This is a genomic window from Collinsella aerofaciens (assembly GCF_028207065.1).
GTDB lineage: Bacteria > Actinomycetota > Coriobacteriia > Coriobacteriales > Coriobacteriaceae > Collinsella > Collinsella aerofaciens_AR.
In genome coordinates this window covers 1-57,356 of sequence record NZ_JAQLFP010000013.1, presented here as the reverse complement: position 1 = coordinate 57,356, position 57,356 = coordinate 1, and the positions used below count along the sequence as shown (strand labels likewise).

Here is a 57,356-nt window from a genome sequence, read left to right as displayed (position 1 = left end):
GGCGGTCCTGTTTCAGGGCGTTAACAAGTTCGTGAGTCACGAAAAAGGCCCGAACCATGCGGTCCGGGCCTCATCGAGCTAGAGATTATCTCTCAGGCGGCTGGCTTAGCCAAAGTAGCGCTTGAGCAGACCGGCGAAAGCCTTGCCGTGGCGAGCCTCGTCGCGAGCCATCTCGTGCACGGTGTCGTGGATGGCATCGAGGCCAGCGGCCTTGGCGCGCTTGGCAAGATCGGTCTTGCCGGCGGTGGCGCCATTCTCGGCCTCAACGCGCATCTCGAGGTTCTTCTTGGTGGAGTCGGTCACAACCTCGCCCAGGAGCTCGGCGAACTTGGCGGCATGCTCGGCCTCCTCGTGCGCAGCCTTCTCCCAGTACAGGCCGATCTCGGGATAGCCCTCGCGATGAGCGACGCGAGCCATGGCCAGGTACATACCGACCTCGGAGCACTCGCCCTCAAAGTTGGCGCGCAGGTCAGCAACGATGTCCTCGGAGACGCCCTCCATCTTGGCGACGCCCACGACGTGCTCGGCAGCCCACTCGAGCTGACCCTCCTCCTGCTTTAGGAAGCGAGAGCCGGGAACGCCGCACTGGGGGCACTTGAAATCCTCGGGCAGCTGGTCGCCGTCGAACTCTTCCACATAACCGCAAACGGGGCAAACAAACTTCATGATTCGATCCTTTCGATCGATGGCGATGGAGCGCTCGTCCGGTCCCGTAAGGGCCCTCTCCGGACGTGCGTCTTGACGAGTTCTATTATCCATAAATGCAACCAAATGTGAAGCCTATTAGGAATGATTTTTAATAAAAAATTTTAGGCATGTGAAGATGTTGATTGATTAACGATTGCCAGGCCGCTCGAGACCTCCGATGAGTACAATCGGTCGAGCAAATGTTGACCTATCAACAAATGAAGGAGTTTCCTTTATGCATCTAGCCCGTCGTGCCTGGTGCCGAACATATCAGACGGTTTTTCGCATCGCATTGCCGATCCTGCCCTATACCGAGCCGCGCATTTTGGAGCATGCCGAGGACGTGCCCGCGGTGCTTCAAAAGCGCTCGATACAGCGGGTTCTTATCGTGACGGATCCCGGTATTGCCCGTCTGGGGCTCACGGCGCCGCTCGAGACGGCGCTCGCGTCCAAGGGAATTGGCGTTACGGTCTATGCCGAAACGCGTGCGAACCCCACGGTCTCAAACGTGGAGGAAGCGGCGTCCCTGTATCGCGAGAGCGCCTGTCAGGCCATTATCGGCTTTGGCGGCGGCTCGGCCATGGACTGTGCCAAGGGCGTGGGCGCACGCATCGCACAGCCAAACAAGCCCATCAACAAGATGCGCGGCCTGCTGCGCGTTCATCGTCGCCTGCCGCTGCTCATCGCCGTTCCCACCACGGCAGGTACGGGTAGCGAGGTCACGCTCGCAGCGGTCATTACCGATGACGAGTCGCACTACAAGTACCCCATTAACGACTTTGTGCTTATCCCGCGCTTTGCGGTGCTCGACCCCGAGTTTACGCGCGGCCTGCCCGCCTCCATTACGGGGCAGACGGGCATGGATGCCCTGACGCATGCCGTCGAGGCCTTTATCGGCCGTAGCACCACGCCCTACACGCGCAAGATGGCGCGCCAGGCGGTGCAGCTCATCCACGACAATTTGCTCGAGGCCTATGAGTATGGCGACGACATACGTGCGCGTCGCAATATGCTTTCGGCGGCGTATAAGGCGGGCGTTGCGTTTACCCGCTCCTATGTGGGATACGTTCACGCCATCGCGCACAGTCTGGGCGGCCGATACGGGATTCCGCACGGCTTGGCCAACGCGATCATCCTGCCGCACATGCTCCGCGCTTATGGTGACGCCGCCGCCCCCAAGCTCGCCGATCTTGCTCGCATGGCGGGCATTGCGCCGGCTACCGCGCAGGACGGTCTTGCGGCCGAGGCCTTTATCGATTGGGTCGACCGCATGAACGTTGCCCTGGGTATCCCCAAATATGTGACAGGCATTCGCCGCTCCGACATTCCCGAAATGGCAACGCACGCCGATGCCGAGGCCAATCCCCTGTACCCCGTTCCGCTTTTAATGGACCGTTTGGAACTCGAGCATATGTACGAAGTTATCGCAGGTGGTATGTTTGAGGACGAGAACTAGGAGGGTCCATGAACACCGAGGAAATCGCGCGCATCGTTGCCGATCAGCGCGCCTATTTTAAGACGCACGCCACGTTTGATGTCGATGCTCGACGCCGCGCCCTCGTGCGCCTGCGCGAGGCGGTGCGGGCACACGAGATCGATATCGCCCATGCGCTCAAGACCGATTTGGGAAAGTCGCATGACGAGGCCTATATGTGCGAGATCGGCACCTCGCTTTCCGAGATTCGTCATCAGATCGCTCACGTGGCTCGATGGAGTCGCCCGCGTCTGCGTCCGTGTGACCTCGCCAACGCCGTGAGTGTGTGCAAGACGCAGGCCGTGCCCTATGGCGTCACACTCATCATGGCTCCGTGGAACTACCCGTTTTTGCTGACGCTCGAGCCACTCGCCGGCGCCCTTGCCGCGGGCAATACCGTGGTCACCAAGCCGAGCGCATATGCTCCGGCATCGAGCGCGGTGCTCAAGCAAATCTGTGAAGAGGCATTTGATCCGTGCCTGGTGACGGTTGTCGAGGGCGGTCGCGCCGAGAACGAAGCACTGCTCGACGAGTGCTGGGACAAGATCTTCTTTACCGGTAGCATTCCGGTCGGCAAGCTCGTCATGGAGCGCGCAAGTAAAAACCTTACGCCCGTGACGCTTGAGCTGGGCGGAAAGAGTCCCTGCATCGTGGATGCGACGGCAAACTTGAAGGTTGCGGCACGGCGTATCGCCTTTGGTAAATGGCTCAACGTGGGGCAGACCTGCGTGGCACCCGACTACCTGCTGGTCGATACGAGCGTGCGCGACGAGCTGCTGGGCCTCATCAAGGAGGAGGTCCGCCGCATGTTTGGCGAGCATCCGCTCGACAATGAGGACTACGGGCATATCGTCAACGCCAAGCATTTTGCGCGCGTGCGCGGGCTGATCGATCCCGATAAGGTCGTGCTTGGAGGTGCCGCGCGCGAGGCTTCGCTCAAGATCGAGCCGACGATTTTGGACGGCGTGACCCCCGATGACGCCGTGATGCAGGAGGAGATCTTCGGTCCCATCTTGCCGGTGCTGACGTTTGAGAGCCTAGACGAGGCCGAAGCGTTTATTACGGATCGTCCGACGCCGCTGGCCCTGTATATCTTTAGCCAGGACTGTGCGGTTCAGCAGCGCTTTGTGCGTTACGTGCCCTTTGGTGGTGGCTGTGTTAATGACACCATTATGCATTTGGCCACGAGCCATATGGGCTTTGGCGGCATGGGGGCGAGCGGTATGGGACAGTACCATGGACGCGAGAGCTTCGATACGTTTAGCCACAAGAAGAGCATCGTGAACAAGGCAACGTGGTTGGACGTGCCATTCCGCTATGCCCCTTATGCAAGCTGGAAGCACAAGTTCGTGCGCATGTTTGTGCATTAGAATCAGATAAGGATGAATTTATGTCCGCACGGGCCCGTAGACTTCTCGATAAGGTCAAACGCTGGTTTATCCGGCCGTTAGAGGAGTTGCCATGTACGAGCCTTCACGTGTTCTTCTGTCGTTTCATATCGCAGGATTTCAATATGCCGACGGCGCTTTGGTCCTAGGCGATCTTAAAGCGGGCGATAAACTGACGCTGTGTGCCGAGCGCGATAATCCCCATGACCCCGAGGCGGTTGCGATCTACTATGGCAAGACCAAACTTGGCTATGTTCCGGGAAACGAGGTCGGCCCGCTGTCCTTGATGATGTATTACGGCCATGAGGACGTATTTGAGGCCCACGTGCAACAGGTTGCTCCCGAGCGCAGCCCGTGGCATCAGGTTCGCGTTGGACTCTACGTGGTGGATGCTCGCTAGTCGGCAATGGGGACTGCCATGTTTGATGACGATGATCTGTTCGATCTGACGGATGACCCGTTTGAGTGGGATATGCTACTTGATGACGATGAGTTGGAGCAGGACCGCAAAAAGCAAAAGGATAAGAACACCCCGGGAAAAGATTCGAATAAAAAGGACAAGCGCCGCCGAGGATTGTTCGGCGGGCTCTTTGGCTAACCGCCGCATCGCTGTGTCTGTATACTTAGCACGAGTTTGATGCGTTGCGAAATGAGGACAGAGACGATGATGTGGTTTACCGCCGACCTGCACCTGGGCGATACGAATATCTTGCACGACATGGATCGGCCGTTTGATTCGGTCGAGGAGATGAACCGCAAGGTCATCGATGCCATCAATGAGTGCGTGGCTGTGGACGACCGCCTCTATATCTTGGGAGACTTTACCTATCGTTTGCCCCTGGCAGAGGCGGTGCGCCTGCGCGAGCGTATCGAATGCAAGAATGTGACGCTCGTCCGTGGTAACCATGACGGCGACTGGGAAAATCCGGACGCGCCGCGCATTTGGGATGAGGTACGCGACTATCTTGAGATTGCGCCCGGCTATGCTCGCGGGCACAGGCTGGTACTGAGCCATTACCCCATGCTCAGCTGGAATGGTAAGGCACGCGGCGCCATTATGCTGCACGGGCATATCCACAGCAGGGGAGACCGCACCAACGCGCGCAACCGCGATCGCGAGCGCCCTATCTTTCGCTATGATGTCGGTCTCGATGCCAACGATTACAAGCCCGTAAGCCGTGATCAAATCCTTGACTTCTTTGGGCTGTAATTCTCGAACCACCACACAAACCACCACAAAGGTGCCTGTCCCCTTTGTGGCGGTTCTGGCGCCGTTGCCATTATGGCGGCGGCGCCTTTTTTGTCCGTGCGGCGCGGTAGAGTGTAGTCGGTTGAAATTTGCGTCCATCGAGGAGCTGCCATGAACGAGATCAAGTGCCCGCATTGCGGCGAAGTTTTTAAGGTCGATGCGTCCGGTTATGCGGATATCGTCAAGCAGGTGCGCGATGCCGAGTTCTCGCGCGACCTGGACGAGCGTGTGAAGGCAGTCCAGCGCGAGGGCGAGCAGGCGTTGGAGCTTGAACGCTCACGCTCGACGGCTGCTTTGCAAAAGGCAGAGTCTCAGCGCGATGCTCAGCTTGTCGAGCAGAAGAACGCCGCAGCTCAACAGCTGGCGCAAGAGCTCGCCAAGCGCGATGCGGAGCTTGCCGAGCTGCACGCTAGGCTCGAGGGCGCTGCCGCAGAGCGCGAGAGCGCAACCCAGCGCGCGGCGGTTGAGGCCCGTGCCGACGCTCAAAAGGAGAATGCCGAGCTCCAGCGCGAAATCGACAACTTGCGTGCGCAGCTGGGGCGCAAGGATGACGAAGCCAAGCTTGCCGAGTCGGCGGCGCGCAATGCTGCTCAAAACGATGTAGCTGCACGAGATGCCCAGATTGCCGAGTTGCAGGCCAAGCTCGCCGCGGCGGACAAGGCCCAGGAGATGGCGCTTGCCGCTGCCGCGGCCGAGTCTCAGCGTGAGCTCGATGCCGCTCGCAGCGAGGCCGAACGCACACTCACAGACTACCGCGCGAAGGTGCAGGAGAAGTTTTCCGCCGCAAAGGCTCAGTCTGAGCAGGAGGCCGAGGGCCTGCGCGCCCAGCTGCGCGAGCAGGAACTGATGGCAAAAATGAACCTATCGGAGGCGGTCGCCGCGGCGGAGCGAGAGCGCGATGAGGCCCGCGCAAAGCTCACGAGCGAGCTGGCGGTGCGCGATTCGCGCGAGGAACAGGCCAGAGCAGCACACGAGCTCGAGCTTGCGCAGGCCAAGCGCGCGAGCGATGACCTGATTCGTTACAAGGATGAAGAGATTGAGCGCCTTAAGGACATGAAGGTTCGCCTGTCTACCAAGATGGTGGGCGAGTCGCTCGAGCAGCATTGCGAGACCGAGTTCAACCGTCTGCGCATGACGGCGTTTCCCAATGCGTACTTCGAGAAAGATAACGATGCGTCCGAGGGCACCAAGGGCGACTTTATTTTCCGCGAATGTGACGCGAGCGGCAACGAGGTCATTTCGATTATGTTCGAGATGAAAAACGAGAACGACGAGACCGCGACCAAGCATAAAAACGAGGACTTCTTTAAGAAACTCGATCACGATCGTCGCCAGAAAGGCTGCGAGTATGCGGTGCTCTGCACCCTGCTGGAGCCTGAGAGTGAGCTCTATAACGCGGGCATCGTCGACGTGAGTTACCGCTATGAGAAGATGTACGTGATCCGCCCGCAGTTCTTCATTCCCATGATTACGCTGCTGCGCAATGCCGCCATGGGTTCGCTGCGCTATAAGCAGGAGCTAGCGGAGTACAAACAGCAGAATATCGATGTCACGAACTTCGAAGCCAAGATGGAAAAGTTCAAGAATGATTTCGGTCGCAACTACGAGATCGCGAGCCGCAAGTTCCAAACGGCGATCGATGAGATCGACAAGACGATTAGCCATCTGCAGAAAACCAAGGAGGCGTTGCTGTCCTCCGAGAACAATCTGCGCCTTGCCAACAAGAAAGCCGACGATCTTACCATTCGCAAGCTCACGTGGGGCAACAAGACCATGAAGGCGGCGTTTGACGAGGCACGCGGGGCTGCGCCAGAGACAAACGATGAGCCAGCCGAGGCGGATTCGTATGAGGTCGAGGATGCCGAGTAGGGGATAGCGTATCGCGCAAAAAGCGGGGCCGCTGGCGATGTTGCCAGCGGCCCCGCTTCGTTTCGCCCCATTGCGCCCGGCTAGTCTTCGAGCAGGTCCTCGATAAAGCCGACACGGTAGTTCTTGAAGATGACCTCGCCGCCGTCTTGCGTGGCATCCAGGTCGACGTCGCCCATGATGCCAAAATCGTGGTCGCCATCCTCGTCGGCAAAGATCTGGTGCACGTGCCATACGTGCGCGGTCTTCTCGTCGGACTCATCGATGGAAAACATTGCGGCACTGCGGGCGTCTCCGTCGGTGAGGATCTCCTCGTGCTGCTCATGGTAGGCATCGAGGGCCTTTTGCCAGCGGATCTCGCTCATGCCCCAGTCGTCGTCGAGTTCGCCCAGGTCGCGAATGTGCTCGCGGGCGGCAAGGGTCACGCGGCGGAAGAGCGCGTTGCGCACCAGCAGGGTGCAGCCACGGCGGTCTTCCACGACTTCATCGATGCCCTGCGGCGGTGCGGCGTCGAGTGCAGCGGGGTTGCCGGCGTTCTCCCACTCGTCCACCAGGCTCGAGTCGACCGAGCGCACCACAAAGCCGAGCCACGAAATGATGTCACGCAGGCGCTCGTCGCGCTTCTCAATGGGCACGGTGCGGTCGAGCGAACGGTAAGCCTCTGCCAGGTAGCGCAGCAGAATGCCCTCGGAGCGGGCGATGCCGAGCTTTTGAATGTAACCCTTAAAATCGCTCGCGCTCTCCAGCATATCGCGCAGAACGCTCTTGGGAGAGAGTTGGTAGTCGTTTGCCCAGGGTACTTCCTGGCAGTACTTGTCAAAAGCGGCGTCGAGCAAATCATCGAGCGGTTTTTCGTACGTGACGTCCTGAATACGCTCCAGACGCTCCTCATACTCGATGCCGTCGGCCTTCATTTCGGCCATAGCGCGATCGCGCGCGGCACGCTCCTGTGCGCGCAATACCTGCTTGGGGTCCTCGAGCGTAGCCTCGACCATCGAGATGAGGTCCATGGTATAGGTCTCGCTCTCGGGGTCGAGCAGCTCCAGCGCGGCAAGCAAAAACGGCGAGAGCGGCTGATCGAGCGCAAAATCCTCGGGCAGGTCGACCGTCAGCGCGTAGTCGATGTCCGGCGCGGCGTCAGCCGGAGCGTCGGGTGCGGGCGGCACCTCGGTGCGCACGACGACGCCGGAGTCGATGAGCGTGGCGAAGATCTCGTCGGCACGAACCTCGAGCTTTGCCTTTTCCTCGGGTGTTTGCAGGCTTGTCTCGATGAGGTCGTGCACGCGGGCGCGAGCGTCGCCGCCCTGCTCGACCACGCTAATCACCATGGAGTGCGTGATGCGCAGGCGCGGCTTGAGTGTCTCGGGCTGCGTCTCGATCAGGCGCTCGAACGTCTGCTTGTTCCAGGTGACAAAGCCCTCGGGGGCCTTCTTCTTTTTAATCTTGCGGAGCTTTTTGGGGTCGTCGCCCGCCTTGGCCATAAGCTTGGCATTCTCGATCTCGTGCTCGGGTGCCTCGGCGATGACCATGCCCTCGGTATCGAAGCCCGAGCGGCCGGCACGACCGGCAATCTGATGGAACTCGCGGGCGCGCAGACGACGCATCTTGTAGCCATCGAACTTGGTGAGCGCGGTGAGCACCACGGTGTGGATGGGCACGTTGATACCGACGCCGAGCGTATCGGTGCCGCAGATGACGGGTAGCAGGCCCTGCTGCGCCAAGCGCTCGACCAGCAGGCGGTAGCGCGGCAACATGCCAGCATGGTGCACGCCGACGCCGCATCCGAGCAAGCGCTTGAGGATTTTGCCGAAGGCCGTCGAGAAGCTCGTGCCCTTGGCCGCCTCCTTGATGGCCTCGCGCTGCTCCTTGCTGGCAATGCCAAAATTGGCGAGCGACTGTGCCGTCGCAAGTGCGGCATCCTGGCTAAAGTGCACGATATAGAGTGGGGCCTCGTCGCGGCGTATGGCGAGCTCGACCGTGCCCTCGAGGGAGGTCGTCACATAGTCGTAACTCAGCGGAACAGGACGCGGGGCGTCGACGACCAAGTCGCAAGCAGCGCCGGTGTGCTCCTCGAGTGAGGCGGCGATGGCAGTGACATCGCCGAGCGTGGCGCTCATGAGCATGAATTGCGTGTGAGGCAGGGTGAGCAGCGGCACCTGCCAGGCCCAACCGCGATCGGGGTCGGCAAAGTAGTGGAACTCGTCCATGGCGACGCAGCCAACATCGGCATCTTCGCCCTCGCGTAGTGCGTCGTTGGCGAGGATTTCTGCCGTACAGCAGATGACGGGCGCCTTGGTGTTGACATGCGTGTCGCCGGTGATCATACCGACGTTATCGCGGCCGAGCACCTGCACAAGGTCGAAAAACTTCTCGCTGACCAGAGCCTTGATGGGGGCCGTGTAATAGCAGCGTTTGCCCTGTGCCATGCCCATAAAGAGCATGCCCAGCGCGACAAGCGACTTGCCCGATCCGGTCGGCGTGCCCAGAATGACGTGATCGCCGGCGGCTAGATCCATGAGGGCCTCTTCCTGGTGGTCCCACAGCTCAATACCGCGATCGCTCGTCCATTCAAAGAAGCGCTCGAAGGCCTGGTCGGGCGTGAGCCACGGTTCGGGCTCGCTGCCGTCCTCGGGCTCCCACCAGGTGGGGGAGAGCGCACCGAGTGAGCCGAATTCGGCTTCGGTTCCCGTGCCGCCCGAGAATGAGCTGGCGGCTCCGGCACCGGAGACGGTGCTGGCGGCGATATCTGTCGTGGTCTGTGCCATGTGTTTGCTTTCTCTCGCGATTGTCCGCCAACTATTATGGCGTAGCGTCGCATCGATGCGTTCGCAGGCAAGAAAATGCAGGAAATGGGCGTTCTGCCCAGCCGTTTAGTGTAGTCGCTAGCCAAGTGAGTAGACTTTTTGCGATATTGCGAGCACATGACTTTTGCGCAAGGGTTCTACCTGCGGTTTTATGTTTCGCTATGCGGGCTGTGCCTGGCTATTGCAAAAAAGTCTACTCACTTAGGTTTGAGGGCCGTTCGCTGGCGCCAATTTGCGCTTGTTTGCCGACGCCGCGACCATCAGAAGCCCCTAGGACTCTTGCGGCAGGCGCTTCTTGCCTTTGCGGGCGCGGTTTCTAAAGTTCTCGACGGCCTCTTCCATGCCCAGAGGTACATAGGTGAGCTCATCGAGGTTTTCGGGCAGGTAGCAGGCAAGGCTTTGCTCCTGCGCGCGGCCCGCCGCGAGCTGTTCATTGCTGGGCTGCGCGCCGGGTGTGGCGCAAATGCCATAGACGACGGCACCCATCTCGCGCGTGCGGCATTCGTACTCGGTCTCGGGATGCTCGGGATGGTCGCGGCGGACGTCGTCGCTTACCCAAAGCGTGTCGTAGCCGGCCGCGGCAAACTGCCCCAGGGCGTAGTCGCGCAATGGCTTACTGTCGGTTCGCAGTGTGACGGTGGCGCCGACTGAAAAGAGCGGGCGGTAGAGCATCAGATGGTCGACATGGACGAGTCGTTTTTTGGCGTACTTGGCCTTGGGCTGCGGCGTGGGAAAGTTAATGGTAATGGCATCGAGCTCGCCTGCGGCAAACAGCTGCGGCAGCGATGCGGCGCCTCGGGGCAGGACGAGTGCGTTGGACAGCTCCTGCTCGCAGATTTTCTGTGCGGCATAGGCGATGCAGATGGGCTCCTGGTCCATACCGATAAAGAGGGTGTTTGGCTCGTGGGCCGCGCGCTCTACAAGGTACGTTCCCTTGCCACAGCCAAGATCCAGGTGAAGGTGTTCGAAGGGCTTGCTGCCAACTGGCGCGCAAGCCTCGCGCCAATCTCCGGCATAGGCCTCGGGGTTCGTCTCAATCGCATCGGCGTAGCGCTCCAGGCGCTCCTCGAGCACAAAGTTCTTAGGCGTGCGAACGTGGACGGCTCCCATGAGGCTCCTTGATCATGAGTATGGAACGCATGGCAGCACGTTCCATCAATGGGTTGAAAAGGGTGGGGCATAGCTTGCCCGAAAGTTGCGGTGCGGCTCGGCGGCAAGTCGCCGATGCCTACAGGCGCTTGAGAATCACGTAACGGTTGAGCTCGCCGCTGCGACCGTCGGCATGGAAGCGCTCAAGCTCGCGCACGGGGACCTCGCCGCTCTTGTAGAATGTGCGCACGCCGCGCACCAGGTCGGTGATCTGCTGATCGTCAAAGTGATGGCAATAGCGGTAGGCGTGGCGGTCGTTTTGCCAGCCAATGAGGTGGTCGCCGGCTTCAAACTGCGCGGAATCGTAACTTTCAAACGGCGGGGTGAGCTCGGCGCGGGCTTCGGCGCGAACGGCCTTGCGCGCCATGCGCTCGTCGTTCATAAACTCCCAAAAGCTGATGGCGATGATGCCGCCTGGGCGCGTCTGGCGCACCAGGGCGTCGAGCACGCGTACGCGGTACTCGCACGACGGCACGTGGTGCATAAAGCCAAAGCAGACCGAGATGTCGGCGAGCGGGGCGTCGAAAAGCACGTCGGGTGTCTCGGCGGGGTTGAGCTTCATGAGGGCATCGAGTACGTCGAGTTCCTGGAAGTGCAGGTTGGGAATGCGCAGGGCGTGACCGTGCGCATCGATAGCCAAATCCTGACACGAGTCAACACCATAGAACTCAAACGGGCAACTGGCATCTGCCGAGGGGTTTGCGCCGTCGACGCCCTTGGCGGAAAGTGCGCCGCCGGCGGCAAAGTTCTCGAATCGCATGTTGCCGCAGGCAAGATCGAAGACGCGGACGGGATGCTCGATCGTGGCGACGTCGAGCTGCTCGAGCGCTATGTCCATGGTGCGTACCCAGCCGGGCCACGGTGCCTGGCGCGTATCGGAGAAGGAGGCGGAGTGCTCGCGATAGAACGTATTGTTGAGCTGAATGAGCGATGAGGCGAAATCGCGGTTCACGGCGCGGAACTCCCTCCGTTGGCGGTGCGGAATAAACAGTACGACCATACTACCGTTAACGCCGCAACGGGGACAACCGAGCTGCGGGTCATTGCTTTGTTTGGACACATTTCCGCAGCTCATATATGCCCGCAACCGCCGGTTGTCAAAAATCTCACTAGAATAGGTGGCATGCTTTTGGCGGTGGCGGATAGATTTTTAACTGTGCAAGGCGCCTTAAGAACAAAAACGGTCCGGCGGCACGGCTGGCATCGCATAGGAGGAACCATGAATGTAGAAACTGCGCAGCGGCTCGCCGACCTTCGTCGCAGCAAGGGTTTTAGCCAAGAAGGGCTGGCGCGAAAGCTGGGGCTGTCGCGCCAGGCGGTCAGTAAATGGGAGCGTGCGGAGAGCTCGCCCGATACCGAGAACCTGATCTCGCTCGCAAAACTCTATGGCGTGAGTTTGGACGAACTCCTTAATCCGAGCGATGAGATCGAGGACGATATCGAGTTTGAGAACGAGGACCGCGCCCGTCAGCGCGAGGCCGAGGCAGCGGAGCGCGCCCGTACCCATGAGGCAGCGGCACTTGCTACCGAGGCGGCAACACAGGCGAGTGATGCCGCCGCCAAGGCGGCGCAAGCGGCAAGCTGGAGCGCGCAGGCCGCCAATGCCGCTACGGCGCAGGTGACGAGTGGCGGCGCAGCTGGCTCGACTCCGGTGAAAGGTCCGTTCCAGTCGTTTCCGTATTGGGCCGTGTGCTGGCTGCTGTTCTTTTTGCTGATGTTCCTGTTTGGTGGCTCCTTTGCCGCGCTGATCTTCTTTACAATCCCCATCTATCACTGGGTGGCGCGTGCGCTCGATGGCGATTGGGCACGCGGGGATATTCAGGTTGGTCCGGCGCCGGAGGCGGCTAAGGCTCAGGATGTTTCCGCTGCGGTTGATACTGACGTGGCTTCCTCGACCGCCGCTGAGCCGAGCGCCAAAGAAGGTGATGAATGATGAAGCTCTCGCATGAGTCCAAGGTCCGCCTGGGCGTCGGTATCGGAGCGTTCGTGCTCATCATCGGGCTTATCTTTGGCACTTCGCGGATATTGTTTCATTTTGATGGCCCGTGGGATCTCGGCGATATTGCATCCGGTTTGTCCGGTATGGACGATGTGGTTGACGGGGACGATTCTTTGGATGGCGGTAACTATTCCGCTCAGTCTCGGCAGCTTTCGAGCGAAACGTTTGATGCCGACTCATTCCAGTCCCTTGACCTGGATGTGACATCGGGTGAGGTTGAGATCAAGTGCGTTTCCGGCGGGCAGGTGCGTGTCATCGAGAGCGGCCGCGTCGCAAAAGGAGTAGCTGCTTACGATGCGGCAACCCAGAATCTGGCCGTGGTTAAGGGTTCTGCGCTCAAGATTCGCCAGTTCGATTGCGATGACGAGCGCGCCATTGACCGCACGGTTACCGTCGAACTGCCGCGCGAAGTTGCCGATAACATGGTGGGCATTACAGCGAATGTAGGATCGGGCGACCTGACGGTCACGGACATTGCGTGTCATGACCTCAACTTGACTTTGGACTCGGGAGACATCGAGTTTGCGGGTACTGTAACCGACACCCTGAATGCCAAGGTAGGTTCGGGCGATGTGACGTTCGAGCTCTACCAGGCCCCCGCGAAGTCTATGGACGTAAGCGTGGACTCGGGCGATGTGGAGATAACGGTTCCGAACTCTACGGGCTTTAAGGCGAGCCTCACCGTGGGCAGCGGTGACTTCGAGAGCGATTTCCTTCCGCTTGGCTACGATGGCGAGACCATATTGAATCTTGAATTCGACAACGGTGATAAGTCTGCCACGTATCGTTTTAAGGTCGGTTCGGGCGACATGTCGTTCGATCCGGAGTGACATGCGGTTTTCGGAGGTCGGTGCATATAGGCATGCTCTTTGATGGAGGCGCCGGGGCCGTGACTGGCTCCGGCGCCTTTGCCTTTACAATGGGGGCATGGAACAGATTATTTTGAACATACTCGAGGCTCTGCGTCGCGGCGAGACCGTGGACGACAAGGCACTCGTCAAGCTGATACATGCTGAGGCGCGCCGTGAGGGCGCCGACAAACGCGATTTGGCCAAGCGCCGCCTGCTGCCGTTTTACCAGCGGGTGAAGCGCGAGGAGCCGGCTCGTTGGGCTGGATGGAATGTCGATGCCGATCTGGAACGCCAACTGCTGCAGGTGCTGCGTATGAAGCCGCGCCGAACGGCCTCGGGCGTGGCGACCATTACCGTCATCACCAAGCCCTGGCCATGCTCGGGCGATTGCCTGTTTTGCCCCAACGATCTGCGCATGCCCAAAAGCTACCTGCACGCCGAGCCGGCGTGCGCCCGTGCAGAGCAAAATTGCTTTGACCCGTATCTGCAGGTGAGCGCCCGTTTGACGGCGCTTTCGCAGATGGGGCATGCGGCCGACAAGATCGAGCTCATCGTGCTCGGCGGTACCTGGAGCGACTATTCGCAAGGGTATCAGGCATGGTTTATGTCGGAGCTCTTCCGTGCGCTCAATGATGATGCGGTGGCGGGCGTGGCGGCAAACCCCATGTTGGCGCGTCCGGGCATCAGCCGTGCCGAGGCGGGGCGTCTGCTCGATGACGCTCCCGCCGATGCCCTGCCGCCTGTGGTAGCAGAGCGCCGCGAGCGCTATCGGGCCGCCGGCATTGCGACAGACGAGGCCGAGCTTGCGAGCGGCGTTACCGACGAGCAGGAGCGTGTGGATGCTGCCGTGGGTGGCTATAACCGTGCAGTGCGTCGCCTGTACGGCTCCGGTACGCCCTGGGGCGAGGTCGCCGAGTGGCAGACGGCGACGATGGAGGAGCTCGAGCGGCAGCAGCGCATCAACGAGACGGCGAAGCATCGCGTGGTCGGGCTCGTTATCGAAACGCGTCCCGATGCTGTAACACCGCAGGCGCTCACGCTCATCCGTCGTCTGGGCTGTACCAAGATTCAGATGGGCATCCAGAGCCTCGACCAGCATCTGCTCGATATCAACGAGCGTCGCATTTCGGTGGCGCAGATCGAGCGCGCGTTTTCGCTTGCGCGCCTGTTTGGCTTTAAGATCCATGCGCATTTTATGCTCAACTTGCTGGGCGCCACGCCCGAGGGTGACAAGCGCGACTACGAGCGCTTTATGACCGAGGGCGCCTTTATGCCCGACGAGGTCAAGGTCTACCCGTGTGCGCTCATCGAGGGTTCGCGCCTGGTGGGCTGTTACGAGCGTGGCGAGTGGCGCCCCTATACCGAGGAAGAGCTGCTCGACGTACTGGCCGATGACATCGTGGTGACGCCGGCGTTCTGCCGCATCAGTCGCATGATCCGCGACTTTAGTTCCGACGACATCATGGTGGGCAACAAGAAACCCAACCTGCGTCAGCTCGTCGAAAATCGCTTGGCCGTTTGGGGTGACGGTGCGACGGTGCGCGAGATTCGCTATCGCGAGATCAGCACGGCGGGTGCCGACTTGGATGAGCTATCTCTTGATGAGGAGGTAGCGTACGAGACGCCGGTGACTTACGAGCGCTTTTTGCAGTGGGTGACGCCGCGGGGCAAGATCGCGGGCTTTTTGCGGTTGTCGCTGCCCGATCGCGCTTTTGTTGCCGCACATGCGGACGAGCTGCCGACGATGCCGGACGAGGCGATGATTCGTGAGGTGCACGTGTATGGCATGGCGGCGCGCGTGGGCGATCAGGGCCAGGCAGCGCAGCACCATGGATTGGGACGTTTGCTCGTGGAGCGTGCGTGCCAGATAGCTCGGGACGCTGGCTATACGTACATCAACGTGATCAGCGCGATCGGTACGCGCGAGTACTATCGCCATCTTGGATTTTATGACCATGGCCTTTATCTGCAAAAGGAGCTCTAGATGAACAAGCCGAGTGTTTCTGCCGGCGTCGTTGCCGGCGTTGCTCTGGGAGCCGCGGCGCTTGGTGCGGCCGCTGTCGCTGTTCGTGCTGCCTGTCTGCAGGTCGCGAGGACCCGCAATGGGCTGGCACGTGTGAAGCGCGTGCACGATGAGGGCGGCGACGAAGTTCGCGTATTGGTGCAAGGCGGCGTCTACCAAAGCGCGAGTTACGTTGGCGAGCGCTGGGCGGAGCCCGTCTTTGCGTACTATCGCGCGTTTGACGACGTGTTTGAGGCCGAGGATGTGATGCGCGACGCTTATGGTCACGGTATCAACCGTATGCTTATGCTAGGTGGCGGCGGGTTTGCCTATCCCAAGTTTGCGCTGATGTCGCACAAGGTCCTGCGCATGGACGTCATCGAGTATGACGGAGAGATAACGCGCTTGGCGCGCCGTTGGTTCTATCTGGATGAACTGGAGCACGCGGTGGGCGATCGCCTGCGGGTGATTACCGCTGAGGCTCGCTCGTATCTGGGTGTGACGAGCGTGGGCCATCGTCGCTACGACGTGGTCGTGAGCGATTGCTTTGGCGGTGCCGAGCCCGTGCGCGAGCTGGCGACCGTTGAGGCGCTGCGCCTGGTGCGGGGCAGCCTGAACCCCGGGGGTATCTACGTGGCCAATATCGTGAGCGCAAACGAGGGGAGCGATGTGACGTTCCTTCGCGACTGCGCTGCCACGGCGCTCGAGGTATTCGTCCACGCCTGGGTGGTCCCATGTGGCGATGCGAAGTTCAGCGGCGAGGAAAACTACCTGCTCATCGCCAGCGACGGCGACTACGCCTTTGCCGAAGCCGTGCCCTTCGACACCGACTTCCTCGGCACCGTCCTTCACGACAAGTAAGTCTCCCCGTCCCAAAAAAGACTGGTCTTAGGCGTGGTCGCGCCAGCCGTGAACGCGCTGCTTCATGCCCTCTATGTCGAGCACGCCTTCGGCAAAGCCCTTGCGCACGAGCTCTTCGGGAACAAACTCGTCGTAGCGGTCAAAGTAAGGCACCTCGCCGGGATAGACGAGCTCGATGGGGTCGAAGTCCTTCTCAGCCTCGGCGGCGAGCACCTCAAAGAACGTCTCCTCATCGGCCTTCATCTTAAACTGCATAAAGTATGGACGCGACGGATCGAGCCCGCGAAGGCCCAGCTCCGCGGCGCATTTAATCTTGAGCATGCGCTCGAGCGCCAAAAAGCCGTAGCTTCCCAACCAGGGGAAGAGCACCCAGGTGTCGCCACCCAGGTTGATGAGCGGCTTAGTTCCCGCGCCCGAAATCTCGGCGGTATGACGAGCCTGCGCCAAGCGAGCCCGTGCGTTACCCATAAGGTACGGATATGCTGCGTGCTCAGTGAGCGCTTGGCGCATGCGCTCGAGCACATGCGTGTTAATGTCGCCGGGGCAGTCGCCAAAGTAGGCCGGCACCCGGCCCTTGACCTGCGTGGCAAAGACAGTGTGGCGCTTCCAGTCCACTTCCTCGACAATCCAGCAGTGTCCGGCGATGGCGATGCGCTCACCGGGCGGTGGGGGATTGACGATCGTGCCCAGCTCGGCCGATTCGCTGCGAACGGTAAACTCCTCGTTTTCCTGGAACACAGCGTAGAACTTAAAGTTGTTGATGATGCGCTCGCCCGCGAGACCCACGATGAGCCCACCGCCCTCGGTGGCCTGGATGTGGTCGATCTTGATGAGGTGGCGCAGCAGAATGCGATAGTCATCGGCTGAGACGCGGTGGAAATAGCTGAGCGTGAGCACACGCTGAGCAAGCTCGGCCGGTGTGAGCTCGCCGGTGCTGGCGAGCGTCGACATGGTCTGGTGATAGAGCAAACTGTAGGGGAGTCGATCGAGCTCGGGCGGCTCGACCCACTTTTCCTCGCGATAGAGTTGTACGAGCGCGATGCCCTGGAGGAGCTTCCACGGAATGGTCTCGGGCATCATCGTGCGCGGCTCGGGTTCCTCCTCGCGCATGACAAACCACATCTCGGGCGGAAGATCGCGGCGTCCCGTGCGTCCCATGCGCTGCAAAAAGGAGCTGACGGTAAACGGTGCATCGATCTGGAACGCGCGCTCCAGGCGACCGATATCAATGCCGAGCTCCAGCGTGGAGGTGGTGACGGTTGTCTGCGCCTGTTCCTCGTCGCGCATGATCTCCTCGGCGGTCTCGCGTAGCGATGCCGAGAGGTTGCCATGATGGATAAGGAAGCGGTCTGGCTCGTGCCGGTTATCACAGTAGCTGCGCAACATGGAGCACACGGCCTCTGCCTCCTCGCGCGAGTTGGCAAAGACCAGACACTTGCGGCCGCGGGTATGTTCAAAGATGTAGCCCATGCCGGGGTCGGCGTTGTCGGGTGCGGTGTCGGTGGGGTTGAGAAGTGCCTGTTCGGTTGCCCGTGGGATGTCGACTTCGCCCTCGGGGGCCGAGGAAGCGCGGCGATCCCTGGAAGTAGCCTTGTCCTGTGCCTGTTCGCGACGCTGGCGGCGCTCCTCCTGCGTGAGTTGTCCGCTGTGACGTCTGTCCTGGGTGCCGGTGGGTAGTGCCGTGGGCGTCGCCGCCTCGATGTGCTCGCACGCAAGCACCTCGGCCTCTTGGGGACCTGCGCTCTCGAATCCTCGCTGCTGCGCCTGGGGACCCGAGTTATAGAAGTGCTCCATGGAGATGCGCCACACGCGGCGCGGTTCCTCAAAACGGGGGATAACGCAGTTGCGCCCCGTTCCCTGTGAGAGAAAGGCACCCGTGCGCTCGGGGTCGCCGATGGTGGCCGAAAGGCCAATTCGGCGGGGCTGCACGCCGGCCATGCGCGAGAGTCGCTCGACAAGGCAGAGCGTCTGCCCGCCACGGTCGCCGCGCATGAGCGAGTGGACCTCGTCGATGACCACGTAGCGCAGGTCGCAAAACATGCGCGGGATCGCCATGTGCTTATGGATCAGGAGCGCCTCGAGTGATTCGGGCGTAATCTGCAAGATGCCGCTCGGTTTTTTGATGAGCTTGGCCTTGTGCGACTGCGAGACATCGCCGTGCCAGTGCCAGACAGGGATATCGGCCTCTTCGCAGAGGTCGTTGAGGCGAACGAACTGGTCGTTGATGAGTGCTTTGAGGGGGCCAATGTAGAGGGCGCCCACGCTCGCGGGCGGGTTCTCCCAAAACTCGGTCAGGATGGGAAAGAAGGCCGCCTCAGTTTTGCCAGATGCCGTGGATGCCGTCAGGAGCACATTGTCTTGCGTGTTGAAGATGGCATCTGCCGCCGCAACCTGGATGGAGCGCAGACTCTCCCAATCGTGGGAGTAGATGAAGTCTTGGATAAACGGGGCATATCGGTCAAAGGCGTTCATGGGACCTCCTCTCAACAACGGGCTGATCAACGCAACGGGCAACGGCTCGATATCTTGCAACATCGGCGTTTGCCCAGATAAAACCTGCCAAAATAAACCTGTCCCTTTTTGGCAGGTTAGATGGTGAACTCGGCGAAGTTGCGGTCGCCGCCTGCGGTGCCGGTGTCGTCTGTTGCGGCTGCCGGCGCCAGCGCGTCGCCACCGACGCTTTGCAGTAACTCGGCCACGTTAGCATCGGGGTTTTGACACAGGATATCGAGCAGTTCGATAAAGTCGCGGATGACCTCGCGGGGCGTCAGATGCGTGTCGGCCCCCACGCGGCCAAACTCAATCTTGAGGAAGTCCACCAAGTCGTTCTCGGTAAGCGTGGGCGTCCAGCCAAAGTAGCCGGCGTGAATTTGCATGAGCTTTTCGATGAGCACCAGCAGCTCCTCGTAGGTGAGCGGCTGCAGGCGGATGATGGGCGCGAGCATGTCTTTGAGATCATCGCGCGCAAAACGGCCCTGAGCGAGACGGCTCCGAAGGGCCTCGTAGGAAAAGACGCCGCGGCGGCGGTCCTCGATAGAGGTCGGCGTGCCGCCCATGATCACGCCCAGGTACTGCGCTTTGCCCTGGAGCGTGTCGTTGTACATGGTCAGGATCTTCTCGTAGTTATATTGGCGCGTGATCGCGTTGGGAATCTTGTATAGATTCACGAGCTCGTCGATGAGCACCAACATGCCCTTGTAGCCGCTGCAGACCAAAAAGCGCGCAATGAGCTTAACGTAGTCGTACCAGTCGTCGTCGCTGATGATGGTCGAGGAGCCTAGCTCGGCGCGCGCCTCGCTCTTGGTGCGGTACTCGCCGCGAATCCATTTGGTCACGCGGCTCATGGCGTCTTCGTCACCCTCCGAGACGGCCGTGCGATAACGGCGGAGCATGCGGACAAAGTCAAAGCCGTGGACCATCTCCTCGAGCGGGGCCAGTTGGGCATTAACGGCAGACTCATCGGCGTCGGCACACGAGGCGACCCAGCGATCCAGGATAAGGTTGAGCGCGCCACCCTCGGGGCGCGTCTTGGTCGATATGTTGCGGATGAGCTCGCGATAGGTGGCGAGGCCCTGGCCCTGGCCGCCCTGTAGACGGCGTTCGGGGGAAAGGTCGGCATCGGCGACCACAAAGCCTTCGCCCATGGCATGCGTTCGGATGGTCTGGAGCAAAAAGCTCTTGCCGGCGCCGTAGCGACCGACTAGAAAACGGAAGCTTGCGCCGCCATCGGCGATGAGGCTCAGGTCGGTGAGCAGAGCACGGATCTCGACCTCTCGCCCCACGGTGATATAGGGAAGGCCAATGCGCGGGACAACGCCGCCCTTGAGCGAGTTGAGAATGACGGCGGCGACGCGCTTGGGCACGCGGGGTGCTGCGGATGCGGTATCACTCATGGTCTAAGTATCCTCTCACGTCTGCTTCGTAGTCCTCGATAATTTGCGGTCCTGCTGGGCCAAATTCAATAACGGTGTCGCCCACCAGGTCAAAGAGCGCTTCGTTGATGCTATCGACGAGCATGTCCTCACTCTTGCCCGACTTTGCCACCGCCGATGCCGTCTGCGCTGCGTTTTGCTCGAGTAGTGCTCGAAGATAGGCGTCTGCGGCGGGGTCGAGTGCGGACGCGGTGTCGGCGGGCGTGGGCGCCGATGCGAGGAGCGGGGCTACGACGCCAAACTGCTCGGTGGAGATGGTCGGCTCGCTAGCCTCGTCCTGCTGCATGGTCGTCGCGACTGGTTCGGCGATCGTGTCGGCCACGGGCTCGGCTTCCCGTCGTTCGGCAACTGCCGCCTCGGCATCCGCAAGCGTGCCGTCCTCGCGCTCCTCGTCGATCAAAAGCGCCTCGCGCGTTTGTGCGGCGGCGCTCCGAATGTGCCCCAGCTGGCTTAGGTCGATATCGATCTTGACGGGCTGATGCGCGGCATCCCATGAAAGCCATGCCGTGATCTCGTCATCGATAATTTTAGCCAGATATTTGGGGATCTTTTCTTCCTTAAGGGGATGGCCGGGATCCAGCGCCAGGCGCAGGCGCTGGTCACAAGCGCGCATCATCTCACCGAGCTTGCTACTTTTTTGTCTGCTGCCGTGGATGCGCATGCATTCCCAAAAGCCATTTTGGCAACGGTAGATGTGAATGGGGTCCAGGCGATATTCGCAGTCCTCGTGGCGCTCGGGAGCAAAGAACACGGCCGAGGCAAACATGGTGTAGGGCATGGCCGTCTCCTCCCCAAACAAGCTCGCTACGATGCCGTTTTTTCGGTGCGTGTCATAGTAGCGCGCCATACGGACATACACGGCGCATGCCACGTGGCGCAGGTCGCGATGGTGGGAACGGTCGAGCCGTGAGCTATTCAGGTTGTATGTCGAGAGTGCGTCGATGGCAGCCATGAGCCGCTCCTCATGTGCCTCATCGGGCGGAAGGGGAAGCGTGGGCCCGGAGGTCTTGCGACGCGCAGGCGGCAGGTCTGACGGCGCCGGCGCGGGTACAAGGTCTCGCGCTGCGCGGCGCAGCTCGATGAGGGCGTTGTCGAATGCGACGGTTTTAGAGTCGCGAAGCAGCTTGGGGTCGAGCTCATGGAACACGGCGTAGTCCTGCAGCCACACGCGTGCGAACCGGTCGATGCCGGGTTCAAAGGCGCGATAGGCATCCCAAAATGCCTTGATCTTGCCATAGCCGTCACGCGGATTGTCGACGCCAATGCCGCAGATCAATTCGTAGAGATACAGAAAGGCAAACGAGGTCGATGTCTCCTCGATATTGCCGCGGCGCACTTGGGCACGCCAGGTAAAGTAGCCGCGCAACTGTCGATCGCTCATGGCATTGTAGGTGGGAAAGTACGACTTAAAGGTGCCGTTGTAGGGGCAATCGTCCTCGAAGTCGGCCATCAGCAGACCTTGGCGGTAGAAAAGTTCGGCTTCCGAAAGCCAACGGCCCGCACCGCCCTTGGGGTCATCCTGCCAGCGCGATATCTCGCGCATTTTACGGTACTGGTCGGGGAGGAAATTCTGCATCTGTCGGCCGGTTTTGAGAATCGGCTCGTCTGCGTAGATTTCGTTTGAGAAGCGGGCGGACTGATGGGTCCGGGCCTCGGCCATAATGCGCTCGATGAGCATCTTGATGTCCTGGTCGGCCACCGCTCCTCCTCTCGAACGCAGCTACGGTGACCTCATATCATAGCACAGCATCAAACAGATGTTCGAGATACCGCTGCGTTGATAGATTTAGAACAGGAGGGCGTAGATGACGGCGATGACGACGGAGGGAAGCATATTGGCCGTGCGGAAGGTCTGAGGACGGATGAGGTTGACGCCGACGCAGAAGATGAGCATGGAGCCTACGAACGAAAGGCTGTTGAGGGCTGCTGTGGTCATGATGGGGGAGAGTGCACCGGCAAACAGCGTGATCGTCCCCTGGAACACGGCGACGGGCAGGGCGGAAAAGATGCAGCCGCGGCCAAGTGAGGCCGTCATGGTGCAGACGATGATGCAGTCCAGTGCGCCCTTGAGGGCAAGCGTTGACCAGTCGCCGAGCAGGCCGTCCTGAATCGATCCCACAATGGCCATGGCGCCGATACACACGGTGAGCGAAGTCGAGACAAAAGCGTTGGTGAACTCGTTATCGCCCTCGCTGCCGGTTTTGCGCTTGAGCCATTCGCCAAGGTTCTCAATGGCGGCTTCCAAGTCGACGGCCTCGCCGATGAGCGAACCGAGCGCAAATGAGACGATGAGCATGGTGGTACCGGTGGTCGACAGCGCCTTTCCATCGATAAGGAGCATCTTTTGCATGGTGCCGCCAAGGCCGATAAACAGGACGCACAGCCCCGACGCTTTCATGAGCGTGTCTTGGATACGCGGTGTGATAAAGCGACCGCCCGCTAATCCCAAAAGACCGCCCGCAACTAAAAGGACAACGTTGATGATTGTTCCCAAGCCCGGCATGAGCCCTCCTGTATTGATGCCAACGTGGCAATCGTAGCAGAATGGAATGCGAGACACATCGCGACTCATCTAATACGTTATATAAGTGGTATTAGCAACGACGCGCAGTATTTAAGCCTCAGGTGGTTGTCGGGACATAGGGATAGTAGTCAAAGCGCAGTGTCATAAGCCGCTGTGGGGATTCAATAGCCGCGGCGATGATATTGGCATCGCGGGTACGATCAACCCCTTCGAGTTCGATCTGATACGAGACGTCTTGCATAATGTCCAGACGTCGCCAGGCTAGGAGTGTGTCGCCATCGAATTCCAAGGTCTTGCCTCCGTCTGGGGCAACGGCGTATAGGCGCAATTTAGCGGTGGTTGCAGGGTCGACAACCGTGACCTTTTTAATTTCGTTTCGAGTATTCTTGGCGCCCAACAAGGTGAGCAGTGTTGGGGCCACGACCTCGCCCGATGGCAAAAAGACGACTTCGATGGATTCAGGAAATGCGATGATGGCCGACTTGCGGACGGGCTGATTGGCGGCGGCAACTTCGATGCTTGCAGCGTCGATGACCTCCGTGTGGTCGAGCGCGGCAAACACGCAGCAGTTACCTTCATCGATTTCTTGAGGATCAGCAAGCCCCAGACTGTCCGCGAGCTCGGGATCGTTTTGATCGGTAGCGGGCTCATTCGGTGCTTCGAAAGAAGCTGGGACGCTGTTTGTCGGCGATGACGTGTCGCCCGCACCCGCTTCCTTGTCCGCACTCTCTTCTTGTATGGTTGCGTTGATGGGTTCGTCGTTTGAGGGGAGCGTCTTGGCGTCAAGCGCGGAGGGGAGAATTCCGATGGCTCCGGATCCGTTCCACTCCATTTCGAGAAGCGCCGGGTCGGCAAGAATGCGTTGCCTGCTTTGCGCGTGGGCATCGATTTCAATAGGGCCTGCCTCTATCCCTCGTGTAAGGCTGAGTGATCCGGCTGGCTTCTCGAAATGAGCGTCTGTATCTTTGGTGCTGGCGGCGTAGAACAGCAGGGACGTTTCTCCCGCCGCGATGGCATCGGTGCCGGCTTTGGCCAGCCGCAACGATGCCGTGAATGAGAGGGTGGGCTGCGTGTCGTCTGCATTCGCGGCGGCGCAGCCCAGACATATACCGCCTCCTTTCTCGAAAAACGCACCGTCAAAGGCGACCTTCGCTCCGTTCGCCGAGTCATCGACCGAAGCGATGTCGATGCGCAGCTCTAAATTGCATGGATCGCCATCTGCATCGAGCACAACCGAGCGCCACGTGCAGACGGCGCACCCCGCCTGGGAGCCGTTTACCTTGTTCGAACGATTGATATCCACGACTATCGAGCCGTCCGTATTACGACGAAGGCATCCCGAGGTTGAGATTGCGGCCTGTGCAATCGAAAAACGCTTACACGCAATGGCGCTCGACGGATTTGGTGCGGAGCTTAGGGCTGCTGGTAAGGAGTCTGCCATGACGGGAGTCGCCCAAGCGGCGACAGGCGTTCCGGTTGCGAGCGCGCCGCAGAGTGCGACGACGGGCAAAAGGTTCTTCGATGCCATGGGGTCTCCTTAGCTAATTTAGTGCGGCCTATCCGTGTTTTGTTTCTGGCTGTGTTTGATGTGCAGACCGAGGCCGGCGGTCCCCGCGCCTGCTGCTGTGGCACCTACTGCCAAGAGCCATCGTCTGTCGCCTGTCTGCGCCAACGGTTCCTCGCGGTCGCCGCGGTCGAGTTCCGAGAGATCGACCGTCACTTGCGTGGCGGCCTGTGCCTGTTCTTGCTGGGCAAAGGCCATGGCTGGCCCAAACGCTAGGATGCTGACGGTGGCGGCCAGGGCGATAGCCTTATGCCGTGTGCGCACCGGGCTCGACCGTCCAGGTGATCGTTGCAACCTGATCGCCTTCGCCGGTTACGCGGAAGATGTCGCGCGTGACGCGGGCGACGTTTCCGCTTGTCTTGAGCTTAATTTTGTCCGTGCCGCCGGCAATGCCCTGGTAGCCCATGTCGAAGGCTGCATTCTTGGAAAGATCGAGGCCCGTCTCCTGCATTGCGGCGCTGGCGTTCTGGAGTGCGCCGTCGGGGCCGACCTTAAAGTCGATGGAATTCTGCGCGGTTCCGGCCTTGGCGTCGGCGGCAATGGTCCAGGTGTTCATGGCGTCGATCTTCATGTTGGTGACATGGATGCCGTAGGCCGAATGATTGTCGATGGTGGTCGCGTCTTCTGAGGGGCCCTGAAGCGTGCCGTCGGCCTTGGCGACGAAGGGAATAACCGTCGGAACTTTGAACTCTACGTTGTCGATCTCGGTCCTGACCATTACTTTCGTGGTTCCAACGCGCCCGGCTGCCAGAGCCGGCGTCGGGGCGGCGCCCATTGCGAGCGCGAGCGCGAGCCCTGCGCCCACGACGAGCGCTCTGGCTCCGTTCATGTTCCTGGTGATGTCCATGGTCGTTCCTTTCTATTCGCCGCGGGCCGTCCCCGCGATGATTGGACGAATGCTGGTGAATTGCGTGCGGTGCCGCGTCGGCCGAAAAAGCTAGTTCTCGGCTTGCTCAACCCGTACCCTGACACGTGTCGGATTGCCGTGGCTGTCGAGGGTCTTGGCATCGAGTGCCTGGATCTCGATGTATGCCTCGCCTTCTTTGATGTCGCCGGCGGGGCACGTCTCGATTGTCTTGCCGGTCTCGACCACACCGGATTCGTACATGGTCTCGTCGTTTTGGATGACGCGGAATCGCTGGGGAAATTTATTGTCTTGGACGTTTTGCACGTTGACGCGCAGCTTGCCGTCCTCCTGTAGCTGAGCGACCGGCGCGACCGAAATCGTCATCATGTTGTCGCGGACGATGGCATCGAGCTCATCTTGGATTTCTTGTCGCGATTTGCCCTCTGCCGTCGTGACTGAGGCGCCCGCTTCGGGCACGGGCTGCGACTGCCAGGCGTATAGCCCTACGGCGATGAGGGCGCAGACGATAGCCAGGCAGACAACGACGAGTTTCTTGCGACGCCCCAGTCCTGCGAGGCGGGGCGGCTTCTTCGCACTCATGCGGCGTCCTTGGTGGTGTAGACACGTGCGAACGTGGACGGGTCCGCTCCAAAGAGCATGTGAAGCATCAGGCGGCGCGAGTAGATGAGCTCGTCAAAGTCGTGAGGGAGCTCGATGTCGTGGATACGCGCGATGTGGTGGGCGAGCGCCGAGAACGACTCGGGGTCGCAGATAACATCGGTGGTGACGTGGTAGACCGCCGTATCGGGGAACGCCTCTTCGTCGAAAGGCAGGAGATAGGGATCGTCGTCGACCTCGATGGCGACGCCGTACTGGGGCCAGTAATATGCCATGGGAACCTCCCTGCTTCTGGGGCCAAAACTTCTATCGGTTTTGGTTGTCGACGCCGACCGTATCAGCCGCTACTTGACCAATTTCTGACCAAATGCTTGACGGATTGACATCTCCGCAGGTAAAAGGTGGAAAAAATTACTTCAACTTTTTTCGAGCGACAATCGAGCGGTCGGCGACGGCGGGGCGATATGTGTCAAAAGCATCGTCTGCCGAGGAAGCCTTGCCGTTCGCCGAATTGCACAAACGTAAAAATCGCCAATTATGGAGACGGTCTCGAACACGTCGACGAAACGATGCGGTAACATCTCCCTGCAAACACTGTAGTTAGCTAAAGGGGGAGTTCGCGTGTCTGCAACCATTAAACCCTTCACCGATGAGTTCGAAGAGTATGGCCGCGATGAATCTCGTGCATCGGGCGAAGCATCGAGCATCTCGTTTCCGACAACGGAAGACGAGGTCCGTGCCATTTTGGAAACGCTCCATGCCGAGCGTGTCCCGGTAACGGTTCAGGGCGCCCGAACCGGCCTTGCCGCCGGTGCCGTGCCCCACGGTGGGCATATCCTCAATACTTCCCGTATGAATCGCTACTTGGGCCTTCGCCGCGATGAACAAGGCCAATTTCTGCTGCGCGTGGAGCCGGGCGTTGTGCTCTCGGAGCTGCGTAAGCAGCTGAGCAAGAAGGTACTGCCGACCGCTGGTTGGGACCAGGCATCGCTTGAGGCCTACGAGGAGTTCCAAGAGTCCCCCGAGCAGTTCTTTCCCACCGATCCCACCGAGGCATCTGCCTGTCTGGGTGGCATGGCGGCATGCAACGCCTCCGGCGCCCGCAGCTACGCTTACGGCCCCATGCGCCCGCATATCACGGGACTCCACGTCGCGCTGGCTGATGGCGATTTGCTTGAGCTTCAGCGCGGCGAGGCTTTTGCCCAGGGCCGCCACCTGTCGCTCGTGACGGCAGAGGGCCGTACGCTCGAGCTCGATCTTCCCGGCTATACCATGCCCGAGACAAAAAATGCCTCAGGCTATTTCGTTGCGGACGATATGGACGCCATCGACCTCTTTATCGGCGCGTGCGGCACGCTCGGCGTTATCACCGAGCTCGAGATTGCCCTGCAGGCGGCGCCTGCGGTCGTTTGGGGTGTGAGTTGCTTTTTCGATAGCGAGGACAAGGCGGTGTCCTTTACCGATTCCGTGCGCCCTGTCCTGTCCCATGCGGCTGCCATCGAGTACTTCGATGCTGGCGCCCTGGATATTCTACGTCGCCAGCGCGAGCAGTCGACGGCGTTTGCCTCGCTGCCGGCGCTCGACAAAGAGGCCAAGGTATGTGTCTACGTGGAGCTCGATTGCGATGACGAGGCGCAGGCGACCGAGGAGCTGTACCACTTGGGATGGGTGCTGGAGCTTGCGGGCGGCCGCGACGATGCGACATGGGTCGCCCGCAACGAAGTCGATCGCGAGTGCCAGCGGTTCTTCCGCCACGCGGTGCCCGAGAGCGTCAACATGCTCATTGACGAGCGTCGCCGCACCGACCCCACCATTACCAAGCTGGGATCGGATATGTCGGTGCCCAATGCACGCCTTGCCGATGTCGTGGCCCTCTATCGCCGCACGCTGGCCGAAAGCGGGCTTGAGTCTGCTGCCTGGGGACACATCGGGAACAACCATCTGCATGTGAACATCCTGCCGCGCGATGCGCAAGACTACCGTCGTGGTGGAGAGCTCTTTGCCCAGTGGGCTTCCGAGGTCACGGCCATGGGCGGTGCCGTTTCTGCCGAACACGGCGTCGGCAAGATCAAGGCGGGCTTCTTGGAGACGATGTACGGCCACGAGGCCATGGTCGAGTCGGCGCGTCTCAAACTCCAGCTTGATCCTGCCGGCCAGCTGGGTCGCGGCAACCTGTTTACGGAGAAGCTCTTGGATGAACTCGTCCAGAAAGGGGGCGCGTGAAGATGAGTGATTTCCATATGGTGGTGTGCGTCAAGGCGGTGCCCGGAAGCACCGAGGTCAAGATGGACCCCAAGACCAATACTATCGTGCGTGATGGCAAGCAGGCGGTCATTAATCCCTTCGATGCAAGTGCTCTCGAATGTGCGCTAGCGCTGAAGGACGACTTTATCGGCTTTGGCATGGACGTGCGTGTGACGGTGGTGTCGATGGGCATCCCCGCGACCGAATCGCTGCTGCGCGACTGCATCGCCCGCGGTGCCGACGACGCGCTGCTGCTGACCGACCGAGCCTTTGCGGGTGCCGATACCCTAGCCACCACCTATGCCCTCAAATGCGGCATCGAGGCACTCGATGAGGACTTTGACCTGCTCATCTGCGGCAAGATGGCAGTGGACGGCGATACGGCCCAGATCGGCCCCGAGCTGGCCGGAGCCTTTGAGATTCCCTGCGTGACCGACGTGAGCTGTGTGCAGAGCGTGGGATTTACGACGTGTGGCTCGCTGGCGCTCGTCCACGGCTGCGATGCCGGCGAGGAGACGGTGTACCTGGAGATGCCGTGTGCAATGACGACTGCCAAGGAGATTGGCCAGCTGCGCATGCCGAGTATTGCCGGTATTCGCGCGGCCGAGGATGCAGGCGTGCGCGTGGCCAGCGCTGCCGACGTGAACGCCGACCCCGCACGCTGCGGCCTTGCCGGATCACCGACGCAGGTCGTGCGCTCGTTTGTGCCCGACCGTGACCAAACGTGCGAGGCCGTTGAGGGAACGGCGTCCGAGCAGGCGGTAAAACTTGCCAAGATTATCGAGGGGATGGCATAGATGAGCGGGCTGATTATCGATAGCGAAGTCTGCATCGGCTGTGGTCGCTGCGTTCGCGCCTGCGCCTCGGGCGGCATTGTGGTGGAGGGCGAGCGCCCCAATCGCTGTGCCCGCGTAACCGACGGCTGTATCCTGTGCGGCGGGTGCGTCGACGCCTGCCCCGTCAACGCCATCTCGATCGAGCGCGACGAGGCCGCTGGCGCGGTAGACCTTGACGCATATCGAGACATTTGGGTCTTCGTGCAAACTGACAAGCACGATGCCGTGGCATCCGTGGCCTTCGAGCTCATGGGCAAGGGGCGCGAGCTTGCTGATGCACGCGGCTGTCGCCTGGTGGCGCTGATCGGCATGGGTTCCGAGGGCTCGCTCGGGGACCTCGAACACCTGGTTTGTGCCGGCGCGGACGAAGTTCTGGTCTGTCGTGACGAGCGCCTGCGTCAGAACGACGCGGAGGTCTATGCTCGCCTGATCTACGATTTGGTGGCCGAGCGCAAGCCCGAGGCCATTCTGTACGGCGCGACCGCCTTTGGTCGCGAGCTGGCGCCCGGTGTGGCTGTGCGCTTGCAGACGGGCCTTACGGCCGATTGCACGGTGCTTTCTATGGATACGGAGACGGGTCTGCTGCAGCAGACGCGCCCGGCGTTTGGCGGCAACCTGATGGCCACCATTATCTGCCCCAACCACCGTCCTCAGATGGCAACGGTGCGCCCCGGCATCTTTAAGGCGCCCGAGTTTGACTATAGCCGCTCCGGCACGATTACCCAGATAGTGCTTGCGGATGACGTTGGGGCCCGCGTCGAGATCTCGATTCCCGCCGAGGAATGGGGACAACAGGCCTCAATTGCCGATGCCGAGCGTCTGGTCGTGGTGGGTCGCGGCATTGGTTCCAAGAAGAATCTGCCCCTGATGCGAAAGCTCGCCGATGCCCTGGGTGCCGAGCTTGGTTGCACGCGTCCCATTGTGGAGGCAGGCTGGTTGGAGTATCGCCACCAAATTGGCCAGACGGGTGTATCGGTCTCGCCCAAGCTCCTCGTGAGCATCGGTGTCTCGGGTGCTATCCAGCATCTCGCCGGCATCGGTGGGGCGGAGTGCATTGTCGCCATCAATGAGGACCCGGATGCCCCCATCTTCGGTGCCGCCCAGTACAAGGTCGTCGGCGATGCCGTTGAGATCGTTGAGGAGCTCCTAACTCAGCTTGAGCACTAGGCGCGCGCCAGCCAGGTGCGCATCTCGTTCTTTAGGCGCTCCCAGGTTGCTTGCGTGGCGGGGTCGCTAAAAGGCCGTGCAATGCCAAAGGGCGCGTCGAGCAGGCGGTGGATATCGCCCTGCTCGCGCGCCAGCGCGCGGCTCGCTGGATAGACGAGCTCAAACATAAAGCAGATGAGTCCCACCAGGTAGTCTGCGGGCTCATCGCGCTCATCGCGCGTGACGCAGCGGTGCTCGTCAAAGGCGGCAAGCGTCGGTGCCGAGAAGCGACTGGCTAGAAACGCGTCCTCATCCACCTTGAGGATGGTGTCGACGGTGCTGTCGGCGATGGTGCGCATAATGTCGATCTTGTCACCATCGCGCACGATATCGCAGAAGCTTCGCGTGCGCACGTCGAGCTGCGCGGGTAGACGGAAATCGCTGTGATAGGCAATGCTCGCTCGGATGAGCTCATCTTCTGCCGGGTCATCGATAAAGTCGCGGATGCTTGTTACGGCGGGTGCATCGGCGGGATTCTCGCCAAAGAGGACCTCGATGCCCAGCGCCGCATGGCTCATGCTCTCGGCGTCCTTAAAGGTGTCCCAGCGTCGCAGCTGCTCAAAGCGGCCCATATCGTGTAGCAGGCCGCAAAGCCATGCTAGGTCAATATCTTCTGACGACCAGCCCTGCTCGCGCGCTACGGCATCGCATGCCTCGGCCACGTGGTACGTATGCTCGATTTTGAGCGCGATGCGTGGGTTGGTGGCGTCGTAGGCATCGGTGTAGCTTTTGAAGGCCGCGCGCGCCCGGTCTCGATCGATAGCTGTCATAATGACTTCCTAAAAAGTTGTGTCTTTCGATCCGGTGGCAATTGTAGGCGAACTCGGTTGCTGTCGGATGATGATTCTGCCGTGTCGCTACATGCGGCTCGGAGACCTTGTCAGGATGAGAAGCGTATGGTGCTCAAAATCGTTAGAACCGTCTGGCCGGTGATGCTTACCTATGTTGCGATAGGCGCGCCGTGCGGAATGATCATGGGGCAGACGGGAATGGAGCCCTGGATGGTCTTTGCTCTGAGCAGCACGTTTGTGACGGGCAGCGGCCAGTTTATGATCTGCAATCTTTGGCTGGCGGGCGTACCGGCACCTTCGATTATCGCGAGCGTCGCCGCCATCTCCTCGCGCTTCGCTCTTTACTCGGCATCGATCGCACCCCATCTGGCGGGCGCCTCGAAGCGTCAGACGCTGGCTGTTGCCGCGACGCTCACCGAGGAGGCATACGGCATCTCGCTTGCCAGGCTGGCTGAGGGGGAGGATTGGGGCCCGCGCGAATCCTTCGTGCTCAACGTGATCCTCATCGCGACATGGGGCGCTTCGTGCACGACGGGCGCCATCGTCGGTGCCGTTGTCGATGTTCCCACCGCTATTGCGAGTTTCGTCTGCACGTCACTCTTTATCTGTCTACTCTTTTCGCAGCGGCTGTCGCGCGGCAACGTTGTCGCGGCGGTTTCGGGCGCGGTGTCCGTCGCCGTATGCAAGTTCTTGGGCCTCACGAATATTGCCGTGCCGGCAAGCGTCGTGGTCGGCATTGCCATTGCGCTGGCGTGCGATGCTGTATTAGACGGAAGAGGTGCCCGCGATGCCCGTTAACGAGTTCTTGGTTCTGTGGCTGTCGTCGTGGGCTGCTATCGCGTTCTTTCGCATCGCGCCGGCGTTTGCCTTGCGCGGGAGAACGCTGTCGCCCCGCATTACCGAGGCCCTGGGTTATATCCCGCCCGCTGCCTTTGCCGCGCTGGTCGCCAACGACTTGGTGAGCCCCGGCGCGTTCGACGCGGGACCCTGGCCTGCCTTGGTTCCCTGGATTGCGGCCGCCGGCGTCGTGGTCGTGGCGGTCAAGACAAAATCGATGCTGTGGTGCTGCGTCTCGGGCATCGTACTCTATATCGTCTTGAGCCTTATATAGGGGTGGCGTCGCGGGCGCCGAATCTCGTTCCATCCCAACTTGTCGAGTTTTTCACCGAGCTGGTCTATTTCTTCTGGTACCATGGTCAAACTTTACTGTAGCAAAGCGTGACGTGGGCTTTTGTACCCCGTCAGCGGAAATGGGGGTTTCATGGCACAGGAAGCAACCGCCAACGAGCAAAAGAAATTCAAGGTCCCGCGCATCCCGGGCGACATCATGATTTATCCGATGATCGTCGGTCTTTTGCTCAACACCTTCTGCCCGCAGGTTTTTGAGATCGGCGGATTCTTTACGGCTGCCTGCCGCGGTGGCTCCAATACCATCGTCGCCGCGATCCTGCTGTTTGTGGGCGCCGGCATCAGCTTTAAGTCCACGCCGGGCGCTATCAAGACCGGCATCGTCGTGCTGATTCCCAAGCTGGTCGTCGCAGCGGCTCTCGGCCTGGGCGTGGCATATTTCTTTAACGACAACTTCCTGGGTCTGAGCTCCGTGTCTATCATCGGCGGCATCACGTTTTGCAACATGGCGCTCTATACGGGCATCATGGGCGAGTTCGGTGATGAGTCTGAGCAGGGCGCCGTCGGTATCCTGTTCTTTACGGCCGGCCCCGCCGTCACGATGATCATCCTCGGTGTTTCCGGCCTCGCCAACATTCCCATTGGCACCATTATCGGCTCCATCTTGCCACTCGTTATTGGCATGGTTCTGGGCAACCTGTTCCCGTTTATCAAGAACCTGCTGGTTCCCGGTGCCAATCCCGCGATTGCCGTCATCGGATTTCAGCTCGGTGCGTCCATGAGCCTGTCGAGCTTTATCACCGGCGGTATTTCCGGCATCTTGCTGGGCCTTGTCACGCTGTTTGTCGTCGGTCCCATCACCTTTGCGTTCGAGCGTCTGTGCGGCGGCAATGGCAAGGCCGCTGTGGCTTGCTCCACCATTGCCGGCACGGCTGTGACCACACCGGTTGCCCTCGCCGAGGTCGCACCGCGCTACGCCGAGCTTGCGCCCACCGCGTACGCTCAGATCGCCACCGCCGTTATCATCACGGCGATCATGGCTCCGATTCTGACTGGCTGGGTCGACAAGAAGTTCTGCCAAGGCAAGGAGGATCTGTCGCCTGTCGGTGTCGAGGCCATCGAGGAGGCCGTCGCGGCTGACATCGATGGCGAGTAGCAATCGATACCCATCAATGATGCCGGCGTGTGCAATTCGCGCCGTATGGGCGCCCGAACAGAAACTGTTTTGCAGTGATGTTCGGGCGCTCTGCTATTATCCCCTTTACCCCTGCGGAGTAAAGGGGTGTTTATTGCCCTGATTCGAATTGGGCGATTCTGACCACTTGGGTATTGAAGGGATGGCGCTAGTGGTTAAGGCACTCAAGATTGAGATATTCGTGCTATGCATGATTGTTCTTATCGGGCTTGCCGTGCGAAGTCGTCGCTCCTTGTTCTCGAGCACCCAGCAGCTATTGTTTAGCATGCTGGGCTACACCTCTGCCGCGTACATATTATTCGATATGATCTGGACGCTTTCGGACGGTGTGGACGGCACGTTGGGCATTGCTGCCAACTGGATTTCCAACGCGGTTTCGTTTTCGCTCTTTGCTATCGCGTGTCTCATTTGGTTTATCTATTCCGAGACGGTGCAGGGTTCTCGCCTTTTGACCTCGCGCTATAGGGTGGTGCTTGTTGCGTTGCCTACGGCTCTGGTGGTCGTGCTGGCGTTTACCAGTTACTGGACGCACGCCCTGTTCTATATCGATTCGCAGGGCGTGTATCGTCGCGGCTTTGCCTATATGATCCAGCCCATCGTCAGCTACTGTTACGTTATACATACGTCCCTGCATGCATTTGTGCAATCTCGCAGGGTCGAGAGCCTGCAGACGAAGGCCATCTATCGAACCTTGGCATTTTTCGCCATTCCGGCCCTGGTGGGCGGTACCTTTCAGGTCGTATACTCGGTGCCCGGCCTTTGTGTCGGCATAATGATTAGCATGTTGCTGCTCTACATCATCTACCAGGAGCAGCTCATCTCGACCGACCCGTTGACTGGACTTAACAATCGCAACCGTTTTGAGACCTATATGCTGTCGCTCTTCTCAAATGTGGATCAGGCCGAAGATGTATATCTGCTTATGATGGACGCCGACGGCTTTAAGCAGATTAACGATCGCTATGGGCATGTGGAGGGCGACCACGCTCTTCAGGTCATATCCGCTGCGCTCAAAGAAGTCTGCTCGGCGTCTGGCGGCTTTATCGCACGTTATGGTGGCGATGAGTTCGTGGTGCTCCAAAAGGCAGTGGCGGAACAGGATATCATGCATCTGTGCGCGACAATCAACGATGAGCTCGCGCGCGCCGAGGTTCCGTATCTGTTGCGGATGTCCATCGGCTACGCACGGGTTGGTGATGGCGTCGATACCTGGCAAGACTTGCTTCGTGCTGCCGACGCGGAGCTCTACCGCGTAAAGCGCGAGAAGAAGAAAGCCGGCGTTCAGATACGCTAGGAAAAGGGGCACACGACCGTTGCGATGGTCGTGCGCCCCTTTTGCGTTTGTGGGGGCCACCGGTCATAATGCCCAGGCGCGGTGCGGCAAGACGGGCGTCTGCCGCCGCGACTCGGTGCGAAATCAACGAGAACCAGTGCATTCCATTAAGCTAAAGTGTGTGAAGGCTCTCCCTAAAAAGGTGAGCTCTCTAGGCTTTTTTGGGTTTGTTGACGATGATGATGCCGCTGCAGACCAAGAGCAGGGCAACGATGACAGTAACGGGGCTCGTGCCGGCGCCCTCGCCAAGCAGCAGTGCGCTCAGCAGTACGCCAAAGACCGGGTTCATAAACCCAAAGACCGAGACGCGGCTGACGGGGTTGACGGCAAGCAGGCGCGACCACAGCGAGTAGGCGACCGCGGAGATAAGCGCCATGTAGATGATGAGCACGATGGCGGGGACAATCGCCGTGGGGGAGAGCGCGCCACCCATCAAAAAGCCGATGGCGGTGAGGACCAGGCCGCCGACCAAGAACTGCCACCCGGCAAGCAAGACGCCGTCGTGCTTGCGCGAGAAGATGCCGATCAGGCAGGTCGAAAGAGCACCCGCGACAGTGGAGGCTAGGATAAAGCCCTCGCCATCGAGCCTGAAGCCAAAGGTGCCATCTGCGCCCGAGAGGTTGACGAGCGCGACGCCGGCAAAGCCCAGCGCACAGCCAAGCACCTTGGCCGTATTGAGCTTCTCGGTGTGAAATGCCAGGGCGGCAAAGAGGATTGCGAGGAAGTTGGCGCTGGCCTCGATGATGGAGCTCGACATGGCGCTGGCGCACGAGAGGCCCAGATAGAAAAAGAAGTACTGCCCGATAGTCTGGAAGAGCGACAAGACAAAGATGGGCTTGATGTCGCGAGCCTGCGGAATGAGGGGGCGGCGTTGGGCCGCACTCATCCCAACGATAACCAGGGCGCCGGCAAGCGTGAAGCGCAAGCCCGCAAAGAGCAGCTGCGAGGCGCTATCGTGCGCCGGGATACCAAAGAGTGCGTAGCCGATCTTGATGCAGGGAAACGCCGATCCCCAGAGTGCACAGCAAACAAGACAACCCAGGATGAGTCCGGGCAGGGTGGCGAGATACGGCTTGCGGCTTTCCATGATGTCCTTCCTGCATGCGCGAAGCAAAAAAGAACCCGCCACCGGATGTGTCGGTGGCGGGTGTTGTTACCCGAGGGGATTGTACCCGATGGGAAAGGTTTAAGCGAAGTAGGCCACGCCGCTCTCAAAGATCGGCATGAACTTATCGCCGGGGACATGCTCGGGCACGTTGCGGTACAGGTTGTCGCCGCGACGCTCGGCATGGCCCATCTTGCCCAGGACGCGGCCGTCGGGGCTCGTGATGCCCTCGATGGCGAGTGCGGAGCCGTTGGGGTTGACAGAGAGATCCATGCTGGGCTTGCCGTTCTCGCCCACGTACTGCGTGGCGACCTGGCCGTTGGCGATCAGCTGGGCGAGCACTTCGTCATTGGCGACAAAGCGGCCCTCGCCGTGGCTGATGGCGACGGTGTAGGGGTCGTCCAGGCTGCACTGCGACAGCCACGGGGACAAGTTGGACGAGATGCGGGTGCGCACCAGACGGCTCTGGTGGCGACCGATGGTGTTGAACGTCAACGTGGGCGCATCGGGCGTGGCGTCGACGATGTCGCCGTAGGGCACCAGGCCGAGCTTGATCAGGGCCTGGAAGCCGTTGCAGATGCCCAGCATCAGGCCATCGCGGGCCTTGAGCAGGTCGCGGACTGCCTCGGTGACCTCGGGAGCGCGGAAGAACGCCGTGATGAACTTGGCAGAGCCGTCGGGCTCGTCGCCGCCCGAGAAGCCGCCGGGGATCATAACGATCTGGCTTGCACGGATGCGGCGGGCAAGCTCGCGGGTGCTCTCGGCGACGGCCTCGGGCGTGAGGTTGTTGATCACGAAGGTGTCGGCCTCGGCACCGGCGGCACGGAAGGCGCGGGCGCTGTCGTACTCGCAGTTGTTGCCGGGGAACACGGGGATGATCACGCGCGGGCGGGCGATCTTGGCGCCGCCGTACACGTGGATATCCTTGGCGCGGAAGTCGATGGTCTCGACCTCGGGGGTCTCGCCGGCGCTGCGGTAGGCGAAGACGCCCTCGATGCCGCTCTCCCAGGCCTCCTGGAGCTCGGCGAGCTCGATGACCTCGGAGCCGGTGTCGATGACATAGCCCTCGACGGTGGTGCCCAGGGGCTCGACGACAACGCCGTCGGCGACCTCGGGCAGCTCGGCATCCTCGGCGAGCTCGACGATAAAGCTACCGTAGAGCGGGGTGAAGAGGCTCTCCACGTCCACATCCTCGGCAAGCTCGATACCGATCTGGTTGCCGACGCACATTTTAAAGAGGCTCTCGGCGCCGCAGCCGTAGCCGGGCGTGGAGATGGCCAGGGCGTTGCCGTTGGCGGTGAGCGCCTCGACGGCGTCAAACGCGGCGAGCAGCTGCTGGGCGTCGGGGCGGTAATCCTCGCCGTAGGTGGCGGGGGCGATGCGGACGACGCGGTGCGTGAGGCCCTTGAACTCGGGCGAGACGGCGCGGGCGGCCTTGCCCACGGCGACGGCGAAGCTGATCAGGGTCGGCGGAACGTTGAGCTCGCCGGTCTCGTCCTCAAACGAACCGCTCATGGAGTCCTTGCCGCCGATGGCACCGGCACCCAGGTCGACCTGAGCCATAAGGGCACCCAGGACGGCAGCCATGGGCTTGCCCCAGCGCTCTGCTTCGGTGCGCAGGCGCTCGAAGTACTCCTGGAAGGAGAGGTAGGCGCGCTTGTGCTCAAAGCCGGCGGCAACGAGCTTGGCGATGGACTCGACCACGGACAGGTAGGCGCCCGCAAACTGGTCGGCCTCCATCAAATAGGGGTTGAAGCCCCATGCCATGGCACTCGCTGTGGTGGTCTCGCCGTCCACGGGGAACTTGGCGACCATGGCCGAGCTCGGGGTGAGCTGCGTCTTGCCGCCAAAGGGCATGAGCACGGTCGCGGCGCCGATGGTGGAGTCGAAGCGCTCGGAAAGGCCCTTGTTGGAAGCGACGTTGAGGTCGGTGACGAGCGAGGTCATGCGCTCGGCGAGCGTGGTACCGGCCCAGCTGGGCTGCCACACACTGCGGGCGCAGACGTGGGCGACCTGGTGCTTGGGCGCACCGTTGGAGTTGAGGAACTCGCGGGACAGATCGACGATGGCGACGCCGTTCCAGGCCATGCGCATGCGCGGCTCGGCGGTAACCTCGGCGATAACGGTCGCCTCCAGGTTCTCCTCGGCGGCGTAGCCCATGAACTCCTCGACGTCACCGTCGGCGACGGCGCAGGCCATGCGCTCCTGGGATTCAGAGATGGCGAGCTCGGTGCCGTCAAGACCGTCGTACTTCTTGGTCACGGTATCAAGGTCGACATACAGGCCGTCGGCAAGCTCGCCTACAGCGACCGAGACACCGCCGGCGCCAAAGTCGTTGCAGCGCTTGATCAGACGGCAGGCATCGCCGCGGCGGAACAGGCGCTGCAGCTTGCGCTCGACCGGGGCGTTGCCCTTCTGGACCTCGGCGCCCGATGTCTCGATGGACTCGGTGTTCTGGGTCTTGGAGGAGCCGGTGGCACCGCCGATGCCGTCACGGCCGGTGCGGCCGCCCAACAGGATGATCTTGTCGGTGGGGGCGGGGCACTCGCGACGCACGTGGTTTGCCGGGGTAGCGCCCACGACGGCGCCGACCTCCATGCGCTTGGCGACGTAGCCGGGGTGATAGAGTTCGTTGACCTGACCGGTGGCAAGGCCGATCTGGTTGCCGTAGCTGGAGTAGCCGGCGGCAGCAGTGGTCACGAGCTTACGCTGCGGCAGCTTGCCCTCGAGCGTCTCGGACACGGGGACGGTGGGGTCGCCGGCGCCGGTGACACGCATGGCCTGGTACACGTAGCTGCGGCCCGACAGCGGGTCGCGGATGGCACCGCCCACGCAGGTGGCGGCACCGCCGAAGGGCTCGATCTCGGTCGGGTGGTTGTGGGTCTCGTTCTTAAAGAGGAACAGCCAGTCCTGGTCCTCGCCGTCGACATCGACCTTCACCTTGACGGTGCAGGCGTTGATCTCCTCGGACTCGTCGACATCGGTCATGACGCCGGTCTTCTTGAGGTACTTGGCGCCGATGGTGCCCATGTCCATGAGGCAGACGGGCTTGGTGTCGCGACCGAGTTCGTGGCGCATCTCCATGTAGCGGTCGAAGGCCTGTTGCACCACGGCGTCGTCGATCGTCACGTCGTCCAGGACGGTGCCGAAGGTGGTGTGGCGGCAGTGATCGGACCAGTAGGTGTCGATCACGCGGATCTCGGTGATGGTGGGGTCGCGATCCTCATCGCGGAAGTACTGCTGGCAGAAGGCGATGTCCGCCTCGTCCATGGCAAGGCCGCGCTCGGAAATAAAGGCGGCAAGGCCGGCTTCGTCGAGCTCGCGGAAACCGTCGAGCACCTCGACGGGCTGGGGCTCGGGGGTCTCCATGTACAGCGTCTCGGGCAGGTCGAGCGAGGCGATGCGCGCCTCGACGGGGTTCACCACGTAGTGCTTGATGGCATCAATGGCGGCCTCGTCCAGAGCGCCCGAGATCATATAGACCTTGGCGGAGCGCACGGCGGGGCGCTCGCCCTGGCTGATGAGCTGCACGCACTCGCTGGCGGAGTCGGCGCGCTGGTCAAACTGGCCAGGCAGGAATTCGACGGCAAAGACGGCGCCATCGCTTGCGGGGAGCTCGTCGTAGGTCACATCGACCTGGGGCTCGCTAAAGACGGTCGGCACGCAGGACCGGAAAAGCTCCTTGTCGATGCCCTCGACGTCGTAGCGGTTGATAATCCTCAGGGCCTCGATGCCCTTGATGCCGAGAATTTCGGTCAGCTCGCCCTTGAGCTGCTGAGCCTCGACGTCGAACCCGGGTTTCTTCTCCACGTAGATACGAGAGACCATTGGTTCCTGCCTTCCTGATCGGTTGGGCGTACGGTACGGTATGCGGCAGCGGTCGGTTTGCGGGGTCTGCCCTGCGGTCGCCTTGAGCCACATGTTTGTAAACCTCACTATGATACGACAGCTCGCGGCGCGTTGAGGACGGCGAGGGTGCTACAGTGAAGCGCAAACAAGAGAAAGGCATCACATGGCATTCGTTTCGCTCGCCATCATCGCACTCGTGGCCTTTGCGAGTCCTTTTATCGCCTCGGCGATTCCCGGAAAACCCGTTCCCGAGACGGTCTTTTTGCTCGTGCTCGGCGCGGTACTGGGACCCCATATGCTCGGCGTCATCCATGTAGATGCTGAGGTCTCGCTTGTGTCCGAGCTGGGCCTGGCCTTTTTGTTCCTGCTTGCCGGCTTTGAGATCGACCCCAAGAGCATCACGGGCGTCGAGGGGCGCTACGGCTTGGCGACGTGGGTCGTCACGTTTGGTATCGCCTGGCTTGCCGTGCGCTTTACCCCGTGGTTCTCAGTCAGTCATTTCGACGGTATCGCCGTGACGCTTGCCCTCACTTCGACGGCGCTCGGTACGCTTGTGCCCATCATGCGTGAGCGCTCGCTCACCGGCACGCGCGTGGGCGACTCGATTCTCGCGTATGGCACTTGGGGCGAGCTCGGTCCCGTGCTCGCCATGTCGGTGCTGTTGTCTGCCCGCACTGGCATCCAAACGCTCGTTATCCTTGGCTTGTTTGCGGTGGTTTGCGTGTTGCTGGCCGTGGTCCCGAGCCGCTCCAAGCGCGTCGGCAGCCGCTTCTTTGCATTTGTTGAGGAGCGCGCCGATACCACGTCGCAGACCTTCGTGCGCCTGACGGTGCTCATCCTGGTCACGCTCGTGGCGTTCTCGGCTGTCTTTGATCTCGACATCGTGTTGGGTTCTTTTGCCGCCGGCTTTGTCCTGCGCTATATCATCCCCGAGGGCAACCATACGCTCGAGACCAAGCTCGACGGTCTGGCCTACGGTTTTTTGATTCCGGTGTTCTTTACCGTATCGGGCGCAAAGATCGATCTGACGGCCGTGGCGTCGCGCCCGGGTCTGCTCGTGGGCTTTATCGTGGCGTTGTTGATTATTCGTGCCGTGCCCATTCTTATTTCCATGAGCATTTGTCCTGCGACGCGCGATGTGTCGGCGTATGGTCGCATTACCGTGGCCCTGTACTGCACCACGGCGCTGCCGATCATCGTTGCCGTTACGAGCGTTGCCGTCAACGCGGGCGCGCTGTCGCAAGATATTGCGTCGGTCATGGTTGCCGCCGGTGCCATCACGGTGTTCTTGATGCCATTGCTCGCGCAGCTCTTCTACCGCGTGGTGGATGCCGCACCGGTCGCCGCCGTGGCAGAGGTTGCCGAGCATCCATCCGATGCGCTCGACATCTTGCGCGCCCACCACGACCTAGCGAGCTTGCTCGCGCGCGAGCATGAGCTACTGACTTCGCATGGCCATGGTCGCGTATTCGAGGGCCTGCCTACGCTCGATACGATTGCCGAGCGTCTTTCCGCCGAGGCAGCGAGCGGCCACATCGATGCCCGCATCGTGGACGCGGCGCACCTGCTTGCCGATAAGACCTATGGAGACGAGGTCGACCCGTCCGAGCTGACTCCGCGTGAGCGCCGCCGCCTGGAGCGCGCCAAGCTCGCTGTGCGCGAATACCGCCGCCGCATGCTGGAGCTCTATGCGCGCGAAGAAGCCGAAGACGACGACGGTAAGTAGTCGATACTTTCTCGGGGAAGCCGCGTCCCGCTTTGAAGGCTCGGAACGGGATGTGGTTTCCGAAACGGGGGCCGTTGGGAAGCTGTGTCCCGGAATGGGCGCTCAGAGTGGGATGCAGTTTCCGCGAGAGGCTCGTTAGGGAAAGCGCATCCCATTCTGAGCCGGAATTATGGGACGCAGTTTCCTTTTCGAATAGAAGGAGGTGCGCTGCCTGCGGTTGATGCAGACAGCGCACCTTCTTGCATAAAGCTCTGCTGAGGTTTGAAATTAGCTCGCTATGTAAAAAAGAACCCTTAATTCCCAATACTTCAAATTCTGAAATTAGACAATGCATTTCTTGAGTCTTAATTGCAAATATCGGATATATTCGAAATAATGAAAGACGATTAAGCTATTTGATTTCAAAGGAGCGATGAAGCGATGGCGTACAAGACGCTCGAAAAACTCTTTTATGCAGATCCAAGCTCCGATCGTTATGCTTGCCATGACGAGCTGCTGCGCGAGCGCCTTACTGCCGACGGCACGGTGCGGACTGGAATTCACCTTGAGCATGGTGAACTGTTCGCTTGTGTTCCTTTGAACCTGTCCGTTGCTAGCGAGCGGATCCTCAGAAAAGAGCGAAAGATTTCCAACCTGTGGAACAGCTTGCCTTATGTGGCTTTGGGGGCCTCGATTCGTTCGCTGGTGCTTGAGGAGGTTGTTTTCAGCAACGAGATGGAGGGTGTGCACAGCACGCGGCGCCAGATTGAAGCGGCGCTGGAGTCTGCGGAGGATGCTGCGGCCGAACTTTGCGGTGCCGCCGAAAAGGAGCACACTCCTTTTATTGAATTCGCTCGCCTCTACCTTCAGCTGGTGGATGGTTCAAGTCGTCCCGGCAAACCCGAGGATATTCGCGAGATTTTCGATGCCGTCACTAAGGGCGTGCTTGACCCGAAGGACCGTCCGGATGGCAAGATGTTCCGTTTGGGTCCCGTTGTGATTGAGAACAGTCGGGGCAAGATTCTCCATCAGGGTGTTTCCTCGGAGCCCGAAATCATTGACCTCCTTGGCAAGATGATAGAGTTGGGCAATCGCGAAGATGTCCCAAGCCTCTATGCAGCCTCAATCTGCCATTTTCTCTTTGAGTATATTCACCCCTTCTATGACGGTAACGGGAGAACGGGGAGGTATCTTCTCGCGTTGAGCCTGAACGAGACGTTGTCGCAGCCTACGGTGTTGTCGCTCTCTAGGACGATTGCTGAGAATAAAACCGCATATTACAAGGCGTTTGACGTGGTGGAGAGGCCCCTTAACGGTAGCGAGGCTACTCCGTTTGTTGCAATGATGCTTGATTTGGTCGAGCAAGCGCAAGATGCCGTTCTGAGCGATTTGGCCGAAAAGCGCGTACAACTCGATGATCTCAAGCGGGCGATCGATGAACTCGACGATACGTTTACCGAAAGGGCAAAAGATATTCTGTTTTATGCGGCACAGATGCATATCTTCGGTGCCTTTGGTGAATCTACGCTTGATGGTGTGTCGGGCTATCTCGATGTGACAAAGCCGACAGCGAGTAGGTCATTGTCGAGCCTAATCGCTGCCGGATATTTAGAAAAGGTGTCCGCAAGGCCGCTCGTGTGCAAGATGACGGTGGCGGGACTTAATCTGCTCGGGCTAGAGTGAACATCGGTTATCAGACAAATGAACACTCCGAGCGTTTGCCCGCCATTCCTCCATGGTGTGAAATCGCTCTTATCCCATTGAGGCGCCTTTGAGGTCGCCAATGGACTGTTGCGGCAAGCGGTGAAAGCTATGATTCAATTTCGTTCGACACGTACGCCATGAGTTCATCGTCTAAGGCCTTCAAAGAGTCTTTGATTTCCCGCCTGCGCGCGCGGGCCTGTTCTATTTTTGTGTCACATTCTCGTTTCGCTTTGAATTCGAATGGACTGAAGAAAGAACGTCTGCTCTTAAGCTCTCGAAGTTCGTTCCCCAAACGGTCAAATTCATCTTCGAGCGCTTGTTTTTGCGACTTTTTAACAGGATTATCTAACCAATATTTGGCTTGGAGCTCTGCTTCTTTTTCAGCGCGCTCACGTTCCTTCTTCTTCTCGGGGTCGTATTCGTCACGCTTTGCCATGTCCTTTTCTAACTGTTCTCTCCGAAGCTGCTTTGCCTCATCGCTAAGGAAAAAGCCGTCGTTTGTTATTTGTTCGCTGGAGTGTCCGTAGTATCCGTAGTATCGGCGATTTGTTCGAACTTTGATACATAGCTCCTCGAGACTGCACAATATGCCCCAGCATCTTAAGAGCATCTCGTCTGTGGCAGTACCTTGTTTAGTGACTTTATTGTCAAAGAGGTCGATAGCTAAGCGAGCCGCTTTTATGCAACTATCGTACGCATCTATGCATAGATCAAAAGCTTCTTTTTCGTTGTCATAGTCGAAATCATCTGTCGCGTAGTAATCAAATACACGGACCTTGTTCCACCGTTCCGACCATGTGGAGCAGCCGTTGACCGCAGACTTTAGGATCGTGATTGCAGCATTGTAATACATTGATGAAATGTTGCGCGCTGCAAGACCGGAAAGGTCTTCGGTAAGGGCGCCGAGGAGATCTTCGATATTCTCGGGTATCTTGGCACTCTCCCCCTGCTCTTTGCTGAGCCTCTTTACGGCAGCCGTTTGTAATTCGCACACGGCCTCTATATTTTTCCATTGGAGTTCACGCGACTGTAGGTGACGAATGAGCCCCGATTGAATTAACTCTAGATTCTTCGCATTCGGTAGATTTGCAAGTTCCTGGCAGAAATAGTCTATCTCAGAGTTTGCGATAGCTCGCAAATGCTCAATGAAACCTATCGCTATGTTTAGCGCGGTGTTTATCTCATCAAAATCTGATGGGGCTCGATTTAGCTGCTTTAGCATATTAATGCATGCTGCATTTGATTCCGACAAGCGATCGTTGTCAAACGTGAGCTGCCAGTCTATCGCTTTTGCCTTTATTGACCATGCCTCGGCGTTCTTAAGATCAATCTCGAGGGCCATGGAGGCATATTTCTCAGCATCAGCGTTGTTACCGGCTTTTTGAGCGGTTCTGGCCAAGGCGAGATATCGATCGACATCTTCAGTGCGGTCTGTTTTCACTGTGCCTTCGACTTGGACAACACCTTCGACCATCATTTTCTTTGCGGTTTCAAGCGTATATTTCATTCCACAGCTTTGACAGACGAAAAAGTCTCCATCCTTGATAATCTCTGTGCTACCGCAGAGCTCGCATTGTAGCGCTTTCATTTCGATTGCTCCATTTCATACCCCTTGCTGTTCATTTCCCGTATTAGTTTCTGCTTTATCTCAAAAACGTCTTCCTTGTAAGGGAGATATAAGATGCCGTTTATATCGGACGGTTTTTCTATTGGTGGGTCGGCTTCTTTGAGAAGGATCGCGGTCCTAGACCTGCCGAATTTCATCAGTAGCATCCCAAGCTCCAAAACTACGTTCTGGCGAGCTCTTGGCTGCGGTCGATCCTGTTTATTCTTTGGATAGCCTATATCGTCCGGGGTCATAAGTACTATCCCGAAATTAGCGCAAGGGATGTATTCCATTAGTTGTTCGATTACTGTTCGGCCCCCTATAGGCTGATTATCGAGAAAAATAGGCTCGAGATTTAACTCTTCGAGAAGACGTTGGAGTTGGTTTCGTGCGGTTTTATCGTGGCCGTAAACAACGAAAACTTTGTTGTTTGGTTCATCAATGATTTCATCTTCGATGGCTTTTCGGACCTGATCAGCGTTATTTCCTTGACAAAAGAAGCCGCCGCTGTCGTAGACATATACGGCTGTTCCACTCTCGAGCTTTATTCGATAGCCAATAGTTTTGTATCTCCGGGTCGTTTTTACTGGAATTTCTTTTGAAATAAGAAGCGAGATTAATTTATCCTTATCGATCATTAGCTGTCCTTGCTTGCTTTAACCAGTGCTGCTCTTTGCCTTATCAATGAAGTCATGCGCAATATTTTCGAGTTCGCGCCTTCGATATCGTTTGATTCGATTGATTGCGATAGATCACGAAGTGCGCTCGATATTTCGTCTTCAACTTGAGCGCTTGCTTCACAACTGGCGGGGTCGGCAAGGCTTGAAGTTTCCAAGAAGCTGGTCATTGATGCGCGCAACTCTGAAGGTGATTCATCTAGAAGCAGTCTTAGCTGAAGTTCAAGGTTCTGCATGGATTGCGATTTGCTTGAAATTTGGTTTTCAATGGTAGATGCGTGAGATTCGGAAGCGCCTGTTGCGAAGAGCGTGGCTGTCGCAGCGCTTGCTAGCAGAAAACTGAGAATTGGAATTGCTGGAAGCGCCTCTGTTTTTAACGCGGACCCTAGTATGCCTAGCAACAATTGGACTGCAAACGATACGCCAATAACAAGTATCTTTGAGATACCAAATATCTTAAGATTCTTTTGGGGTCCAAATAACAAGGTTGAAACCACCAGGGCGAGCATGACCAAAGAGAATGCGCTCTCAATCCAAAAAGTGGTTGAGGGTCCAAATAAAAGTATTGTCACGCTTTCGATAGCTATGAAGAGGGCTACGGGGATTGCTGCAATATATGCCTGTGTGTTCTTCATTATGACCTCCGTGCTCCGCACTCGGGACAGAACTTCTCGGTTCCAGAGAAGCGATATCCACATTCGGAACAGAACTTTGCAGCACTTTGCTGCGAATTGGTATCCGCAGGGATGGGCTGCGTCGCGGACGTGCCGGTGGCTTGTGAGAGTGCATCGGTCATAACTGACCCCATGGTCCCGCCGACACCGGCCATTACGCCCAGACCAATTCCCATGTTTGCGTATTCGCCAGTCGCTTCGTTTTGGGCCATCTTTTCGGCAACATCGAAGCTGCGTTCCTGTTGATAGGTATAGCCTTCGATTTGCCGTTTTTCTGCGCGCGCTTTTGCGGAGATTACGGTGCGCTGCGCCGCAGTTTCTTGTTCGATAATGCTGACCTGTTGTTTTATCTGTGCTTCGCGTACGTCGGCATATTGCTTGAAATGGAGGTCCTTAAACTTCTCGTATACCGGATCACCTTCGGGTTTGACGATGGCGGTGACCAGCATTTGCGTTAATGAGAGGCCGTATGCGGCAAAGTCGGGAAGCAGCTTGTTCTTAAGCGAGTCGGATAACTCTTCAAGGTGTGCATCAAGTTCGAAAATGGAGAGTTTTTGTTCGGTAATTACTTGTGCCAGATGAGTTTTTACTCGAGTTTGCAGGAAAGCTTTGAAATAGCTGATCAGCTTGTCCTGGGAGAGCAAAGCTTCGGTTCCAACAAGCTTGAGAAGGAGCCTGCGGGGCTCTTTTACAGCAAGAGCCATCTCTCCGGACGCCCCGAGCGAGAGCGGAAATCCATAAGTCGGTTCCATGAACTGAATCTTGGAATTGGTTCCCCAGCGTATGCCCATCTGCTCGATGAGGTTAACAAAGTAGACTTCTGAGTGAAACGGGCTGACACCACCGGTCGTTATCTTCGAAATGCCGTTCAGTAACGGTAGATTTTGAGTCTCAAGTTCATGCCTGCCTGGTCCAAACGAATCCAGGGCCTGTCCATTAAGGAAGAAAATTGCTTCTTGGGTCTCGTGAACAATGAGTTGCGAGCCCGTATTGAAGTCTTCTGAGGGGTGTTTCCAGATAAAAGTTTGGTTATTGCCCTCATATTTGATGACATCCGTGATGCTCATAGTCCTCCTGCTTCCATGGTTAGTGATGTGGATTTGCTAAGATAGCCGCCGTTGCTACGACGGCAAAAGAAGTGCTGAGACCCAGGCGCAGGATGTCGCCGGGGTACAGCTGGGCGGGTGCGCCGGAGCTGATGTCGAGTTCGCTGTTATCGGCTGTTCGAATCAGATGCGTGCCGTTGGTCGAACCGAGGTCTTGTGCGTACCAAGCATTGTTCTCGGCGAAGATGCGGAGATGCTTGGCGGAGACATCCAGCCCAACATCGGTGACAGCGCCGTCTTCGAGTGCGAGCGCTCCGATGATGGAGCCCATGGCAGAAGGCTCAATGACATAAGGGCCCCCGACGACGAGTTCGTTGTCGATCCTGATAAGGCCGATCGCACGTTCGGTGCCCGTTTGTTTTAAATCGCATGGACAGAAAGAAATACTTGAGGGGGTAAACGACCTGACGTTCTCTGTGAATTCAAAGCGGTCCCTGATGTACGCGATAGCACGGGCCGGATCGCACCAACAGGCGGTCGAAACAACGAGCGTGATTGAGATAAGAGCCCTGTCATCTTTGTCTGGCTGGCTGCTGACGAGGCGCGAGGCGGCGTTCCGGTAAAGGAGCCCATTACGCCCACAGGCACCGAGCGCTTGAGCCATCGTGTCAGTCGCTGCCGCAATCATGGTATAGATGTCGGCGTTCGAATACCCTTTTTCCCGTAGCTTGTGCAGGATTTGATTCGATGCGCAGGACCAGTCGGCAAAGTAGCGATCTTCTAGGGAGCCCGGCTGCGAGTGCACAATCGTGCGCGAAAGCCAGCTGGTGTCCTGTGCCATTTGGGCGGTAGGCTGTCCATTTGTTAACGGCAGATCGGATAGTAACAGTTCGGCAAATGCGCGATGGCTCAGGGTAAATGAAGTCTTGAACAGGGAGAACATGACCTCGAGCGGTGTTTGCCGTCTTGGCATGACATTCTCCCTTCCTTGAACTTATTCGCTAAATAAAGGATAAGGGTGCCACTAGCCGATTTTACTGTGCAACAAATTGCATGTCGGTGAGCGGTCACGCCACCTGATGCGTTTGCTCCAGCATGAGAACTGGTTATCTTAGGGGCGCTATGCGGTCGCGTTTTGATTAGGATGGCACGACTCAGCCGCCCTTCGGGAAGCTGTGTCCCGGAATGGGCGCTCAGAGTGGGATGCAGTTTCCGCAAGGAGGTCCTGGGGGAAACCGTGCCCCGTTCTGATCCGAAATACTGGGACATAGTTTCCCTTTCATAACAGGAGAAGGCGCGCTGTCTGCAGTTGATTCAGACGGCGCGCCTTTTTGGTTGAGCTATGTTGAAGCTTGAAGCCAAAGCTTGTGGCTCCTTAGGAGCGGGCGGCTCCGTCGACGGGGAGCACGGCGCCCGTGACATAGGAGGACATGTCGCTCGCCAGGAAAACAAAGGCGTTGGCGACATCCTCGGGCTCGCCCATGCGACCCAGCGGAATGGTGGCGATGATGGGCTTGATGACCTCTTCGGGCAGGTTGGCGACCATGTCGGTCTTAGTCACGCCGGGGGCGACGGCGTTGACGCGGATGCCCATGGGAGCGAGCTCGCGCGAGAGCGACTGGACCATACCGTTGACGGCAAACTTGGACGTGGGGTAACCGACGCCGGAGGGCTGGCCGTACTTGGCGACCATCGAGCTTGTGGTAGTGATGGTGCCGCCGTGGCCGGCCTCGGTCATGATCTTGGCGGCAGCCTGGTGGCCATTAAAGACGGCGACGACGTTAAGGTCCATGACCTTTGCGAACTCCTCGGCCGTGTAGTCCAAGAGGGGTGAACGCTGGGAGATTCCGGCATTGTTGACGACCGTGTCCAAGCCGCCCATGTCGGCTGCAGTCTGCGTAAAGGCCTCAGTCACGGCCTCGAGCGAGGTGAGATCGCAGGAGCGACCCCAGACCTTGGCGTCGGGATAGGCGGCTGCCAGCTTCTCAACGGCCGTGTCGGCAGTCTCCTGGCGCGAGCCAAAGACGGTGACGGCAGCGCCTTCCTCGATAAAACGGCAGGCGATGGCATAGCCGATACCGCGTGTGCCTCCGGTGATGATTGCTTTCTTGCCCTCGAGCAACATGGTGCTTCCTCTCATCGCGGGCGGACATTCGCAGCACAGCGTAGCGGTAGTCGGAATCGGCCGCGTTTGCATATCGGTGAACGGTAGCCCGCGTTACCGATGAGCGGCTCGCGCAAATATGCTTTGCCGTTGTGCTTAGGGCAGGTGACAAAAGGGCTCCCGTCCCACATCGGACGGGAGCCCTCAAGGCGCGTATTGCTAGGCGAGCGTTGGACTAGTTCGCCATGACGCCTTCGGTCCAAGCCTCAACGTCCTCGATGCGCAGGACGTTGGCGACCTCGGCCACGCAGTCGACGCCGGCAAGCTCGGCGGCGGCAGCCTGGACGTCCTTCTCGAGCGCGCGGTGCGTCAGGAAGATGACCGAGCAGGCATCGCTGACGCCCGATTTGCCGTCCTCGACCTGGTTGATGAGCGAGATCGAGATGTTGTGCTTGGCAAAGATGTCGACCGTCTCGGACAGGGCGCCCACGCGGTCGGCGACTTTCAGGCGCACATAGTACTTGGTCTGGAGCTCGTCCATGGGCTTAAAGGTGAGGTTGTGGCCATAGGGCTCAATCTCGGGCAGCGGAGCCACGCCGCGGCTGATCTGCTCGGAGAGCGACAGGATATCGCCCACGACGGCGCTCGCGGTGGGGAAGGAGCCTGCGCCCGCGCCGTAGAACATGGTCTCGCCCACGGCGTCGCCTACCACGTAGACGGCGTTCATGGCGCCGTTGACCTTGGCGAGCATATGGTCTGCGGGGATCAGCGTGGGATGCACGCGAACGTCGACGCCAGCGTCGGTGTTGCGGGCGATGCCGAGCAGCTTGATGGTGTAGCCGAGCTCGCGGGCCTGGGCGATGTCCTCGGCGCCGATGGTGCGGATACCCTGCTGGTACACATCATCGGTGGTAACGCGGGTGCCAAAGCCGATGGAGGCGAGGATGGCCGTCTTGCTGGCGGCATCGAAGCCGTCGACGTCGGCGGACGGGTCGGCCTCGGCATAGCCCTTGGCCTGTGCGTCGGCGAGCGCGTCAGCGTAATCGGCGCCCTCGGCGTCCATGCGCGACAGGATGTAGTTGGTGGTGCCGTTGAGGATGCCGGCGATGGTCAGGATCTTGTTACCCACCAGGTCGTGCTCGAGTGTGCTGACAATGGGGATGCCGCCACCGCAGCTGGCCTCGCACTTAATCTGCACGCCGCACGCACGCGCCTTCTCGGCAAGCGTCTCGACATGGCGGCCCAGCAGGGCCTTGTTGGCGGAGACGACATGCTTGCCGTTCTCGAAGGCAGTGGTGAAGATCTCGGTTGCGGGATGCTCGCCGCCAATCAGCTCGACGACGATGTCGACGGCGGGGTCGGTGACGACATCGTGCCAGTCGCTCGTAAAGGCCTCGCGCTCAATGCCTGCCGCCTCGGCCTGCTCCCAAGCAAGCGCGCAGGCGCGGGTCAGCTTAAGGTCGATGCCGTAGGCTGCCAGGTACTCATCGTGGTGGCTCTTGATCAGACGGGCCACGCCGCCGCCGACGGTTCCCAGACCGATCAGACCGACGTTCACGGTGCGCAGGGGTTCGCTCATAGATAACTCCTTCGTGCATCTTATGGATGGATAAACCGCTTAAAGGTTGAGTGCATTCTAGCGTGAACCGGGGGCGCGTGCTCGCCAGGCAACAGGAGCCGCACAAAACGGCACCCCCGAAACGCTGCGGAAACATTGGAAACACGCTCGCTACAAACGGACTCCCGTAACAAACTGTCAACGTTTGCGCCATAAGGTTTGCCCTGTACCGCAAGACGGCCGCACCGCGGCCAGCGAAAAAGGGGGACACCATGTTCAACATCAACAGCACGCTCAGCCGTAGGAACTTTCTCGCCGGCGCTGCGGCGCTCGGCAGCACCGCCGCACTCGCTGGTTGCTCGTCGGGTGGCTCGGACGGCGGCACCGCCGATGACGGCAAGACCTTCAAGATCGGTGTCATCGGCCCTCTGACCGGCGCCGCGGCAACCTATGGCGTTTCGGCCGAGAAGGGTGCCAAGCTTGCCGCCAAGGATTTCTCGACCAAGGACCTCAAACTCTCGCTTAAGTCCGAGGATGACGTCGCCGACGGCGAGAAGGCTATCAACGCCTTCAATACCCTGTGCGACTGGGGCATGCAGGCGCTCGTCGGCCCCGTCACGACTGGTGCCGCCGTCGCTGTCTCGGGCGAGATCGCCGACGATATGCTCATGGTCACGCCCTCTGCTTCGTCCCTCGACGTCACCAAGGACAAGACCACGGTTTTCCAGGTTTGCTTTACCGACCCCACCATGGGCGCGAGTGCTGCCAAGTTTTTGGCCGAGAAGTATGCAGACGCCAAGATCGCCCTGTTCTACAACTCCGGCGATACGTACAGCTCGGGTGTTGCCGATGCCTTTGCCGAGCAGGCCAAGGAGTCCAAACTTGATATCGTCGATACCGAGACCTTTAAGGACGACTCTTCCACGAGCTTTACCAACCAGCTCACCAAGGCCAAGGAGGCCGGCGTCACGCTCATCTTTGCGCCGATCTACTACACGCCGGCGTCCGTTTTGCTCAAGAACGCCAAGGACATGGGATACGACATGACCCTCATGGGTACCGACGGCATGGACGGCCTGCTCTCCGTCGAGGGCTTCGACACCTCTCTTGCCGAGGGCGTGCTGCTCATGACCCCGTTCTCTGCCGACGATGAGAAGAACGCCGACTTCGTCAAGGCATATAAGGACGCCTACGACGAGACGCCCAACCAGTTTGCCGCCGATGCCTATGACTGCGTCCATGCGATTGTCGAGGCTATCGATAAGGCAAACATCGACATTACGGCCGACGGCGCCGACATTGCCGGCGATCTTGCCAAGGCCATGCGCAAGATCAAGATCGAGGGTCTGACGGGCGAGCTCACGTGGAACGACGAGGGCCAAGTCGAGAAGCCCGCTACAGCCTATGTGATCCAGGACGGCAAGTACATCGCCGCCTAAGTGCGCATAAAGCGCTACCGGTGAGGCCGTTTTAATCAGGGCAGGGACGCTTGCAACAGAATGGAAACATTACTTTTACACAATAAAGTGGCTAAACTGCATAAACCAATAGAAATACGCATAACTATGGATAAACGGACAAAACAAAAGAAAAGTTGAAATAATCGCCACTTTTCTCAACTAAAGCGTCTACTATTTTGCGAACGCCGAACACGGCGAAGGATGGCCTGTCGGGTAACCAAAACCCGACGAGATTTGAGAGGAGAGCCGCATGTCGAGCCTCACCGGTAAGTCATTGAACCCTGTTATGAATCGCAGGAGCGTTATCGCGAGCGCAGCAGGTCTGGGGGCGATGTCCATTCTAGCTGGCTGCTCCTCCAACGGCGGCGACAGCGGTTCCGCTTCGGGCGACGCTTCGTTTAAGATCGGCACCATCGGCCCGCTGACCGGTGCCGCCGCGTCCTACGGCAAGTCCGTTACCCAGGGCGTCGAGCTTGGCTGCAAGGACTTCTCCACCAAGGAGCTGCCGCTTGCCAGCAAGGCCGAGGACGACCAGGCCGACGGCGAGAAGGCCGTCAACGCCTTTAATACCCTGCTCGACTGGGGCATGCAGGCCCTTGTCGGCCCGACCACCACGGGTGCGTCGGTTGCCGTTGCCGCAGAGTGCGGTAACGACCCCAAGACGTTCATGATCACTCCGTCCGCGTCCTCCGAGGACGTCACCGACGGCAAGGATTGCGTCTTCCAGGTTTGCTTTACCGACCCCAACCAGGGCGTCAACGCTGCCAAGTTCCTGGCGCAGAAGTATGCGGACGAGAAGTTCGTACTGTTCTATAACTCCGGCGACGCCTATTCTTCGGGTATCGCAGATTCCTTTAAGGCCCAGGCCGCTGAGTCTAAGCTCGAGATTGTTGACGAGGAGACCTTTAAGGACGACTCTGCCACGAGCTTTACCAACCAGCTGACCAAGGCCAAGCAGGCCGGCGCCACCATGATCTTTGCGCCGATCTACTACACGCCGGCGTCCGTCCTGCTCAAGAATGCCAAGGACATGGGCTACGACGTCAAGATGATGGGCTGCGACGGCATGGACGGCATCCTGGGCGTTGAGGGCTTCGACACCTCTCTTGCCGAGGGTCTGCTGCTCATGACCCCGTTCTCCGCCGACGATGAGAAGAACGCCGACTTCGTCAAAGCTTACAAGGATAAGTATGGCGAGACTCCGGACCAGTTTGCCGCCGACGCTTACGACGGCGTGCACGCGGTGGCCGAGGTCCTCAAGGAGGCCGGTCTTGGTGTCGACGCCGACCCGACCGAGGTCGCCGAGAAGCTGCCCAAGGCTATGCTCAAGATTACCGTTGACGGTCTGACCGGCAAGCTCACCTGGAACGATAAGGGCCAGGTCCAGAAGGACCCCACGGCGTACGTTATCACCGACGGCAAGTACGTACAGGCCTAATAGACCGCCTTACATTGAGCGGTTTTGATCCCAAGCAGGGGAGGTTTTGGCCTTCCCTGCTTGCTTGGTATCTAGGGACAGTGTAACGTCCCTGTTTCATACATTAACTGGAAACCTATTCGAAAGGGGGATGTGGAACATGACGGTCTTTATCCAATACCTGGTCAACGGCCTGTCCATGGGCAGCGTCTACGCCATCATCGCGTTGGGCTACACCATGGTCTACGGTATCGCCAAGATGCTGAACTTCGCTCACGGCGACGTCATCATGGTCGGTGCCTATGTCTCGTTCTGTGCCACGTCGTATCTCGGCCTCCCGGGCTGGGCATCTGTAATTCTCTCTTGTGTGGTCTGTACCGTTCTCGGTGTTCTCATCGAGGGCCTGGCATACAAGCCGCTGCGTCAGGCGGGCCCGCTGGCCGTTCTGATCACGGCCATCGGCGTGTCCTACTTCCTGCAGAACGCCGCGCAGCTTCTGTGGGGCGCCACGCCCAAGAACTTCACTTCGCTCGTCACCCTCCCGGTGCCGGAGTTCTTGGCCAAGTTCAACGTGAGTGCCGTCTCGCTCGTCACCATCGTCGCCTGCCTGGTTATCATGGCCGGTCTGATGTTCTTTACAGGTAAGACCAAGATGGGCAAGGCCATGCGCGCCGTGTCCGAGGACAAGGCCGCCGCTCAGCTCATGGGCATCAACGTCAACCGCACCATTTCGATGACGTTTGCCATCGGCTCCGCCCTTGCCGCCATCGCCGGTGTGCTCCTGTGCTCCTACTCGCCGGTCCTGCAGCCCACCACGGGCGCCATGCCTGGCATCAAGGCCTTCGACGCCGCCGTCTTCGGCGGTATCGGCTCCATCCCCGGTGCCTTTGTCGGTGGCATTCTCATCGGCATCATCGAGGCGATGGCACAGGCTTACATTTCCACGAGCCTTGCCAACTCCATCGTCTTTGGTGTTTTGATCATCGTCCTGCTCGTCAAGCCTGCCGGCCTCTTGGGCAAGTACGTCCCCGAGAAGGTGTAGGTGAGCGTTATGAAGTTTCTTAAAGACAAGCAGACGCGTCACGACTTTGTCACGTACGCCATGTGCCTTGTGGCATTTGCCATCGTGTTCTTTATGCAGTCCAACCATATGATCCCGCGCATGATCGCCGGCCAGTTGGTTCCCATTACGGCCTACATCGTCATGGCCATTTCCCTCAACCTCGTCGTCGGCATCGCGGGCGACCTGTCGCTGGGCCATGCGGGCTTTATGAGTGTCGGTGCCTACACGGGCATCGTCACCGCGGTCGCCCTTGAGAGCGCCGTTCCCTCCGATCCGGTGCGCCTGATCATCAGCATTGTGGTCGGCGCTATCGCCGCTGCCATCTTGGGCTTCTTGATCGGTATCCCGGTCCTGCGCCTGAGCGGCGACTATCTGGCCATCGTGACCCTGGCTTTTGGCGAGATCATCAAAGAGATCGTTACCTGCCTCATTGTGGGCGTCGACTCCCGCGGCCTGCACGTGATTTTTAACATCACGGGCAACTCTACGATCGACGACCTGCACCTGCTCGAGGACGGCACCGCCATCATCAAGGGCGCCCAGGGCGCCTCGGGCGTGTCGACGTACTCGACCTTCCTCGCCGGTGCCATCCTGGTTATGGTCGCACTCGTGATCGTGCTCAACCTGGTTCGCAGCCGTACCGGCCGTGCCATTATGGCCGTGCGCGACAACAAGATCGCTGCCGAGTCCGTGGGCATCTCTGTCACCGAGTACCGCATGATCGCCTTCGTGGTTTCCGCCGCTCTCGCCGGCGCTGCCGGAGCCCTCTTCGGCGGTAACTTCTCGCAGCTTTCCGCTACCAAGTTCGACTTCAACACGTCCATCCTCATCCTGGTGTTCGTGGTCCTGGGCGGTCTGGGCAATATGCGCGGCTCCGTCATCGCGGCGGCGTTGCTCACGGTGCTTCCCGAGCTGCTCCGTCAGTTCTCGGACTACCGCATGCTCATCTACGCCATCGTGCTGATCCTGGTCATGATCTTTACCAACAACCCGCAGCTCAAGGCGTTCTTCGCACGCATTAAGGACCGCTTTGCTTCCAAGAAGGAGGTGGCAGCCGATGCCCAGTAAATTTGAGTTCAACAAGGGCAAGATGGTCCCGTATCCTTCTGGCGCCATCGTTCCCGACCGCGACCTGGGCCAGCGCCCGGCGCTCGAGTGCATCCACTTGGGCATTGAATTTGGCGGCCTTAAGGCAGTCGACGACTTTAGCCTGACCATCGGTAAGACCGAGATCGCCGGTCTGATCGGTCCCAACGGTGCCGGTAAGACCACGGTCTTCAACCTGCTCACCAAGGTGTACCAGCCCACGCACGGTACCATCCTGCTCGACGGTGAGGACACCTCGGGCAAGTCGGTCTATCAGGTCAACCGCATGGGTATTGCCCGCACCTTCCAGAACATTCGCCTGTTCAACACCATGACGGTGGAGGACAACGTCAAGGTCGGTCTGCACAACCAGGAGCGCTACTCCGGCTTTGAGGGCGTGCTGCGCCTGCCGACGTATTGGAAGCACGAGAAGGCCGCCCACGAGCGCGCCATGGAGCTGCTGTCCATTTTTGATATGGAGCACCTGGCAAACGAGCAGGCCGGCTCGCTGCCTTACGGCGCCCAGCGTCGTCTGGAGATCGTCCGCGCGCTTGCCACCAACCCCAAACTGCTGCTGCTCGACGAGCCTGCCGCCGGCATGAACCCGTCCGAGACCGCGGAGCTCATGGAGAACATCGTCAAGATCCGCGACACCTTTGGCATCGCCATTATGCTTATCGAGCATGATATGTCGCTCGTCATGAACATCTGCGAGGGCATCTGCGTGCTCAACTTTGGTAAGGTCATCGCCAAGGGCACGGCCGAGGAGATCCAGAACAACGATGCCGTAATTGAGGCATATCTGGGCAAGCAGGATAAGGGGGAGAACTAAATGGCAGAGCCGATGCTTTCCGTCTACAACATCAACGTCTGGTACGGCGCTATCCACGCCATCAAGGACATCTCCTTTAACGTCAACGAGGGCGAGATCGTGGCCCTGATCGGCGCGAACGGCGCCGGTAAGTCCACGACGCTTAAAACCATCTCGGGCCTGCTGCGTTCCAAGACCGGCTCCATCAAGTTTATGGGCGAGGACATTACCCATACGCCTGCCGATAAACTGGTGGGCAAGGGCCTGGCCCAGGTTCCCGAGGGCCGTCGCGCCTTTTTGCAGATGACGGTCGAGGAGAACCTGGAGATGGGCGCCTACACGCAGCCCAAGTCCACGGTGGCTCCGGGCCTTGAGCGCGTCTACGAGCAGTTCCCGCGCCTTAAGGAGCGCCGTCGCCAGGTCGCCGGCACCCTTTCGGGCGGCGAACAGCAGATGCTCGTTATGGGGCGCGCCCTTATGAGCAACCCCAAGCTGCTCATGCTCGATGAGCCTTCCATGGGTCTGGCGCCGATTCTGATTGAGCAGATCTTCCAGATTGTCGAGGACCTGCACAAGGCCGGTACCACGGTGCTTCTGGTCGAGCAGAACGCCCAGATGGCGCTTTCAATCGCCACGCGCGGCTACGTGCTCGAGACCGGCAAGATCACCATGACCGGCACCGGCCAAGAGCTCCTGCACGACGACAACGTCCGCAAGGCTTACCTGGGCGGCTAACTAGTTACGCGGTTTTACCAAACCGCGTAACGGCTCGACGCTGCAAGCCCGCCAGAGCGGCAATCTGCCTTTCAACTTCGGCGGCATGACCAGAAGGTCAATGCCGCCTCGTTTCAAGGCACCTTGCTCGCTCTGGCGGGTTTTCGCTCATATGACCCAATCCGCTGTCAAGAGCCACAATGGCCCCGCCGACCGCTTGCAATCGGTC

Annotated in this window: 48 protein-coding genes; 25 read left to right on the top strand and 23 right to left on the bottom strand. The window is 59.5% G+C overall.

All coding sequences use genetic code 11. From position 1 onward, the window contains the following. Window positions 1-105: 105 nt before the first annotated feature. Window positions 106-666 (bottom strand): ferritin family protein, encoded by a 561-nt coding sequence (locus PMX72_RS05335; protein WP_022094328.1) that lies wholly within the window; start codon window positions 664-666, stop codon window positions 106-108. A gap of 256 nt (window positions 667-922) precedes the next feature. Between PMX72_RS05335 and PMX72_RS05330 the strand changes: the two genes are divergently transcribed. The 6 genes from PMX72_RS05330 (at window position 923) to PMX72_RS05305 (ending at window position 6,667) form a co-directional block, all read left to right on the top strand. Beyond that, window positions 923-2,143, top strand: a complete 1,221-nt coding sequence (locus PMX72_RS05330) for an iron-containing alcohol dehydrogenase (protein ID WP_117786339.1) — start codon at window positions 923-925, stop codon at window positions 2,141-2,143. 8 nt (window positions 2,144-2,151) lie between these two features. Further along, a complete protein-coding gene (locus tag PMX72_RS05325) occupies window positions 2,152-3,531 on the top strand; it encodes an aldehyde dehydrogenase (protein ID WP_271729334.1) in 1,380 nt (459 codons plus the stop codon). Window positions 3,532-3,622: 91 nt separating this feature from the next. Further along, a complete protein-coding gene (locus PMX72_RS05320; RefSeq protein WP_161155165.1) occupies window positions 3,623-3,949 on the top strand; it encodes an HIRAN domain-containing protein in 327 nt (108 codons plus the stop codon). Between the two features lie 18 nt (window positions 3,950-3,967). Beyond that, the gene (locus tag PMX72_RS05315) at window positions 3,968-4,147 is read left to right on the top strand and encodes a hypothetical protein (protein WP_117582885.1); all 180 of its coding nucleotides are present in this window, start codon (window positions 3,968-3,970) and stop codon (window positions 4,145-4,147) included. A gap of 66 nt (window positions 4,148-4,213) precedes the next feature. Then, on the top strand, window positions 4,214-4,759 hold the full coding sequence (locus PMX72_RS05310; protein ID WP_271746181.1) for a metallophosphoesterase: 546 nt from the start codon (window positions 4,214-4,216) through the stop codon (window positions 4,757-4,759). Window positions 4,760-4,909: 150 nt separating this feature from the next. After that, complete coding sequence (locus tag PMX72_RS05305) at window positions 4,910-6,667, top strand: DUF2130 domain-containing protein (RefSeq protein WP_271729330.1); 1,758 nt, start codon at window positions 4,910-4,912, stop codon at window positions 6,665-6,667. Window positions 6,668-6,747: 80 nt separating this feature from the next. Here PMX72_RS05305 and PMX72_RS05300 read toward each other — a convergent pair whose 3' ends face one another. The 3 genes from PMX72_RS05300 to PMX72_RS05290 form a co-directional block, all read right to left on the bottom strand. Continuing rightward, entirely contained in the window at window positions 6,748-9,429 is a 2,682-nt protein-coding gene (locus PMX72_RS05300) for a DEAD/DEAH box helicase (protein WP_271729329.1), read from the bottom strand. Between the two features lie 309 nt (window positions 9,430-9,738). Further along, a complete protein-coding gene (gene trmB / locus PMX72_RS05295) occupies window positions 9,739-10,578 on the bottom strand; it encodes a tRNA (guanine(46)-N(7))-methyltransferase TrmB (protein ID WP_271729328.1) in 840 nt (279 codons plus the stop codon). A 118-nt stretch (window positions 10,579-10,696) separates the two neighbouring features. After that, on the bottom strand, window positions 10,697-11,569 hold the full coding sequence (locus PMX72_RS05290; RefSeq protein ID WP_117563514.1) for a methyltransferase domain-containing protein: 873 nt from the start codon (window positions 11,567-11,569) through the stop codon (window positions 10,697-10,699). Window positions 11,570-11,836: 267 nt separating this feature from the next. Here PMX72_RS05290 and PMX72_RS05285 point away from each other — a divergent pair, with 267 nt between their 5' ends. The 4 genes from PMX72_RS05285 (at window position 11,837) to PMX72_RS05270 (ending at window position 16,330) form a co-directional block, all read left to right on the top strand. Beyond that, window positions 11,837-12,550 (top strand): helix-turn-helix domain-containing protein, encoded by a 714-nt coding sequence (locus PMX72_RS05285; protein WP_271729327.1) that lies wholly within the window; start codon window positions 11,837-11,839, stop codon window positions 12,548-12,550. Further along, window positions 12,550-13,446 (top strand): DUF4097 family beta strand repeat-containing protein, encoded by an 897-nt coding sequence (locus PMX72_RS05280; RefSeq protein WP_271729326.1) that lies wholly within the window; start codon window positions 12,550-12,552, stop codon window positions 13,444-13,446. Before PMX72_RS05285 ends, PMX72_RS05280 begins: the two co-directional genes overlap by 1 nt. 97 nt (window positions 13,447-13,543) lie before the next feature. Beyond that, window positions 13,544-15,451: an elongator complex protein 3 gene (locus tag PMX72_RS05275; protein WP_271729325.1), complete on the top strand. Its 1,908-nt coding sequence runs from the start codon at window positions 13,544-13,546 to the stop codon at window positions 15,449-15,451. After that, a complete protein-coding gene (locus PMX72_RS05270; RefSeq protein ID WP_089573329.1) occupies window positions 15,452-16,330 on the top strand; it encodes a spermidine synthase in 879 nt (292 codons plus the stop codon). Between the two features lie 27 nt (window positions 16,331-16,357). Here PMX72_RS05270 and PMX72_RS05265 read toward each other — a convergent pair whose 3' ends face one another. The 9 genes from PMX72_RS05265 to PMX72_RS05225 form a co-directional block, all read right to left on the bottom strand. Beyond that, window positions 16,358-18,802 (bottom strand): DEAD/DEAH box helicase, encoded by a 2,445-nt coding sequence (locus tag PMX72_RS05265; protein ID WP_271729324.1) that lies wholly within the window; start codon window positions 18,800-18,802, stop codon window positions 16,358-16,360. 116 nt (window positions 18,803-18,918) lie between these two features. Next, on the bottom strand, window positions 18,919-20,223 hold the full coding sequence (locus PMX72_RS05260) for an ATP-binding protein (RefSeq protein WP_117736793.1): 1,305 nt from the start codon (window positions 20,221-20,223) through the stop codon (window positions 18,919-18,921). Further along, entirely contained in the window at window positions 20,216-21,961 is a 1,746-nt protein-coding gene (locus tag PMX72_RS05255; protein WP_271729323.1) for a TerB N-terminal domain-containing protein, read from the bottom strand. The genes PMX72_RS05260 and PMX72_RS05255 overlap by 8 nt, the downstream gene beginning before the upstream one ends. A gap of 87 nt (window positions 21,962-22,048) precedes the next feature. Then, the gene (locus tag PMX72_RS05250; protein WP_271729322.1) at window positions 22,049-22,765 is read right to left on the bottom strand and encodes a DUF554 domain-containing protein; all 717 of its coding nucleotides are present in this window, start codon (window positions 22,763-22,765) and stop codon (window positions 22,049-22,051) included. A 118-nt stretch (window positions 22,766-22,883) separates the two neighbouring features. After that, window positions 22,884-24,314 (bottom strand): hypothetical protein, encoded by a 1,431-nt coding sequence (locus PMX72_RS05245; protein ID WP_271729321.1) that lies wholly within the window; start codon window positions 24,312-24,314, stop codon window positions 22,884-22,886. 18 nt (window positions 24,315-24,332) lie between these two features. Next, a complete protein-coding gene (locus tag PMX72_RS05240) occupies window positions 24,333-24,548 on the bottom strand; it encodes a hypothetical protein (protein ID WP_143759223.1) in 216 nt (71 codons plus the stop codon). 49 nt (window positions 24,549-24,597) lie between these two features. Then, window positions 24,598-25,197, bottom strand: a complete 600-nt coding sequence (locus tag PMX72_RS05235) for a hypothetical protein (protein ID WP_089573324.1) — start codon at window positions 25,195-25,197, stop codon at window positions 24,598-24,600. A gap of 90 nt (window positions 25,198-25,287) precedes the next feature. Beyond that, window positions 25,288-25,797, bottom strand: coding sequence for a cell division protein FtsQ/DivIB (locus PMX72_RS05230; RefSeq protein ID WP_117803729.1), 510 nt, complete (start codon window positions 25,795-25,797; stop codon window positions 25,288-25,290). Continuing rightward, complete coding sequence (locus PMX72_RS05225; RefSeq protein WP_089573322.1) at window positions 25,794-26,090, bottom strand: hypothetical protein; 297 nt, start codon at window positions 26,088-26,090, stop codon at window positions 25,794-25,796. The genes PMX72_RS05230 and PMX72_RS05225 overlap by 4 nt, the downstream gene beginning before the upstream one ends. Before the next feature lie 346 nt (window positions 26,091-26,436). Here PMX72_RS05225 and PMX72_RS05220 point away from each other — a divergent pair, with 346 nt between their 5' ends. Genes PMX72_RS05220 through PMX72_RS05210 form a run of 3 tightly spaced genes read left to right on the top strand, consistent with a single transcriptional unit; the run spans window position 26,437 to window position 30,062 of the window. After that, window positions 26,437-28,038 (top strand): FAD-binding oxidoreductase, encoded by a 1,602-nt coding sequence (locus PMX72_RS05220; protein ID WP_117736797.1) that lies wholly within the window; start codon window positions 26,437-26,439, stop codon window positions 28,036-28,038. Window positions 28,039-28,040: 2 nt separating this feature from the next. Further along, window positions 28,041-28,856 carry an electron transfer flavoprotein subunit beta/FixA family protein gene (locus PMX72_RS05215; RefSeq protein WP_271729320.1) on the top strand — a complete coding sequence of 272 codons (816 nt, stop codon included), beginning with the start codon at window positions 28,041-28,043 and terminating at the stop codon, window positions 28,854-28,856. After that, on the top strand, window positions 28,857-30,062 hold the full coding sequence (locus PMX72_RS05210) for an electron transfer flavoprotein subunit alpha (RefSeq protein ID WP_271729319.1): 1,206 nt from the start codon (window positions 28,857-28,859) through the stop codon (window positions 30,060-30,062). On the opposite strand, the gene PMX72_RS05205 is transcribed toward PMX72_RS05210, so the two are convergent. Further along, on the bottom strand, window positions 30,059-30,871 hold the full coding sequence (locus PMX72_RS05205; RefSeq protein ID WP_271729318.1) for an HD domain-containing protein: 813 nt from the start codon (window positions 30,869-30,871) through the stop codon (window positions 30,059-30,061). The genes PMX72_RS05210 and PMX72_RS05205 overlap by 4 nt on opposite strands. On the opposite strand from PMX72_RS05205, the gene PMX72_RS05200 reads away from it, so the two are divergent. From PMX72_RS05200 to PMX72_RS05185, 4 genes are all read left to right on the top strand, one after another. Beyond that, window positions 30,773-31,690 carry an AzlC family ABC transporter permease gene (locus PMX72_RS05200; protein WP_334203745.1) on the top strand — a complete coding sequence of 306 codons (918 nt, stop codon included), beginning with the start codon at window positions 30,773-30,775 and terminating at the stop codon, window positions 31,688-31,690. The genes PMX72_RS05205 and PMX72_RS05200 overlap by 99 nt on opposite strands. Beyond that, entirely contained in the window at window positions 31,680-32,003 is a 324-nt protein-coding gene (locus PMX72_RS05195) for an AzlD domain-containing protein (RefSeq protein ID WP_271729316.1), read from the top strand. Before PMX72_RS05200 ends, PMX72_RS05195 begins: the two co-directional genes overlap by 11 nt. 150 nt (window positions 32,004-32,153) lie before the next feature. Then, window positions 32,154-33,176 (top strand): 2-keto-3-deoxygluconate permease, encoded by a 1,023-nt coding sequence (locus PMX72_RS05190; protein WP_271729315.1) that lies wholly within the window; start codon window positions 32,154-32,156, stop codon window positions 33,174-33,176. A gap of 190 nt (window positions 33,177-33,366) precedes the next feature. Continuing rightward, window positions 33,367-34,509 carry a GGDEF domain-containing protein gene (locus PMX72_RS05185; RefSeq protein WP_158566189.1) on the top strand — a complete coding sequence of 381 codons (1,143 nt, stop codon included), beginning with the start codon at window positions 33,367-33,369 and terminating at the stop codon, window positions 34,507-34,509. A gap of 190 nt (window positions 34,510-34,699) precedes the next feature. Here PMX72_RS05185 and PMX72_RS05180 read toward each other — a convergent pair whose 3' ends face one another. Next, on the bottom strand, window positions 34,700-35,635 hold the full coding sequence (locus PMX72_RS05180; protein ID WP_271729314.1) for a DMT family transporter: 936 nt from the start codon (window positions 35,633-35,635) through the stop codon (window positions 34,700-34,702). A 99-nt stretch (window positions 35,636-35,734) separates the two neighbouring features. Further along, a complete protein-coding gene (locus PMX72_RS05175) occupies window positions 35,735-39,481 on the bottom strand; it encodes a phosphoribosylformylglycinamidine synthase (protein ID WP_271729313.1) in 3,747 nt (1,248 codons plus the stop codon). 184 nt (window positions 39,482-39,665) lie between these two features. Between PMX72_RS05175 and PMX72_RS05170 the strand changes: the two genes are divergently transcribed. Beyond that, window positions 39,666-41,228 (top strand): cation:proton antiporter domain-containing protein, encoded by a 1,563-nt coding sequence (locus PMX72_RS05170; RefSeq protein ID WP_006234446.1) that lies wholly within the window; start codon window positions 39,666-39,668, stop codon window positions 41,226-41,228. A gap of 420 nt (window positions 41,229-41,648) precedes the next feature. Continuing rightward, a complete protein-coding gene (locus PMX72_RS05165; protein ID WP_117774095.1) occupies window positions 41,649-42,890 on the top strand; it encodes a Fic family protein in 1,242 nt (413 codons plus the stop codon). Window positions 42,891-43,017: 127 nt separating this feature from the next. Here PMX72_RS05165 and PMX72_RS05160 read toward each other — a convergent pair whose 3' ends face one another. From PMX72_RS05160 to PMX72_RS05130, 7 genes are all read right to left on the bottom strand, one after another. Beyond that, window positions 43,018-44,499: a hypothetical protein gene (locus tag PMX72_RS05160; RefSeq protein ID WP_271729312.1), complete on the bottom strand. Its 1,482-nt coding sequence runs from the start codon at window positions 44,497-44,499 to the stop codon at window positions 43,018-43,020. Further along, window positions 44,496-45,155 carry a TIR domain-containing protein gene (locus tag PMX72_RS05155; protein ID WP_117774097.1) on the bottom strand — a complete coding sequence of 220 codons (660 nt, stop codon included), beginning with the start codon at window positions 45,153-45,155 and terminating at the stop codon, window positions 44,496-44,498. The genes PMX72_RS05160 and PMX72_RS05155 overlap by 4 nt, the downstream gene beginning before the upstream one ends. Further along, window positions 45,155-45,829: a hypothetical protein gene (locus PMX72_RS05150; protein ID WP_117840154.1), complete on the bottom strand. Its 675-nt coding sequence runs from the start codon at window positions 45,827-45,829 to the stop codon at window positions 45,155-45,157. The genes PMX72_RS05155 and PMX72_RS05150 overlap by 1 nt, the downstream gene beginning before the upstream one ends. Beyond that, window positions 45,829-46,935 carry an SPFH domain-containing protein gene (locus tag PMX72_RS05145; RefSeq protein ID WP_117774286.1) on the bottom strand — a complete coding sequence of 369 codons (1,107 nt, stop codon included), beginning with the start codon at window positions 46,933-46,935 and terminating at the stop codon, window positions 45,829-45,831. The genes PMX72_RS05150 and PMX72_RS05145 overlap by 1 nt, the downstream gene beginning before the upstream one ends. 19 nt (window positions 46,936-46,954) lie before the next feature. Then, window positions 46,955-47,887 (bottom strand): FHA domain-containing protein, encoded by a 933-nt coding sequence (locus tag PMX72_RS05140; protein ID WP_271729311.1) that lies wholly within the window; start codon window positions 47,885-47,887, stop codon window positions 46,955-46,957. Window positions 47,888-48,289: 402 nt separating this feature from the next. Then, on the bottom strand, window positions 48,290-49,039 hold the full coding sequence (locus tag PMX72_RS05135) for an SDR family NAD(P)-dependent oxidoreductase (protein ID WP_271729310.1): 750 nt from the start codon (window positions 49,037-49,039) through the stop codon (window positions 48,290-48,292). Between the two features lie 214 nt (window positions 49,040-49,253). Continuing rightward, window positions 49,254-50,597 (bottom strand): homoserine dehydrogenase, encoded by a 1,344-nt coding sequence (locus tag PMX72_RS05130; RefSeq protein WP_271729309.1) that lies wholly within the window; start codon window positions 50,595-50,597, stop codon window positions 49,254-49,256. Between the two features lie 251 nt (window positions 50,598-50,848). Here PMX72_RS05130 and PMX72_RS05125 point away from each other — a divergent pair, with 251 nt between their 5' ends. From PMX72_RS05125 to PMX72_RS05100, 6 genes are all read left to right on the top strand, one after another. After that, on the top strand, window positions 50,849-52,015 hold the full coding sequence (locus PMX72_RS05125; RefSeq protein ID WP_271729308.1) for an ABC transporter substrate-binding protein: 1,167 nt from the start codon (window positions 50,849-50,851) through the stop codon (window positions 52,013-52,015). Between the two features lie 271 nt (window positions 52,016-52,286). Continuing rightward, a complete protein-coding gene (locus tag PMX72_RS05120; RefSeq protein ID WP_271729307.1) occupies window positions 52,287-53,474 on the top strand; it encodes an ABC transporter substrate-binding protein in 1,188 nt (395 codons plus the stop codon). Window positions 53,475-53,613: 139 nt separating this feature from the next. Beyond that, on the top strand, window positions 53,614-54,495 hold the full coding sequence (locus PMX72_RS05115) for a branched-chain amino acid ABC transporter permease (protein ID WP_148346424.1): 882 nt from the start codon (window positions 53,614-53,616) through the stop codon (window positions 54,493-54,495). A gap of 9 nt (window positions 54,496-54,504) precedes the next feature. Continuing rightward, window positions 54,505-55,584 (top strand): branched-chain amino acid ABC transporter permease, encoded by a 1,080-nt coding sequence (locus tag PMX72_RS05110; RefSeq protein WP_118405310.1) that lies wholly within the window; start codon window positions 54,505-54,507, stop codon window positions 55,582-55,584. Beyond that, window positions 55,574-56,434, top strand: a complete 861-nt coding sequence (locus PMX72_RS05105; protein ID WP_089573307.1) for an ABC transporter ATP-binding protein — start codon at window positions 55,574-55,576, stop codon at window positions 56,432-56,434. Before PMX72_RS05110 ends, PMX72_RS05105 begins: the two co-directional genes overlap by 11 nt. Then, a complete protein-coding gene (locus PMX72_RS05100; RefSeq protein ID WP_199407859.1) occupies window positions 56,435-57,148 on the top strand; it encodes an ABC transporter ATP-binding protein in 714 nt (237 codons plus the stop codon). The last annotated feature ends 208 nt before the right edge of the window (window positions 57,149-57,356 follow it).

Bases quoted from the DNA above. Each gene is read 5' to 3' on its own strand.
- PMX72_RS05145 (WP_117774286.1), bottom strand. From the start codon at position 46,935: ATGAGCATCACGGATGTCATCAAATATGAGGGCAATAACCAAACTTTT.
- PMX72_RS05210 (WP_271729319.1), top strand. From the start codon at position 28,857: ATGAGCGGGCTGATTATCGATAGCGAAGTCTGCATCGGCTGTGGTCGC.
- PMX72_RS05100 (WP_199407859.1), top strand. From the start codon at position 56,435: ATGGCAGAGCCGATGCTTTCCGTCTACAACATCAACGTCTGGTACGGC.
- PMX72_RS05325 (WP_271729334.1), top strand. From the start codon at position 2,152: ATGAACACCGAGGAAATCGCGCGCATCGTTGCCGATCAGCGCGCCTAT.
- PMX72_RS05300 (WP_271729329.1), bottom strand. From the start codon at position 9,429: ATGGCACAGACCACGACAGATATCGCCGCCAGCACCGTCTCCGGTGCC.
- PMX72_RS05225 (WP_089573322.1), bottom strand. From the start codon at position 26,090: ATGGCATATTACTGGCCCCAGTACGGCGTCGCCATCGAGGTCGACGAC.
- PMX72_RS05205 (WP_271729318.1), bottom strand. From the start codon at position 30,871: ATGACAGCTATCGATCGAGACCGGGCGCGCGCGGCCTTCAAAAGCTAC.
- PMX72_RS05160 (WP_271729312.1), bottom strand. From the start codon at position 44,499: ATGAAAGCGCTACAATGCGAGCTCTGCGGTAGCACAGAGATTATCAAG.
- PMX72_RS05140 (WP_271729311.1), bottom strand. From the start codon at position 47,887: ATGCCAAGACGGCAAACACCGCTCGAGGTCATGTTCTCCCTGTTCAAG.
- PMX72_RS05195 (WP_271729316.1), top strand. From the start codon at position 31,680: ATGCCCGTTAACGAGTTCTTGGTTCTGTGGCTGTCGTCGTGGGCTGCT.
- PMX72_RS05125 (WP_271729308.1), top strand. From the start codon at position 50,849: ATGTTCAACATCAACAGCACGCTCAGCCGTAGGAACTTTCTCGCCGGC.
- PMX72_RS05200 (WP_334203745.1), top strand. From the start codon at position 30,773: ATGCTCGATTTTGAGCGCGATGCGTGGGTTGGTGGCGTCGTAGGCATC.
- PMX72_RS05285 (WP_271729327.1), top strand. From the start codon at position 11,837: ATGAATGTAGAAACTGCGCAGCGGCTCGCCGACCTTCGTCGCAGCAAG.
- PMX72_RS05265 (WP_271729324.1), bottom strand. From the start codon at position 18,802: ATGAACGCCTTTGACCGATATGCCCCGTTTATCCAAGACTTCATCTAC.
- PMX72_RS05165 (WP_117774095.1), top strand. From the start codon at position 41,649: ATGGCGTACAAGACGCTCGAAAAACTCTTTTATGCAGATCCAAGCTCC.
- PMX72_RS05105 (WP_089573307.1), top strand. From the start codon at position 55,574: ATGCCCAGTAAATTTGAGTTCAACAAGGGCAAGATGGTCCCGTATCCT.
- PMX72_RS05135 (WP_271729310.1), bottom strand. From the start codon at position 49,039: ATGTTGCTCGAGGGCAAGAAAGCAATCATCACCGGAGGCACACGCGGT.
- PMX72_RS05275 (WP_271729325.1), top strand. From the start codon at position 13,544: ATGGAACAGATTATTTTGAACATACTCGAGGCTCTGCGTCGCGGCGAG.
- PMX72_RS05155 (WP_117774097.1), bottom strand. From the start codon at position 45,155: ATGATCGATAAGGATAAATTAATCTCGCTTCTTATTTCAAAAGAAATT.
- PMX72_RS05310 (WP_271746181.1), top strand. From the start codon at position 4,214: ATGATGTGGTTTACCGCCGACCTGCACCTGGGCGATACGAATATCTTG.
- PMX72_RS05180 (WP_271729314.1), bottom strand. From the start codon at position 35,635: ATGGAAAGCCGCAAGCCGTATCTCGCCACCCTGCCCGGACTCATCCTG.
- PMX72_RS05260 (WP_117736793.1), bottom strand. From the start codon at position 20,223: ATGAGTGATACCGCATCCGCAGCACCCCGCGTGCCCAAGCGCGTCGCC.
- PMX72_RS05335 (WP_022094328.1), bottom strand. From the start codon at position 666: ATGAAGTTTGTTTGCCCCGTTTGCGGTTATGTGGAAGAGTTCGACGGC.
- PMX72_RS05230 (WP_117803729.1), bottom strand. From the start codon at position 25,797: ATGAGTGCGAAGAAGCCGCCCCGCCTCGCAGGACTGGGGCGTCGCAAG.
- PMX72_RS05270 (WP_089573329.1), top strand. From the start codon at position 15,452: ATGAACAAGCCGAGTGTTTCTGCCGGCGTCGTTGCCGGCGTTGCTCTG.
- PMX72_RS05315 (WP_117582885.1), top strand. From the start codon at position 3,968: ATGTTTGATGACGATGATCTGTTCGATCTGACGGATGACCCGTTTGAG.
- PMX72_RS05120 (WP_271729307.1), top strand. From the start codon at position 52,287: ATGTCGAGCCTCACCGGTAAGTCATTGAACCCTGTTATGAATCGCAGG.
- PMX72_RS05215 (WP_271729320.1), top strand. From the start codon at position 28,041: ATGAGTGATTTCCATATGGTGGTGTGCGTCAAGGCGGTGCCCGGAAGC.
- PMX72_RS05245 (WP_271729321.1), bottom strand. From the start codon at position 24,314: ATGGCATCGAAGAACCTTTTGCCCGTCGTCGCACTCTGCGGCGCGCTC.
- PMX72_RS05175 (WP_271729313.1), bottom strand. From the start codon at position 39,481: ATGGTCTCTCGTATCTACGTGGAGAAGAAACCCGGGTTCGACGTCGAG.
- PMX72_RS05240 (WP_143759223.1), bottom strand. From the start codon at position 24,548: ATGGCCTTTGCCCAGCAAGAACAGGCACAGGCCGCCACGCAAGTGACG.
- PMX72_RS05235 (WP_089573324.1), bottom strand. From the start codon at position 25,197: ATGGACATCACCAGGAACATGAACGGAGCCAGAGCGCTCGTCGTGGGC.
- trmB (WP_271729328.1), bottom strand. From the start codon at position 10,578: ATGGGAGCCGTCCACGTTCGCACGCCTAAGAACTTTGTGCTCGAGGAG.
- PMX72_RS05130 (WP_271729309.1), bottom strand. From the start codon at position 50,597: ATGAGCGAACCCCTGCGCACCGTGAACGTCGGTCTGATCGGTCTGGGA.
- PMX72_RS05110 (WP_118405310.1), top strand. From the start codon at position 54,505: ATGAAGTTTCTTAAAGACAAGCAGACGCGTCACGACTTTGTCACGTAC.
- PMX72_RS05280 (WP_271729326.1), top strand. From the start codon at position 12,550: ATGAAGCTCTCGCATGAGTCCAAGGTCCGCCTGGGCGTCGGTATCGGA.
- PMX72_RS05150 (WP_117840154.1), bottom strand. From the start codon at position 45,829: ATGAAGAACACACAGGCATATATTGCAGCAATCCCCGTAGCCCTCTTC.
- PMX72_RS05250 (WP_271729322.1), bottom strand. From the start codon at position 22,765: ATGCCGGGCTTGGGAACAATCATCAACGTTGTCCTTTTAGTTGCGGGC.
- PMX72_RS05115 (WP_148346424.1), top strand. From the start codon at position 53,614: ATGACGGTCTTTATCCAATACCTGGTCAACGGCCTGTCCATGGGCAGC.
- PMX72_RS05330 (WP_117786339.1), top strand. From the start codon at position 923: ATGCATCTAGCCCGTCGTGCCTGGTGCCGAACATATCAGACGGTTTTT.
- PMX72_RS05170 (WP_006234446.1), top strand. From the start codon at position 39,666: ATGGCATTCGTTTCGCTCGCCATCATCGCACTCGTGGCCTTTGCGAGT.
- PMX72_RS05305 (WP_271729330.1), top strand. From the start codon at position 4,910: ATGAACGAGATCAAGTGCCCGCATTGCGGCGAAGTTTTTAAGGTCGAT.
- PMX72_RS05320 (WP_161155165.1), top strand. From the start codon at position 3,623: ATGTACGAGCCTTCACGTGTTCTTCTGTCGTTTCATATCGCAGGATTT.
- PMX72_RS05190 (WP_271729315.1), top strand. From the start codon at position 32,154: ATGGCACAGGAAGCAACCGCCAACGAGCAAAAGAAATTCAAGGTCCCG.